Source organism: Halobellus litoreus, assembly GCF_024464595.1.
Taxonomy (GTDB): Archaea; Halobacteriota; Halobacteria; order Halobacteriales; family Haloferacaceae; genus Haloquadratum; species Haloquadratum litoreum.
Genome location: NZ_JANHAW010000003.1, coordinates 456,646 through 514,316 on the forward strand (window position 1 = coordinate 456,646; position 57,671 = coordinate 514,316).

Consider the following 57,671-nt stretch of genomic DNA (forward strand, 5'->3'; position numbering starts at 1 on the left):
ATTTCACGAGCATATCGGACGGTACACCAAAGCGGATAATATGTAGTCAGATCGGCCTGGCCAGTGTACTAGCCCCTGACCGGGACGTAGCGGTCGAGAACGGGTTCACCGGCGAACAGGCGGGTGACGTTCTCAGCGAGTTGATCGATGTTGCCGCGGCGACACTCGTCGGTCATCGCCGCGACGTGCGGGGTCGTCACCACGTTTTCGAGCGTCAGCAGTGGGGAGTCGGATCCGAGGGGTTCGTCCTCGAAAACGTCGAGCCCCGCACCGCCGATCTCGTCCGACTGAAGCGCTTCGACGAGGGCGCTCTCGTCGACGACGGGGCCGCGGGAGACGTTGACGAGAACGGCGTCGTTCCCCATCCGACGCAGTTCGGACGATCCGATCAGATGCCGCGTCTCGTCGGTCAGTTCCGGAGAGAGGATCACGAAGTCGCTCCCCTCGAGGAGAGCCTCGAATGGCCTGATCTCGGCGTCGGCGAGTTCCGCGTCGATAGTCGGGACGTAGGGATCGTGGACCAGCACGTCGACGTCGAACCCCGAGAGGAGCTTGCCGACCCGTTTGCCGACGTTGCCGAAGCCGACGAGGCCGACGGTCGATCCGGAGAGCCGCGTTCCCAGCGGATACTCGTCCCGCCACCGCCCCTCCGAGAGGAGGTTCCCGGCCGTCGGAAGCCTGCGGGCGCACGCGAGCGTGAGACAGAGCGCGTGTTCGGCGACAGACAGCGCGTTGTGGCCGGGCGTGTGCGTGACGGTGACTCCGTGCTCTCGGGCGGCGTCGAGGTCGACAGAATCGATACCCGTTCCGAGTTTCCCGATCAGTTTGAGCCGATCGGCCGCCGCGATGACGTCGCGAGTGAGCGGGACGCGGGACGTGACCAGAAGAACGTCGTAGTCGTCGACGACGTCGAGGAGCGCGTCTTCGTCGCCGTCGACGCCGACAGTCGTCTCCCAGGTGTCGTCGAGGTGGTCAAGCAGTCGGTCGGTCGGGGTGATGTCCTGATCGATCAGCGCGCGTGTCATACGTCGCCCGAGGGGCCTGGGGTACTTTGCAGTTACCACCTCAGGTGACGTGGTCTCGAAAAATGGATCGAACCGGGCGACAGGTCCGCAGGTGGATTGGTCAGTCGGGAGCCGAGTTATCGGCTGTCTTCGGTGTAGGGTGCCGTCGCGACGGTCGCGCGGATCTCGGTCTGCTCGTGACGTTCGACCCGCTTGTTCGTGTTGTCCTCGGGTTCGCCCCAGACGAGCGTGATCTCGGTGCCGGGTTCGGCGTACTCGCTGTCGACAACGCCCAGCGAGATCAGCTCGCGCTGGTTGTAGATGTAGGACTTGTCCGTGGAGACGCCGACCTGTTCGCCGTTCTCGTCGAGCACCTTGTCGTAGTGACACGCCGAGGAACGCGGGTGCGGAAGCCGCATAAACTTCTTCGTCGGGCCGTCGCGGAACAGCGACGCGAAGACGTCGACGACGTCCTCGTCGTTCCAGACGAGCGTGACCTTCTCGCGGTCGGGGTCGCCCGCTTCCGCGGCCAAGGCCTCGCTGCCGCAGTAGTCGGCGTTCGTGTCGATGATGTGGCCGTAGCCGAGTTCCGTCGGCGTGAAGTAGTAGTCGGTGATGTCGTCGGACTCGAAGCTGCCGCCGATCGAGAGCAGGCCGTCGCCGACGTCGAGCCACTCGAGGTAGTCCTCCATCCCCTCTTCGAAGATGGCGGGGACGACGAGCGGGATCCAGCCCAGGATCGCGTTCGGCGTCTGGTAGCTCTCGGCACCGAGGTGCTTGATGTCGTACTCTTCGCCGGCGTCCATAAAGATCTCCTTGATCTCCTCACCCTCCTCGTAGGGGCCCCAGAACTCGTATCCGGCCTCGCCGGCCATTCCGTGGCGGAGGATGTTGACGTCGTGGCCCTGGATGGAGATGCTGGTGTGGTTGAAGAAGCCGAGGTCCGGCAGCGGCTCGTCGGCGACGTCCCGCATTACGTCGATCGCGTCGGGACCCTGCACTTGGAACCGGTAGTAGGTGGGATCCTCGTCCATCGTGACGGGGCGGGGTTGCATCTCCGCCTCGAGATCGTAGTCGCCAGTTTCGGCCTGGTACTGGAGCCAGTTGTGCGCGGCGGCGCCGCCGACGCTCAGGAACTTGTCCTCCTCGAGGTGGAACCAGATCGCGTCGCCGATGAACTTCCCGTTGGGGTTGGCGACGACGAGCTGTTTCGCCTTGCCGGGCTCGGTGTTGTCGAATTTGTTGACGGCGTAGTCGCGATAGAAGTCGAGCGCGTCGGGACCCTCGACGTAGTGATCCGTCATGTGGTACGACTGGTCCGCGAAGCCGACGGACTCCCGCCAGGAACGCTGTTCTTCGATCCAGTTGGTGATCTCGTCAGGGACCTTGGTGAACTTCCCGACGCCGAGGTCGCGCATAAGTTCGACCGGACTGCCCGCCTTGTCGGCGGCCGCTGACATACTGTCGCTGAAAGACCACGATCGTTCGCTCATAGTAGTGCAGCCTAATGGAGAGACGTATTGTACTTAAGGTTTAGGTAAAATAGGCGCGTTCTCCGGGGAATGTTTCCGCCAACGGGCGTGTGGCAATCGTCGACAGAAAATAGTATATAAAAGCTACTACTCGTCTTTCGCGCTCAACCGATCCAGTTTGCCCGTCGAGGTCCGGGGGAGCGACTCGTCGACGAACCGATACTCGCGTGGTCGCTCCATCCGAGCGAGTTCGTCGCTCGCGAGGCACCACTCGTCCAGTTCGTCGGCCGTCAGGTCGGGATCGTCGGGGTAGATGTACGCCACGACCTTCTCGCCGTACTCGTCGTCCTCGACGCCGACGACCGCCGACTCGTTGACGTCCGGGTGCGCGTTGAGTCGTTCCTCGACGGGAGCGGGGTACACCTTGATTCCCTTCGAGAGGATCATCAGGTCGGTCCGACCCTCGAGGTAAATGAACCCCTCCTCGTCTTTGTACCCGAGGTCGCCGGAGTACCACCAGCCGTCCTCGAACACGTCCTCGGTCTTCTCGGTTCGCTCCCAGGCCCACACCGGGCAGTCCGGGGCTCTGACCGCGAGTTCGCCGACCTCCCCGGCGGGCTTGACGTCCTCGTAAGTGCCGTCCTCGTCGACGATGCGGATCTCGACGCCGGGGACGGGCTTGCCGACGCTCTCGACGCGGTCTTCGGTGAGTTCGGGGTTCTCCATCACGGTGGCGTACGCCTCCGTCGCCGCGTAGGAGTTCTTGACCACCTCGCAGACGTTTTCGCGGAGCCGTCTGAGCGTCGTCGCATTCAGGACTTCGCCAGCGGACATAATGCCCGAGAGCGAACTCAGATCGTACTCGTCGAACGAGTCGAGGTTGAGGATCTCCCGCCACATCGTGGGCACGAGGAGCGCACTGGTCAGGTCGTGTTCGTCGATCATTTCCAGATACGTCTCCGGGTCCCACGAACTGAGGAAGTACGTCGTCGCGCCCGAGACGAGGGCCGGAAGGACCACGGAGTACCACGCGGCGAAGGAGGGCGTGAACACGTGCGGCTGTCGGGCGGGCCGGTTGAGTTCGTAGACGCTCACCAGTGCGTTCGCACGGAAGTAGAGGCCGCGGTTCGTGTGGCACCACCCCTTCGGTTCGCCGGTGGTTCCCGAGGTCCACATCACGACGGCCGTGTCCTCCTCTCTGACGCGGACGTCGGGTTCGGTCGTCGAGTGTCCCTCCAGAAACGGCTCGAAGGACTCCTCGTAGTCGGTCTGTCCCTCGCCGACGTTGACGATCACGTCGAGGTCGGTGTCGATCTTCTCGCGCAGGCGCTCCTCGAAGAACTCCGAGGTATCCTCGTCGACGACGAGCACTCGGGGGCGGTAGGAGTCGATGACGTGTTCGAGCGTGTTCGGCGACGCCCGGACGTGGAGGTTCGAGACCGTGCAACCGGCCTTGAGACCGCCGTTCCAGAGGACGGTGTGTTCCAGCGAGTTCTCACAGAGTAGCGCGATACGATCGCCCTGACCGACGTACTGTCTGAACGCGTTCGCGGCCCGGTTACTTCGCCGATCGAACTCCGACCAGGTCACCGTCTCTCCGTCGACGCCGTTGCCGAACGCGACCTTGTTCGGATTGTTCTCCGCCGCAATTCGAGATAGATCTTTGATAGGAGGCACCTCTACCGTCGACGTGTGATGCATAGAAGCGAAGAGGAGATGATCTAACTTATAATTTGAGAAAGACTCCGCGCCGTAGACCGAGATCAATACTCAATTTCCAGTCAAGTAATTCAAAATATATAAATAATATATTTGTATAGAATAAAATATTTATTTTATTCGATTAGCTTTGAAATGAACAATTGAGCCGTTAGAAGACGTTTCAACAATTCAAGTCGTAATACTGAAACTGATAGTATCAATCATAAATTCTTATATGTACATAAAATTCACAGTAGGTGGTGTCAACAGAATAGCTATTGCGACACAGCGCTCACTGACGGCTGTCACTGCGGTTCGGGTAGTGCCGTCCGACCACGGACGAGGGTAAAAGGACCCGTCGTTCGGAGGTCAATTGTCGGTCAGTCCGGCCAGACCGACCGCAACAAAGACAGCGAGTCCACCCAAGAAGAAGAGCAGCCCTGGTTCCGCGAAGAGTAGCACGCCGCGGAGAAGCGAGCTACCATCCGGAACGCCGAGACTCGCCGGTTCGAATAGTGACGCCGTCGAGCCGGCGAAGAGGCGTTCGGCGGTGAGTTGGACGGCGAAACTCGTCAGTGTCAGAACGGTCACGGCCGTGGCCCAGTCAGAAAGCGAGCGTCGGAGCGTGTCGCGCTGACCCGACGAGGCGGAGCCGACCAGAACGATCGGTTCGGCCGCCGGACCGTACACGGTCATCTCGTTGCCCTTCTCGGAGAGGCGGGTCCCGACCGATTCGACGACGCCCGCCGTTTCGAGCTTCGAGAGGTGATAGTGGACGTTCTGGACGGAGGTATCGAGTTCGCGAGCCAACTCTGACGGAGGTGCCGGTTCGTCGTGGAGCGCGCTGAACAAGTTCCGAGCGGTCTCGGAACTCAGCGCGTCGACCAGTTCGCCGGCGTCGTCCCCAGCGACGTCGACGACCGTCGGGCTCGCATCTGGTGACTGCGTTCTGTCGCCCAGTCGAGCGATCGGAGAGGACATCGACAGCCGATCGGTACGGACACCGGGGGTATCAATGTGGGCGTAACTCAAGTGCCCGTTTTAACGGCTCCGGGGGGTCGGAGCCGACGCACCCGCACGCGCGGACAGTACGGCGGGGCCGCGGGTCTAGAGACAGTCCGAGACTCGTTACCGTGCGCGGGCACGCTGAACAGCAGCGACGACGTCGAGCCGTCCCGCTCCGGCCGCGAAGTCACGGCCGAGGCCACCAGCCGAAGCCCGAAGGATCCCTGCCACGTCGGAGGGGCCGAGGTCCGGGGCGGCGTCGAGAACGAGAACGGCGGCTCCGGCCGTGCGCGCCGCGGCGGCCGACGTCCCGGGAGCGCCGGCACCGATCCACGGGACCGGTGGCGCGACGAGGTCGACGCCGTCCGCTCCGTTCGACGTCGGTCCGCGCCCGCTGTGCGGCGGGACCTCGCTCGCGGTCGTCGCGTCGCCGTCAGTGCGGGATCCCTCGTCGTCGGTGACCCCGACGCCAACGACTCCCGGAACGCTCGCGGGGACGGCGATGCTCCCGTTCGGACGTGGGGACGCGAGCGTATGCGTCGGCGTCGTCACCGTGACACGCCCGGTCTGGTCGACGTGGGAATCGGAGCCGCCGCCGGCTGGCGATCCATCGCGGCCCGCGGGACGGACGACGAGGGCGAACTCTCCGTCGGAAAGGTCCGCGACCAAGCGCTGTCCGACTCGCGAAGTCGTGGACCGCGAGAGCGACACGAGGTTCCAGCGTTGGCCGTCGTCGACTGATCGGAGAAGCGCGAGCGTGAGATCGACTTCGATTTCCGGGGCGGCGACGAGCCACGCGACGAACCGCCCGGCGACGGTGTCCGTGTCCGCTCCGGATCGACCGGCTATTCGCAATCGTCGACGTCTGTCCGAGCCCTCGGCTGCGAGAGCGCCATACGGCCCCTGCCAGTGACCGAGCGCCGCGTTGCCAGTCGGGGCGACGAACGTGCACCCGGCGTCGACTGCGCGGCGAGCGGCGCGGTACACGTCGGATCGAGGCGTCGCCGCCGTTCCGTGGGCGGCGACCGGAGCCAGTATCACGTCCACCGCCTGCCGGCGGGCCCACTCGATGCCTTCGACGAACTCCGAGGTCTCTTGGAACGACGCGAGCCACAGTCGAGAGTCGGGCGCGAGTCGTGTCACCGACGCCGCAGCGGCGGTCCCGTGGCTGACGCCGTCGACGATGGCGCGTTCGGAGCCGAACTGGCGGACCGCTTCGATGGAGCCCATCAGATCGCCGTGGGTCGGATCGAACCCGGTCGGGTCGAGGACGGCGACGCGACCCCCTTCGCCCGTGATCCCCACTTCGTGAACACGTCCGATCGAATCGGGCTCGTCATCGATCCGAGGGGTTCGGTTCCGACCACCGAGTTCGGCGGGAGCTGAGACGCCCCCGCCGGCGACGACGCTCGCGGTCGCCGCGCCGCCGATTGCGACCGCTCGTCGACGGCTGATCCGGAAGCCGAGTCCGTCCGTTCGATCCCCGCTCACGTCTACGCCAGTCCGCCCGGGCGAGTGTTGATACTGTCGGTCGGGTTCGCGGACGACCGGCCCGGTAGCGTAAGTAGTCGTTGAAGCAACCGAGCGTTCTTAATCGAACCCTCCCGTTCGTCGACACGTATGCCCTCTAAGCACGAGTCGACCACGCGCAGTGTAGCGAGTCCGGGCCGGTCCCAGACGGATCGGAGGTGCGAGGTGCGCGATGTGTAGCCGTCGCCGTGCGAGAGTGCTGATAGTGATCGTCGTGGCCTCCGCGCTCGCGACCGCAGCGCTCTCGGGTTCTGTCGCGGCTGATCCGAGCGTGAGCGTCGACCGCGACGGTGACACCGTGACAGTCGCTAACGGGACGTCACAGGTGGTGAGCGGGACGGCGGACGCGCCGGTCGGAACCGAAATCGTGGTCCGGGTCCGATCCGCGAGCGAGACCGAACCGGTGTTTCTCAAGTCCGCGAGTGGCGTCGTGACCGAGAACGGCACGTGGGCGGTCGCGTTCGACTTCGAGTCCCAACGCGCCGGCGACACGTTTGCGCTGACCGCGCGATTCGAGAACGGAACGGCCGAGACGGAAGTCGACGGAGCGGTCGTCGCCTGCGGAGAGGACTGCGCGGAGAGACCGCCGAGTGGCACGCCGACGCCGATCCCCGAGCAGACGCCGACGGCGACGCGGACGGCAGGCCCGTCCGCACCAGTCGCGTTCGGCGAGAACGTCTTCCTCGTCGAATCCGGCACCGTGGCCGCGATTCCGATCACCTTCGACGGAGCGGGCCGAAAAGAGGCGGCCGACGAGGCCGTCGTGGTCCTCGGGAACGAGAGCGAGTCGAACTACGAACTCGAAGCGGTCGTGAGCGACGACGACGGCGACGGACAGGCCGTCCTCTACGTCGACACCGCGTTAGCCGGGCGCAGCGAGGAGACCCTGAGCACCTCCGGCGGCGACAGCGTGCGTGTCGAGTCCGAGACGTCGCTGGAATCGATGCTGGGCCCCGCCGAGTACGACGTCTCGCTGTACGCGGGCGGCGAACGGGCCGGGGAAGCCGACGACGTGGGCAGTCTCGTGATCCAGGCGGCGACGACCCGAGCGGCGGCGACGTCGACGCCTTCGACGCACGCCGAGCGCGAGTCGGGGACCAACGGCATCGGTCTCGGCCCACTCGCACTCAGCGGCGTCGTCAGCGGTGCGTTCCTCGTCGGCGGCGCTGCGCTGGCGGCGGTGCTGCTCAAGGACTGACCGTGGGCTGACAGTCGGCACCCGCCGATGGCGACGGTCTCGCCCCCCTCGCCGCCACAACACCTGCGTCGACGTGCCGAGCAACCGCGACCCGACACAGGTGGGTTCTACGTCACACTCCCGCTGGCCGCCCACTCATATATAAAATTACGTCGGGAGTTCGGAACGAAGGTGCCCCGCGTTCACCCGCGCGATTACTCGTGGTCGTGAACGTCGACCGGGAAGTCGCGTTCGCCCGCCTCGATGGGCACGTCCAGCCAATTCGACGCCGGGACGAGCGGGCACTCGTACGCCGGATTGTACGCGCAGGTCGGGTTGTACGCGCGGTTGAGGTCGAGAATCCAAGTCCCGTCGTCGCGGCGGTCCTCCGCGGGTTCGAGGTCGACGTACCGACCCGCCCCGTACGTCTCGTCGCCGCTCGTCGCGTCGCGGAACGGGACCCACAGCCGATCGCTCCCGTCGGTCGGTTCGAACGCGTCGAGCGTGACCTCGGTCCCGTCGACCGCGAATCGGAACTGTCCCACGCGCCGGTACGTCTGTTCGCCGTCCGCCGTCGTCTCGACGACGACCGTCTCCGGGTCGTCGTACCGGTCGAGTTCCAACTCGAACCGGTAGTCCGGGTCGACGTCGTAGAAATCGAGGCCCGGGAACGCCTCGTCGCGCAGTTCGGGCGGGATCGGAGACCGCTGGTTCTCGCGGAAGTAGCGTTCCTTCCGCTCGCGATTGCGTTCGATCGCCTCCTGCCAGTCGCCGCTGTCGTGTGTGCTCATAGGTTGAAATCCGGTGGATCGACGCCTTCAGTCGTTCGGTCACGTCGATATTGTATACACCAGACAATAACACTTGCGCGGTCGTCGGGAGGGAACGCACGAGCGACGAGACGAACTCCCGGTCGCGGGGATCAGCCCGGGCGCCCGCGTCGAACGGGGGCCTCACCCCCCGGTGAGCGAGAACAGGGCGAGAGAATCCCTGCAAACGCTACAATAATACGGGTCTGGGGCTAACGCAGCGTATGGAATATCGGTACGCCGGCGACGCCCACGAACGACTGTTCGCCTCGTATCACGACGACGCGGAGCCGTTTCCGACGAGTGTGACGGCGTGCTTCCCGGATCGGGATCACCGCCGCGAGGAGGTGGCGATCCTCCAGGAACTGTTCTTCCCGACGTGTTGGAACGCGCCGGAACTCGTCCGCGACGAACTGGCCGTGCTGGATCGGCTCGACGAACTCGGGAGCCTGTTCAAGGCCGGCATCTGCCCGTACTCGGACGGTCGCCCCGACGAGATGGTGGCGGCGGTGCTCGACAGCCTCCCCCGGATTCGAGAGCGCCTCAAACTCGATGTCGAGGCCGCGTACAAGGGCGATCCGGCGGCGAAGACGTACATGGAGATCATCCGATCGTACCCCGGGTTCCTGGCGATCGCGGTCCAACGCGTCGCCCACGTGCTCTACGACATCGGCGCGGCCGAGTACGCCCGGGAGCTCACCGAGTACGCGAAGACCCAAACCGGCATCGACATCCACCCCGGTGCCGAAATCGGCGACCACTTCTTCATCGATCACGGCACGAGCGTCGTCATCGGGGAGACGGCGACCGTCGGGGAGTGGGTGCGGCTGTACCAGGACGTGACGTTGGGCGCGCTCCACTTCGAGGAGGAGGAGGGCGACGAGCACGCGCTGAAGAAGGGATACAAGCGTCACCCGGACATCGGTGACCACGTCGTCATCGGCGCCGGGACGAAGGTCCTCGGGTCGGTGACGGTCGGCGACCACGTGAGCATCGGGGCGAACTCCTGGATCACCGAAGACGTCCCCGATCACACGAAAGTATTCATCAAAAATCACCCGACGCAGGAGCGCAAGCGCTACGATTGACCGACAGGGCGGAATTCCGCCGCCGGAACCGAGGACGAAAAACCGAAGCCCCTCGACCGCATCGGTCCGGTTATGTCTACCGCACAGACCCTTGTGAGAGACGTGATGTCGAAACCGCTCGTGACGATCAGCCCGGACGCGACGCTCGTCGAAGCGGCGACGCGGATGAGGAAGGAGAGTGTCAACGCCCTCCTCGTCCCGACGACCGAACTCGCGATCGTCACCAGTACGGACGTGCTCGATGCGGTCGCCGCCGAGCGCGACCCGGCGGCGGCCACCGTCGCCGACGTGATGACGGAGTCCGTCGAGACGGTCCCGCCGGACCTGCGACTCACCGAGGCGGCAGCGATGATGGAGAACTTCGGCATCAGCCACCTCCCGGTCGTCGACGACGACCTCGTCGGGATGGTCTCTTCGACCGACATCACGGCACAACACACCTGAACGGGAGGTGGACACCGAGAGAGAAACGTGCGATTGAACTGCCCCGCGCCCGTCTCGACGGTATGAACCTCGTTAGCGCACTGAACGCCGAGACCGGGACGACCTGCGTCGTCGGCGCCGGCGGGAAGAAGACGACACTCGCGGCGCTCGCGGCGCGACTGGACCGGGCGGTCGTGACCGCGACGGTCCGAATTCCGATCTTCGACGACTGGGTCGAACGGGTCGTCGTCACCGACGACCCCGTCGGCGTCGCCCGCGAGCGGTTGGCGGCCGATGGAAGCCAATCGGGCGGCCCGGCGGCCGGGATGTGGCCGCTCGGCCTCGTCCCCGAACGGGAGCGCGACGACCGGTATCGCGGCTACGACACGTCGGTCGTCGACGCGCTCGGCGAACTCGACGTGCCGGTCCTCGTGAAGGCCGACGGCGCGCGGATGCGGCGGTTCAAAGCGCCGGCCGACGAGGAGCCGCAGGTCCCGAGAACAGCGGACACGGTGGTGTCGATCGCGAGCGTTCAAGTCGTGGGCGAACCGCTCTCGGAGTCGATCGTACATCGGGTCGACGAAGTGTGCAAACTCACCGGGCTGGAACCCGGTGAGACGATCCGGGCGGCGGACGTCGCCGCGGTGCTCGCGAGCGACCGCGGCGGTCTCAAGGACGTCCCCGCGGACGCGATGCCGATCCCGCTGCTCAATATGGTCGACGACCCGGACCTGGAAGCGACGGCCCGGGAGGTCGCACGGGAGATCCACGACCGAGCGGACGTCCCGCGGGTCGTGCTCGCCGAGATGCGCGCGGACGACCCGGTCGTCGACGTCGTGTGAGCGCGGCGAAACTCGGACGCCTCACTCCGCTTGGATCCGCGCTTTCGCCGTCTCGAACTCCTCGGGCGTATTGACGTTCTCGAAGGTCTCCAGCGATCCGACTGCCTCGATCTCGTCGGCGTCGACGACGACCTCGTCGAGGTCCGCGAGCGGCGCGACGATGCGGTCGTCGCCGCGGTCGAGGGCGCGTCGACAGGCCGGCGCCATCGCCTCGGTCCGGTAGACCGCCTGCGTCGTCTGGAACCACTCGTCGGGACGTGGGATCGCCGCGTCGGCGCCCTCCGCGCGCTCGAAGAGGTACTGGACGACTCGGGGATCGACGAACGGCATATCGCAGGCGACGACGACGGCGTACGCCGCGGAGACGGCCTCTAGGCCGCGAGCGATGCCGGCCATCGGTCCCTCGTCGGGGTCTCGGTCGATCGCGAACTCGGGATCGAACGGGGCGTCCGAAAAGGCGTCGTCGATGGCGTCGACCTGGTCGTCACGACAGTTGATGACAACCTCGTCGACGACGGGGGCGAGGCGGTCGACGACGCGGCGGATCATCGGCGTGCCGTCGAGATCCGCGACGGCCTTGTCCCGGTCGCCGAATCGGGTCGAGCGGCCGCCGGCCAGGACGAGTGCTGCGCGCATACGCCCCCTAGGCGAACGAGGATCAAGAACGTGACGAGGGCCGGCGAAGAGGAACGGATCGAAGCGATCGGTGCGATCGCACGGAGCGGAGCGCCTATATCCCGCCGGCCAGTCACTCGAACCGATGCGGGAGGACGAACTGGCGACGGCGGCGGTCGAGCACTTCGAGACCGCGTTCGAGGACCCCGAAATCGGCCTCGAAGAGCCGTACGACCACTACGGCAACCGGGGAAGCGTCGATCTCTACGTCCGGACGAAACCGCCCGAGCGGACCGAGTATCTCGTCGAGTTGAAAGCGGATCCGGCCGTGAGAATGGCCGGTGGAGCCAACGAGATCCTCAGGCAGTACCGGCGAATGGAGCGGTACTTCTACCGCGACGACGAGCACAGCCTCCGGAAGCGCCTCGGTCGGGAGGGGCCGGGGCTGTACCTGCTGTTGCTCTTCGCCCCGACGGCTCGCTGCGTCGAACACGTGCACGAGCACCGCCGGCTCTACGGATCGGTCGACGCGGACCTGACCGTCGACGGCGTCCCGGCGACCCGGAAGATCGCGTTCCTGGCTAACCTCGACGACGCGGCGGCCGGTGGGCTCGGATTCCTCTCGGTGAACGGCGAGGCGGGGATCGGCTCCGCGGCGTTCGAGTCGGCCGTCCCCGAAGGCTCCCGGCTCGCGGCGGCGCTCAGCGAAGTAGATATATCGACATAAGATTGATATCTGGGCGTGGGGAGAGCATTCGTTTCTCGACCGGCTGCCCTCGAAAGGGAATCTGACGAACTCGAGAGCGGACTCAGTCGGGGCGGGGGTCGTTCACCACGCGCGTTCGAGAATCCCGACGATCTCTCCGACCGTCGGATCGAGGCCGTCGGGCGCGACGTCGAGCAGGTCGTCATCGGCCACGATCGCGGCGACCTCGGGGAAGTGCTCCTGTTCGACGCCCTCGACGTCGCGGAGTCGGTTGGGCAGTCCGAGGTCGTCGCGGACGGCCGCGACGGCGTCGACGACGCCCGCCGCGACGGCGGTGTCGGAGAGCCCCGCGACGTCGACGCCCAGTGCCTCTCCGAGCAGGTCCCGCCTCCCGTCGACCGAATCGAAGACGTACCGGAGAACCTGAGGTGCGAGGACGCCGTGGATCGTTCCCTGGTGAACGTCGTGCCCGTGCGAGAAGCCGTGGCCGAACGCGTGGATGATCGAGGCGCGGTAGCCGTCCACCCCGGCGAGCCCGTACTGGACGTTCACGATTCCACCCAGGACGTCCGCGAGTCGGTCCGCGTCCATCGGCTCCGCCCGAATCGTTCGCAGCCCCGACTGGAGGAGGCGCAGACCGCGAGCGGCGGTCCCGTCGGTGACGGGCGTCGCGTGCGGCGAGTACAGCATCTCGATTCCCTTATCGAAGCCGTTCATCGCGGAGGCGGCGAGGACAGAGGTCGGCGTCGTCCGGTACAGGTCGCCGTCGTAGAACAGCGCCTCGGGCATCAGCCGGGGATCACCGACGCCGCCGGTTTCGTGGCTCGCGTCGGCCGAGACGTCGCCGTCGAGGGTGAGCGTCACCCCCGCGATATCCGAGAGGTCCGCGCCAGCCAGCGTCGTCGGGACGGCGACGATCGGGAGCGGATCGCCGTCGGCCGCGACGGGCAACTCGCCGGTCTCGACGGCGCGCTCGGCGACCGACTCGCTGTCCTCGTGCGAGGAGAGCGCCGCGAGGGTCTTCGTCGTGTCCAACGTGCTGCCGCCGCCGACGGCGACGACGACGTCGACGTCGCGGTCGCGGGCCAGTCGGAGGCCGTCGAGCGCGGTGCCGAGCGTCTTCGCGGGCGTCGTCTCCGGGAACTCCGCGACGAGCCGGTCGCCGAGTCCCTCGCGGATCGGGTCGACGACCGCCGGCGTCGTGCCCGCGGTCCGGCCGCCGACGAGCAGCGCCCGCTCACGTCCGCGTCGGTCGAGTTCGTCGCCGAGGCGGTCGAGACAGCCGGCACCGACGACGATCGTTCCGGGGCGGAAGTCGAAGGTGAATCCCTGGGTCCGGGTCATACCCCGGACCACGGCGCGGCGGGGGAAAGTTTTACCCCGGTTCTGCGCGTTTCGACCGCTACGCCGACCCCGGCAGCGATCGCTATCCCCGGTCGTCGTCGACCGCTTCGAGCCTGGCGATCGCGTCGTCGAACGCCTCCCGGATCGGGTCGGCGGCGTCGCCGCCGATCATCGTCCGAGGTCGAGGTCGAGTTCGAGCGAGTCCAGAATGCTGTGGTAGACGGCTCGTTTGTCCGTTCCCGTGTTCCTGCAGAGCGCGTCGATATCCTCGGCGGTGAACGTCGGGCCGAGTTCGACGAGCAGGTCGTGAAACGACGCCGAGTACCGGGGGCGCTCCTCTTCGCTTCGGGCGACCAGTCCCGCGTCGACGAGCCCATCGAGTGCGATCTCGAAATCGGGTTCGGTCGCCGGAGCGTCCGGGCGGGTGCCGTACTCCGGGTGGTTGGCGAACTGATAGAAGTGATCGGCGGCGGACCGGATCGACGGGTCCCCCTCGTCGAGAAACTCGTACACTCGGGCTCTGGCGTCGTCGAGCGACTCCGGGTCCGGGGCGTCGACGTCGGCTCCGTACCGCCACAGCAACGCCTCGATCAGTTCCGAATCGATATCGTACCGTTCGATCAGATCGTGGGCTCGGTCGGACACGAAGCGGACTTCGGAACGGCCCAAAATAAAACATCACCGCGGACGCTTCGCCGCCGGAGATCGAGAATCGCGAGTCGAACAGCGTAAGTCGTCGTATCGACTCGCGGGAGGTATGGAGGTCCTCGGCCGGCTGCTCGGACTGCTCGCGCTGCTCTCGGTCGGGACCGGACTGCGGTTCTCTGGCGTGCTCGACGCGGGAAGGACCCAGCGGCTCAACGCGCTCGCGTACTACGTCGCCCTCCCGGCGCTCGTCTTCGTCTCGACGTACGACCGGGCGGTCGGCGAACTACTGACGGCGGACCTGTTCGTGGGGGTGCTGGCGGTGGTCTTTACCACCGCGGGCATCGCGTGGCTCGTCCATCGCCGACAGGACCGTCGCGGCCGGCAGAGCGTCGCCATCATCCAGTCGTACCACTCCAACCTGGGATACCTCGGACTGCCGCTCGTCGCAGCCACGTTCGACGCCCGCGTAACTGCGATCGCGAGCGTCGTCCTCGGCGTGGCGTCGCTGACGCAGGTGCCGCTCACGATCGTCGTCCTCAGCGCGATCAACGAGGCGGACGCCTCGGTCGCGAGGGAGTTGGGCAGACTCGCCCGCAACCCCGTTCTCGTGATCCTCGTCGTCGGACTGACGGTCGGATCGCTCGGACTGTCGGTTCCCGGGCCGGTGACTGCGGGGCTCGACGTCCTCGGGGCGCTGGCGCTACCGATCGCGCTGCTTTGCGTCGGCGCGTCGCTCCAGATCGATCGACCGAACGTCGACATCGGCGCGAGTGGGGCCGTCGTCGCGACGAAAATCGCGGTTATGCCGGTGCTGGCCTGGGCCGCCTTCTCGCTGCTCGGCGTGGACGCCGCGACATTCACGGCCGCGATCGTGATGCTCGGAACGCCGACGGCGGTGTCGACGTACGTGTTCGCGAACGAACTCGGCGGGGACGAGGAGTTCGCGTCGCTGAACGTGTTTCTCACCACGCTCGTGTCGGTCGGAACGCTGTTCGTGCTCATCCGTGCGGTCGGGTGAGCGGAACTGGTGCGGAGCGTGTGTGGCCGATCGGAAGCGGGTTCGGGCGCGGCCTCAGTCCGACGTCCTCCCAGAGCGCCACCCCGCGACGACGGCGTAATCGCGAACGAAGACGGCCAGCGACGGGGCCAGCACCACGGCCGCGAGCGGGCGGGCCGTCGCCGGCGAGAGAAGCGGCGTGAGCGCGAGTGTGATGAACACCATCTGGAGGCCCGCGAGCGGGCGACGAACGACGCTGTCCGGCAGGTCGGAGACGGAACGGCCGCGACGGCGACGGACCCCGCGCCCGAGTTTGAACAGGTAGCGCGCGGCCGACAGCGACAGGTACCAGACCGGCAGTTGCCCCCACAGCACCGCGACGACGGGCGCGACGAGGAAGCCGGTCGTGTCGAAGGCGAGGTCCAGTTTCGCCCCGAGGACGGTCCGGCGGCCGGTCCGACGGGCGAGGAACCCGTCGACGAAATCCAGCGCGCACCCCCCACCGTAGAGGAGCGCCGGCAGCCAGGCGATTTCGGCGCGCGGCGCGAGCGCGCCGAACCCCGCTAGGGCGGCGAAGAGGCCCCCGCGACTCAGCGTCACGAGGTTTGGAACGCCGAGCGACTCGTAGACGGACACGGGACGGTCCGTGGCGTCGGCCGCGGCCCGGTTTCCGGACCCGTCCGGTCGGTTCGCGCCGAGGTATCGGAAGCAGAACCACAGCTCGAAGGCCGCGACGGTCGCGGCGGGGAGGAACCACCGGGTCCCCACTCCTGGCGTCCAGGTGCCGGAGAGGCCGGTGTCTACGAGGGGGATACCACCGGTCACGACATACGACAGCAGCGCCGCGCCGCCGACGAGGAGCACCGAGACGGCCACCGACACGGTTGCCCACTCCCGGCGGAGCGTCGAGGGGACGGTCCGAACCGCGGTCACCGTTCGAACCCCGGATCTTCGAGCGTCGCGAGTCGCTCGCGGTCGGCGGCGGTCAGCCGCAGTCGGGCGGCCGCGAGGTTCGAAACGACGTGTTCGGAGTCGTTGCTGGCGGGAATCGGTACCACGCCGCGGTCGACGTGGAACGCGAGGGCGACGACCGCGGGGGAGACGCCGTGGTCGTCGGCGACCTCGCGAAGGGGCGGTTCGTCGAGGAGGCCCGGTGCCGACAGCGGCGAGTGCGCGACGACGCGGATCCCGCGCGCGTGACACCACTCGATCAGGTCCGTCCGCGGCAGATACGGGTGCGATTCGACCTGGACGATCGCCGGGGGAACCCGCGCCGCGTCGACGATCCGCTCAAGCTGGGGAAGCGACACGTTGCAGACGCCGAGCGTCCGCGTGAGCCCCCGCTCGTGCAGCCGTTCGAGCCGCTGCCAGGTCGCTTCGAGCGGGACGTCCACGGTCTCGGGATTTCCGTCGGCGTCGGTCGGAAACGTCAGGGCCTCCCGTTCGGCCACCGGTTTCGACGCAAGATCCGAGAGCGGCCCCTGGTGGGCCCACGCCTCGGGCCAGTGGAGCAGGTACGAGTCGAAGGCGTCGATCCCGAGTTCGTCGAGGCTCCCGCGACACGCTTCCGAGACGTGTTCGTGGTTCGTGTTCCAGACCTTGCCGATCAGGAACAGCCCTTCTCTGTCGGGCGATCCCGGCGCGTCGAGCAGGTCGCCGATCCGCGTCTCGTTGCCGTACAGTTCGGCCGAGTCGAACAGCCGGTAGCCGGCGTCCAGCGCGGTCGCGATCGAGTCGATTCGATCGACGTACTCGCCGTCGCGGTACCGCGAACAGCCGAATCCGACCCGCGGGAGCCGAATCGCGGCGTCGCGGACGGGCGGTCCGATCCGGTCTGCGGTTTCGGCCGTCCGCCGAACGGTCGCGTCCCGATACGACGGGCGAATCGAGGAAGGTCGAAGGTCGGATGCGTCTAACCCATCCGTCTCCGCGTCCGGGACGGGAACAGTCGTACCGTCGGCGGCGGCCCGTTCGACGGCGTTGCAGACGGCGACGACGTGCGCCGCGCGGCGAGCGCTCCGGATGGGGATTCGCCCGTCCGCCACCGCCGACGCGAGTCGCTCCGGGCCGGCGAGGTAGCGGCGCTCTCGCCGGGGCTGCGGATGAGGTGCCGCAACGTACGGTCGGCCCGCACCGCCGACGGAGACGGTGTCGCGTTCGGCCGCGAGCGCGCCGCTGTCGGCGAGGTACAGCGAGCCGTCGTCGCCGTGGAGTTCGAGGCTGTTGAACTCCCGCGATCGGTGAGGGGCATAGAGGCTCGCGGTGAGCCGCACGATCGGTCCCGACGCGAACTCGACCGTCGCTTCGACGTGTGCCGGCCGCCCGGGTGCTCGGTCCTCCCGATCGGGCCAGACGTCGAGCGCGTCGGCGCTTCTGACCGTCTCGACGGGACCGAAGCAGGAGACCAAGAGCGACAGGGGATACACCGCGCCGTCGTACAGCGGCCCCACGTCGAGGAAGGAGCCGGGATCGTCGTGCCACTCGGTCACGCGACCCACGTGAGCGTGTGCGTACCCCAATCGGATCGGACCGAAGCGGCCGTCGTCGAGAAACGAGCGGGCGTGCCGCTGCGCGTCACACCGGTGGTTTATGGGCGCGCAGCCGAGGGCGAGCCCTCGCCCCGCGGCGGTTTCGACGAGCGCCAGGGCGCGATCGGCGTCGAGTGCGATCGGTTTCTCGCTGAAGACGTGACGGTCCGCCTCGAGACAGGCGCTCGTGACGTCCGCGTGAGCCGCGTGGCTCGTGAGATTCACGATCAGGGGCGCTGACTCGGCGTCGAACAGGGTATCGAGATCCGAGTACGCCGTCGCGCCGTGATCCGCCGCCAGGCGCTCCGCCCGGTCGACGTCGAGGTCGCAGACGGCCGTCAGCCGGAGCTCGGAATCCTCCAGCCCCGAGGCGTACTTCTCGGCGACGGCGCCCGCGCCGACGAACGCGCACTTCATCGGTGGCGGTTCGCCCGCGGGGATAAAAAACGCGCTGGCAGGAGCGGGGTCTACGAGTGCCTCGGCGGGGTCGGGCCAACGGAGTAATCACAGGGCGCGTCGAATGGTCGGTATGGCACGGGTGGCCGTCGTCCACAACACGCTGGACTTCCAGGGCGGTGCCGACATCGTCTGTCTCTCCGTCTGTGCGGCGCTCCAAGGCGAACACGACGTCACGCTGTACACCCTCTCGGAAACCGATCCCGGAGCCCTCGCCGAGCGGTTCGACGTCGAGCTCGCACGTGAGAGGCTGAACGTCCGGAGGCCGACCGGTGGCGGGACCGCGTCCCGAACGCTCTCCGCTGCGGCCCCGTTCGTCGGCCCGCAGTTGCCGCTGCGGAGCGTTCTGGTCCATCGGCTCTTCGAGCGGGACGCCGAGGCGTTCGACCTCGTGGTGAGCACCGCGAACGAGTTCGCGTTCTCGCTCCCGTCGGTCCAGTACGTGCACTACCCGCAGTTTCACGCGAGACGGCTCGCGGACGACTCCTCGGACGCGTTGAATCGTCTCTGGAGCCGTCTCGCCGGGCCGAACCGAGCGGAGATCGCCAGCGACTCGCTCACAACACTCGCGAACTCTGAATGGACGGCCGACGTCGTCGAGCGTGTCTACGGGATCCGACCGGCGGTACTCCACCCGCCTGTCGATCCGATCGACGGCCGGTGGCAGTGGGAGGAGCGGGAAGACGGCGTCGTCGTCGTCGGGCGAATCGCGCCCGACAAGCGGGTGCTCGACGCCATTCGGGTGGTCGACGGCGTCCGCGAGCGCGGCCACGACGTGCACCTCCACATCGTCGGTGCAGCGCCGAGAGCGTATCGTCAGTACGTCGAACGCGTCGAGGCGGCGGCGAGCGAGCGAGCGTACGTCGCCGTCGAACGAGACGTCCCGCGGGACCGGATCGAGACCCTGCTCGGCACACACAGGTACGGCCTGAACCTCAAACCCGAGGAACACTTCGGGATGTCGGTCGCGGAGTACGTCGCTGCGGGGATGATCGCGTTCGCTCCCGACAGCGGTGGGCAGCGAGAGATTCTCGACGGGCGCGACGACCGACTGTTCGCGTCGGTCGAAGAGGCAGTCGAGCGGCTCGCCCACGCGGTCGAAACCGGGGAGCAGCCCTCGCAATCGGCGGATCGATTCGACAGCGGGCGGTTCCGCGAGGCGATCCGTCGGACAGTCGCTCGGGCCCTACATTAAAGACGATATACGTCGATTGTCAACGTATGGCTACCCAGACCTCGGACGGAATCGCGCTCCGGACGGAGACGCTGACCGGCCTCCACTGGGCGGGGATCGGGTTGGCAGCGATAACCGGACTCATCCACCTGTGGCTCGGCGTGAGCTTCGCTCCGAGCCCCATCGGAATCGCGTTCCTCGTGGCCACGGTGGGGTTTTTCGCCGGCGTCGCCGCCGTGCTGGTCGATTACCGCCGCCGGCTGATGTATCTCCTCGGGATCCCCTTCACGGCCGGACAGGTCGTAATGTGGTACCTCGTCAACGCCCCCGACTTCGGCCCGCCGGGGATCGCAGACAAAGTCGTACAAGTGCTGTTGATCGCCGTCCTGATCGCGCTGTATCGGCAGTCGGCCTAACGGCGAAAACTACTCGATGTGGCCTTCTTCGCGCAGTTGCTCGGCGTCCTGCTCGGAGTACCGCCACTCGATGTTCGCCTTCTCGTCCTGCCAGTCCCACGGCTCGACGAGGACCACGTCGCCCTCGTTGATCCAGGTTCGGTACTTCATCCGGCCGGGGATCCGGCCCATCCGGTTCTTGCCGTCTGCACATCGAACGCGAACGTGGTTGCCGCCGTTGTGTTCGGTCACAACCGCGAACAGCTCGTCACCGTGGGGCATCCGTAGGTTCCGACGCCCTGATTCTTCAGTCACAACGGTAATACGTCGGCAGGGCTCATAAATGGCCGGTTCCCCTCACGCGGTCGTGCGATCCGTTCACACGGCTGTGGCCGCGTGCAGTCCATCGCAGTGACGGTCGAAGCATTGACATCCTCCTCCGCGTGAACGCGGAGGAATCCCGACCGCAGTTGGGATCTGACGGTTTGGAACTCGCCTGTTCGCTCGGTGCGAAACGCCCCGAGTCCTCTGTCGGAGGGTTCTGAGTTATCTTTCTGCGAATGTTCACCGCACCATTCTTGAACATCGTCGGAGTCGCGTTCGTCCTGACATAGATCTACAACGCCACCCGGAGCGTCCTGCTCGCTTCTCAAACTGGTTTAACTAGACAGTGCCGACGAAACATTAATATAAACAAAATTAGTAATACTAGTATTATATAAATATCGAGCAATTAAGCAGACGGTCACGCCCGTCAGGACGTTCACCGTCCGACGCCACGCGACCGGATGTTCGCTCAGCGAAACAGCAGCGGTTCTTGCTGAATCGGGCGTATAACGATCTCAGCAGGAGATGCAGGTCGGTACATCGGCTGGCTGACAGCGTTCCAGATCCGAAGTCGTTAACGAGACCCTGGTCCGATTTAGCGGCGAGTTGTCTTGGAAATGCATTGCAATAAAGATCGACTCAAAGTTGCTGCTCGGTACCGATCACTATGAACGATGAGGCACCGATACAGCGACTAAGTTTCACATCGGCAAAATACGGATTGAATTCTTCCATCACTCGTGTGATAACAGTAGGGCAATCGTCGCCCACTGCCTTGCACAGTTCGCCAAGTGGTGTAACTTTCACCGACTGCATCAAGCGCCGAGCGACCGAGCGACAGCTAAAAAACATTAGTAGACAGTTACTTTTGGAAACTTACTAATTATTTGTTGTATGGATTGCACGCCCAGACGCGTTTTCAGCCGCTTCCATTACGGCTTCGGACAAGGTAGGATGGGTGTGAATTGTCGCCGAAACATCGTCGATTGTTGCTCCCATTTCAATAGCTAGACCGACCTCTCCAACTAATTCAGAAGCTTCCGGTCCAACTAGCTGACCACCCAGAAGCATTCCGGTTTCCTCATCTGCGATTAATCGGACGAACCCCTCAGACGTTCCTGTTGTAAGGGCCCTTCCAGAGGCACTGAACGGGAACTCACCTGTTATAAACTCGATGTTGCTCGACTGGGCGCGCTCCGGTGTCCATCCCACCTGTGCGATCTCTGGCTCTGTGAAAACCACTGCCGGAATCGTTTGATAGTCAACTGCAGCAGGCTCACCCGCGATGACCTCCGCAGCCGTTTTTCCCTCCATACTTGCCTTATGTGCTAATAGAGGTTCACCCGCAGTATCTCCGACAGCATAGATATTATTGTAGTTAGTTTGGCATCTCTCGTTAGTGTCGATGAAGCCGTTTTCCGTCACCGAGATACTGATGTCTTGCACTCCGACCGTGTCCGTGACCGGTTCACGACCTACTGCGACGAGTACTTTATCAGCTGCAAGCGTACGTTCTTCACCATCCTCGGTTTCCGTTTTGAGAGTGACCCGGTCCCCCGCCAATTCCCATTCACTGGCCATCTCGCCAAATCGGAAATTGATGCCGAGATCTTCGGCGCGTTCCCTAACGGGAGCGACTAGGTCATCAGCGTACATCGGTATTATCGAATCCAACATTTCTACGACAGTGACGTCGCTCCCAAGCTTTGCGAACACGCCCGCCATCTCTATCCCGATATATCCCGCACCGATAATCGCTAACTTCTCTGGTAGCGACTCAAGCGCGAGAGCTTGTTTGGAGTTGAGAATCGGTCCATCGCTGTACGAAAAGCCCGGAATCTCTACCGGACGACTCCCTGTCGCGATGATCGCATCTTGAAACTCGATGGGTTCTTTTTCGCCTTCGGACCGTACAACGGCAGAGTGTTCATCGACTAACTTTGCTTCACCGTTCACTAATTGGACCCCGTTCGTCCGGCACAGACCTTCGACACCATTGGTTAGATTTGAGACAATTCCCTCTTTCCAGTCCACCATTTCCGAAAGATCAACTTGAAAATCCCCGTAAATTCCCATCCGTTCCGCATTCCCCGCTTCGAATGCGAGGTTGGAAGCAGTAATCAATGCCTTTGATGGGATGCAGCCATAATTTAAGCAGGTCCCGCCGAAAGCGTCTTTCTCAACCAGTGTAACATCCATATCCAACTGTCCTGCCCGGATAGCAGCAACATATCCGCCAGAACCCCCACCAATCACTAGCACGTCAGTCGAATTTGGTATGCCAGCATCAGACATACGTAGCGCCATTCGACATTGTGTATTAAATTGAAGGGTTTGGTCTCTTCCGCCACAATCTGAGGTTTTCCAACTACGTATGCTGAGGCGACAGCGGGAACTATCGTAAAGGTTAGTCCCCTCGTTGTCCCGGCTTGTCAGAGGACTCGACCGTCGCAGTAGGATCGTCGAGTGTCCTCGTCGATACGAGTCCACATACCTCAACGGATGTATGACGACGAAGAAAGTGGCTATCACGGCCGTGCCACCGACGCGCTGTTTATCGAAACCCACGCGAAGTTCGGTACTACTACTTGGACTGGTCCGATGTGGAGTCACGCTATCGCTTGCCCGAGAAAGCGATAGTGACGGCCACGACGCGGAATGGGACGTTCGGTTGGTTACTATCTCGTGGGGCCCGCTCTGTAGGCCGGTCGGCGGCGTCCGCACTACGGGCTTCGTTGAGCCAGCCCAGAACGCTCAGACCAAACTAGGTGGTCACTTTGTGCGTTACCGATGCTGAACTCCCCCCTGGTGATGCAACAGATATCAGTGACATGTGATATGTATATTCCGTTATGTTGGCTCGTGAGATTTCGTAAGTGCGGGGTGCCACGGTGTTAATTTCCGGTCAGACTTCTACACCACTTCTGACTGCCGGGAGAAGGTATCCCGCCGCGTCAAGTCAGTCCTCGAGATGCGTGACGTAGACCGCTTTTTCGTGGGAAAAGAACTCCAACGCCTGGCGCCCTTGCTCCTTGAATGTCTCACTGCTTGACTGTTTCCGGCCACCGAAGGGCATCTGCATCCCAACGCCGGTTGACGTTTGGTTTACCTTCACGACACCGGTTTCAATATCTCGGGTGAATCGTTGGGTACGACTTAGATCATTCGTACATAAGGATGCAGTGAGACCATAATCGACTCCGTTAGCCACCGAAATCGCTTCCTCAAATCCGGAGACCGATAGCACAGCGAGAACTGGTCCGAAAATTTCCTCTTGCGCGATTCGCATATCCGGTTCGACCTCTGTAAACACCGTCGGCTCAACAAAGAACCCATCTTCATACTCTCCGCCAGTGAGTTGATCCCCCCCAACGGCCAGGGTAGCTCCTTCGTTCTCACCGATCGCAATATATTCGAGGTCACTATCCAGCTCCGACTGACTCACCTTCGGCCCTAGATTGGGATCTGACTCCGTAGGATTAGCGACAGTGAGGTCCTCTACACTCTTAATTAGCTGCTCCAGGTACTCATCGTAGACCTCTTCAAATACGATAGCGCGGCTCGTCGCCGTGCACGCTTGCCCTGCAATTCCACTAAAGGCACCACTAATAGTTAGTTGTACGGCGTGTTCGATGTCCGCCGTTTCATCGACGATGATGGGATTTTTCCCACCCATTTCCGTCTGAACACGCTTTCCATCGGAGACTGCAGATTCGTAAACGTGCTTCCCGACTCGGGAACTACCGGTGAACGAAACGACGTCCACCGAATCGGAGGTGACTATTTCGTCACCAACCTCACTCCCACTTCCAGGAACGAAATTGAGAACGCCCGCTGGAAGGTCGGCCTTATCAAATGCCTGGACGAGTGCGGCCGCGGTGCCGGGAGTCAGAGAGGCAGGCTTGAAAACCACAGTATTTCCAGCAACCAGAGCAGGAGCAATTTTCCACGTCGGTATCGCGATTGGGAAGTTCCAGGGAGTGATTACCCCTGCTGTCCCCCAAGGTTCCCGTTTCGTGTATGTAAGCGTTTGCTGACTCGCACTGGGCGGTGCAATACCCCCTTTGTCTCGAGCTACCTCGGCATAATAATTCAAGAGGTCAACAGTCCGCTGTACCTCTCCACGAGCGGAACCCTCTGTTTTACCGAGTTCTCGGACCACGAGGTCCACGATTTCGTCAAACCGCTCCTCAACTACCTCGGCTGCATCTCGAAGGTAGGAACCACGCTCTGGCTGTGTCAGACTTTTCCACTCGTCCTGCGCCTCAACGCTTGCGTCAATCGCTTGCTTAGCAGTCCCCCGGTTTCCCTTGGAAACCCGAGCAACAACTTCCTGAGTATTCGCGGGGTTCTGGCTGGCGATTTCGTCACCTGTCTCGATCCACTCACCGTTGATGTACACGTTTTCAGTTAACATTTTACCAGCCGCTGTACTCGGTTGCTCTTACGGATCCTTAATACAATTTTCGAAAGTGGTTCGACGATAATAATATGTGGAACGTCAAATTCCTCGTAACCGCTGCTCGAAGTATATTGGTCGCGAATTTGTGAAACGTTTCGACTGTATTTCAGGCAGAGATGACCGTTACCGGAATATCCGCTTCCAAAATGACAGACTGAGTAACACTTCCTAAGATGGCTTTTTGCGTCGGACTGCGCTTTTTTCCTGATAAAACGATCTCGTCAAAATCACCCTCCTCAGCGAGTAACACGATTCCCTTAGCTGGTGGAGAACTTACACCCTGGGTATTAACGTCAATGCCAGCATCTTCTAGCACCCGTTTCGCTGCTCTGACTGCTTCCGATCGATCCGGCTGCTGCATCTGTGCGGGAACATCTTTCTCAGATCCTGTCAAGGCGTGAACGAGAGTCACACTGAGTTCCTCTGCAGCGCTTGGAAGTCGGGTGACGTACTCGGCTTGCTTTTCAGCCCGTTTATTCTCGCCTCCAACAGGAATCAAGATTCGATATGCCATCACACACCCCGTTCTGATTGCCACTATATAAACTACCGGGAGAGGCCCACCCGTTTGTAGACTTGGTACCTCGCGAAGCAGGCTAGTTTAGAAATCTGACTGTGTGTACGCCGACCGGCTGGTGGACAGTGGAACCTCCGAAACGAAGTTGCGTAATCTCTTCATCAGCCGAGTTGACGAAGAAGTTTTCCTCTGCTAACGACCGTCCTTCAGGTGAGCGATCGCTGGCCGGAGAACCCCCGCGGGGGGCTTCCGGACTATTCTCCGTACCGTTTTCGCTGATCTCAATGTAACTAAACAGTACCGTCGCTGGGGCAGTTCCTACGGAGTCCACCCCCCAGTTTTGACCCGTCGAGTGAAGTCTCACTGGAAGATGCTCTACCCGATCGACCCAAGCAATGGAATTTTGCCTTTGGATCTTAACCCGGAGGTATGGACTTAGTAGATCGCCCCCGTCGCCTTCGAATAGACGGAATCAGCGAGATGGTACGCGAGACGTCACTCTCCGCCACCGACCTGATTGCTCCTGTCTTCGTGGATGCGACAATCGACGAGCGCGTCCCGATCGAGTCGATGCCTGGTCACGAACGCCTGCCCGTCGATCATACGGTCGATCGCGTTGAAGAGATACTGGATACCGGCGTCGAGTCAATTCTCCTCTTCGGTGTGCCAGCGAAAAAAGACGAGGTGGGGTCGCGGGCCGACGCCACAGACGGTGTCGTTCAAGAGGCGACTCGAGCGATCTCTTCTGAAACTAGTGCTACGGTAATCACCGACGTTTGCCTGTGCGAGTACACAGACCACGGTCACTGCGGTGTTCTCGAGGAATCGGCTCCTGAACAGACCACGCTCACGGTCCAGAACGACCCGACACTCGATCGCTTAGCCGACATCGCGGTCTCTCACGCCGAAGCCGGTGCCGACGTTGTTGCTCCTTCAAGTATGACCGACGGGATGGTCGGAGCTATCCGAGCGGGTCTTGACGACGCTGGGTTCAATGACATCCCGATTCTAAGCTACGCGGTGAAGTACGAGAGCGCTTTCTACGGCCCCTTTCGCGACGCCGCTGATGGTGCACCGGCTTTCGGGGACCGCCGGCATTACCAGATGGACCCTGGCAATCGCCGCGAGGCAATCCGGGAAGTTGATCAAGACGTAGAACAGGGCGCTGACTTTCTCATAGTTAAGCCAGCTCTCCCTTACCTCGACATCGTGAGAGATGTCCGGGAGCACTCCACTCTACCGGTCATCGCGTACAACGTCAGCGGAGAGTACGCTATGATCCAAGCCGCCGCCGAGAAGGGCTGGCTCGACCTCGAAGCCGCGGCAATGGAGTCGCTCCTCTCCATCGAACGAGCCGGCGCGGACGCCATTGTGACTTACTTTGCCGAGCAGATTGCCGAGCGACTGGACTGATATTCGCCGCATAAGTATTAGTTGACCGAGTCCTGTCTGTTTGTGGAATTGGAGTTGCTCGTAGAAAACAATACACTCATAGGTGGTTCACCCTACGTTGCGCTTATGCAGTCGCCAACTGCGCACCACCTTGGAATAGCCGTGGAGGACTTGGAAACAATGGTCGCGTTCTACAGGGACACGCTTGATTTCGAGGTGACACAGGAGTTTACCCTCGCCGGTGAAGCGTTTTCGAAGGGTCTCGGTATCGAAGACACGAAAGGCGAGTTCGTCCGGCTCTCGATGGGGGACATACTTCTGGAGCTTGTTGAATACACCCCCGCACATAATCCGACACCGTCGAGTGGTGTCGCAGATCCAGGATCAATACATATTGCGGTCTCATATGACGACGTGAACGAGTTTTACGAGGAACTCAGCGACGTCGAGACCGTCAGTGAGCCCGTCACGACTCCCAGCGGCACTACGATCGTGTTTCTTCGCGACCCTGAGAACAACCTCGTCGAGATCGTCTCTGGGTAGATTTTTTCTCGTACGTGTACAGAAGATGTGGTGAACGATCCGTGACCGAAGAAGTCGGTTCACCCCGGTCCTATTGGGAATAATATAGAATGATATATAAGGTAGTTCTAGATATTGCACTTCATGGTACAGGTAGACATCCTGTCACAGATAATACTGTATGGGGTCCTGACCGGTGGGGTCTACGCCCTCGTCGCGATGGGGCTCTCACTGATATTCGGAGTGATGGACGTAGTGAATTTCGCGCATGGGGCGTACCTTATGCTCGCGATGTATAGTTCGTACTTTGCCTGGCAATTACTTGGACTCGACCCGTTCTTGTCCATCCTGTTGGTGGCACCGGCGTTCTTCGTCTTCGGCGTGATTAGTGAGCGGCTCATCATTCACCCGATCATTGACGAGCCCGACTTCGCGCAGATTTTCGCGACTGTTGGGCTCATTTGGGTGTTCGAAAACTTTGCCCACTACTTCATCGGCACTGATCCCAAAGGGATCGATGCAGGGTACGGTGGGATGTCGCTGTTAGGCGTCCCCGTGCAAGAAGTACGTGTCTATGGGTTCGTCATCGCGCTGCTGACTGCGCTTGGAATGTACCTGTTATTGGAAAAGACAAAAATTGGCCTTGCCATTCGCGCGACGGCACAAGATAAGGAAGCTGCGGAGCTTATGGGTATGAGCAGTGAGGTCGTCTATATGGTAACCTTCGGACTCGGCATCGCTTTGGTAGGTGTCGCGGGTCCAGTTATGGCATCGATTTACTCGACCACGCCCACGGTCGGGGCGAACTACGTATTGATTGCGTTCGTTGTCGTGGTTCTTGGCGGATTAGGTGACGTCTTCGGCGTCCTCTGGGCCGGTGTGCTCATTGGGATTGTCGATGCTGCCGTGGCCTACTTCTACGAACCGACGTTGAGCGCCCCGGTTTACTACACGATATTCATCGCCGTCCTCGTGCTTCGAGCAACCGGTCACCTTGGCGGATCTGATGAAGGCCTCCTGAGCCGGATCGCTAATCTAGCGTCCTCAAACAAAAGTTCCTGAAATGAGCCTACAACAACGAAAATCGACAGAAAGCATCGCCGAGAAGATCATCAAGGCCGTCGGGAAACCGACTGGATATCTTTCCCTACTCGTGCTCTTAGTTGCGCTTGCAGTCCCATTTTTCGCAACGAACTACATCCTCCACATCCTAATCCTGGTGTTCATCACCGGAATTGGTGCAATCGCCTGGAACATAATCGGAGGATATGGGGGTCAGTTCGCCCTGGGGAACGCGGTCTTCTACGGGTTCGGTGCCTACTCTGTGGCGCTGTTAGTTAATAACTATGGGCAGAGCTTCTTTGTGGCTCTCGCGGTGGGAATTGTCCTCTCAGTGCTCGTAGCGGTCCTGGTGGGATACCCGACTTTCACCCTCTCAGGCCACTACTTCGCTCTTGCAACCATTGCAGTCGTCGAAGGGATGCTATATCTCGTCTTATTCTTCGGCGATTTCACCGGTGGTGCGATCGGGCAGTCTGTCACCCCAGCCCCCTGGCTCGCCGATATAGTGGGGAACCGGGTGATCGCCTTCTACATCTTCTTCGGGATCTTCCTCCTCAGCATATTGGTCTCTACGTGGGTCCGGTATTCGAAGTTGGGGTATTACCTCCTCGCAATTCGAGAGGACCAAGATGCGGCGGCGGCACTCGGAGTTAACACAACCCGGTACAAGATCTACGGGTTCGCCCTTAGTGCAGCTATGACGGCCCTCGCTGGCGGGATGTACGCCATCTACGGAACGTACGTGTCTCCCTCGGGTGCCTTCTCACTCGACCTGTCGATTCAGTACGCACTGATCACACTAATCGGTGGAATGGGAACCATCGTCGGTCCAATAGTTGGGACGCTGTTTATGGTGCCCATTCAGCAATATGTAACGACAGTTCTCGGTGGAAATCTCGGGTCGCTCGCGTACATCGGCTACGGCGTGGTATTGATTGTCGTCATTATCTACGCGCCAGAGGGTCTGGTAACCCGGCTCTCGTTCGTTCGCGCGTGGATTGACAATACGCTCCCAGAGGTGAAATCAGATGCTGAAGACTGAAAATCTCACAAAGCGGTTCGGAAGTGTCGTGGCGGTAGACGATGTCTCGATTGAGATCCCAGAAGGAGAAATCACCGGGTTAATCGGCCCGAACGGAGCGGGGAAGACGACCCTGTTCAACCTAATCACTGGCTTCTATACGCCGAGCAATGGGACGGTTACTTACAAAGGCGAAAATATCACTAACGTCGCACCCCACGAGATCTCAAAGAAGGGCGTGTCCAGAACCTTCCAAGTGCCAAAACCTCTGAATCAACTCTCTGTGACGGAGAACGTCGTTGTCGGGGCACTCGGCGAAGGTAAAGGTCGGCAGGCCGCTATGGAGAAGGCAAACGACACTCTTGACAGAGTGAATTTCCAGGGTGACTACTCGATGACTGCCAATAGCCTCAACGTCGGCCAACTGAAGCGGCTTGAGATCGCGAAGGCTGTTGCGACAGATCCCGACCTGCTTATGCTTGATGAGGCCGTTGCCGGTCTCAACCCGGACGAGCGGGGCAAGTTGGTCGACGTCATTGAAAAACTCAATAATCAGGGTATCACAATCCTGATGGTCGAACACGTTATGGAGGTCGTGATGGGTCTCTCAAACAGAGTGATCGTCTTAGACGAAGGAAAAGTACTCGCCGAAGGGACCCCAGAGGAAGTGCAGAACGATGACGAGGTCATCGAGGTCTATCTAGGGACGTGAAAAATATGAGCAATAAAGAAACGCTACTATCGGTCGACGACATCGAAGTATTCTACGGCGAGACGCAGGCCCTCTTCGGGGTATCCCTCGACGTATACGAGGGTGAACTCGTCACGATGATTGGCGGAAACGGTGCGGGGAAAACTACGACGCTGAGAACGATCTCCGGACTCCTCTCACCGAGGGTCGGATCAATCACATTCAAAGGCGACGGAATCGCAGGGGAGGGTCCCGACGAAATCGTTAAATTGGGGATCTCGCAGGCTCCGGAAGGTCGTATGCTCTTCTCTGGACTAACTGTCGAGGAGAATCTCTACGCTGGCGCGTACCACCGGAGTGACGAGGCAGCTGTCGAGGAGGACTTGGAGATGGTATACGATTACTTCCCACAGCTACCCGATCTCTTGGATCACAACGCCGAGGATCTCTCTGGGGGCCAACAGCAGATGCTTACCATCGGACGTGCCCTAATGTCTGATCCTGATCTCCTCCTTATGGACGAACCATCTCTTGGCTTAGCACCCCAGCTAGTCCAGACGATCGGTGGTATCGTAGAGGATCTCCGGGACGATGGTCAAACGATCCTACTCGTAGAACAGAATGCCGAATTAGCACTCGACATCTCTGACCGCGGCTACGTGGTCCAGACGGGAGAGGTAGTCGCCTCGGGCCCGACGGAGGAACTGCGCGATACAGACGCGGTTCGGTCTGCGTACTTCGGTCAGTAACCCCCCGGTCTGCAGAGGAGACTGTCTCGGTTCGGTGCCGTCGTTTTCCACCCAGATTCCTTCCGGAAGCACAATATCTTTTAGTAGCGTTTGTGTTCCTCTCACTGTGTCGGACATTACCTACCTCGACGGAATGGACGTTGCCGATCTCGCAGAGCCCGCAGAATACGTCGATGCAGTTCGCGAAGCCTACGCAGAGCGTGGAGCAGGGGCAGATGCCCGACCGCGTACAAAACTGACTCGCGACGAGACACCCGGTATGATGACGGGATATCTGGCAATCCTGCCGGAGAAAGGGTATATGGGTGGCTATATGTACGCTGCCGGCTTCGGAGCGAGCGACGCATGGTTCGTGACCCCGCTGTTCGATGCCGATGAGGGCGAGTTGCAAGCTATCATCGACGGCGCCAGTATGAATCCATTCAAAACGGGGGCGACCGGGGCTGTCGCAGTTGATGAACTCGCCAGGGACGACGCGAAAGAGCTGGCTGTCATCGGCACCGGGTCACAAGCCCGGGGGCAACTTATCACGACGGCAACCGTGCGTGATCTCGAAACCGTCCGCGTTTTTTCGCCGACACGAGAGAACAGAGAATCGTTTGCAGCCGATTTCGACGACGAACTTGACGCCGCAGTCGAGGCCGTTCCAGATAGCACCACCGCCGTCAAAGATGCCGACATCATCATCACGGCGACAACCGCCTCTGATCCGGTCATCGCCAATGAGGACATCGAGGACGGCACCCATATCACGGCGATGGGGCAGTACGATCCAGAGAAACGCGAGCTAGATGCTGATACGATTTCCCGAGCAACGTACGTCCCAGACCTACGTGAGCGGATACATCAAGATGCGGGGTCGTTTATCCTGGCGCGTCAGGAAGGAATGATCGACGACGATCACGTCCACGGCGAACTCGGCGAGGTAGTAGTCGGTGACCGACCGGGTCGAACCTCTGAAGACGAAGTGACCGTCTTCGACAGCGGTGGGACCGGCATTGAGACGATTGGTGCTGCGAGTATGCTATACGAGAAAGCGGTCGCGGAGGAACTCGGAACCACCCTGCGGTCCTTCCCAGCTAGCGAAGCGATGATAGGCAACTAAAACCACTCGGCGGTTACCATCTAAATTTATAACCGTGGTGGCTGAGGTGTAGTTATGAGTGACCGCACGATACTCATTACCGGAGGTACTGGATTTATTGGTGCATATACTGCCGCCGAGGCCGTCTCAAACGGTGATTCTGTCGTTGCATTCGACATTAGCGCCGACAGCCGGATTTTTGAGAAACTCGGTATTGCTGACCAAGTAGAAATCATTGAGGGAGACATCACCGAGACGACGAGTGTCTTTGAAGCCGTCAAGGAAACGAGTGCTACCCACATCATCCACTTGGCAGCCTTCCTGACGAACCGCTCGAATCAGTATCCCCGGAAATCAATCGATATTAACATCAAGGGGACGAACACGGTTTTCGAGGCAGCTCGCGTCTTCGATACCCAAATTGAACGAGTGGTATGGGCCTCAAGCTCTGCTGTCTACGCGCCGCAGCACAGGTATGACGATCCAGATGTTGATGAGGACGACTTGGTCTATCCCGCGACACTGTACGGAGCGGCGAAGGAGTATAACGAGCACCAGGCAGACATTTATCGGGAGAATTATGACCTTTCACTAATCGGACTGCGGCCGACGCTCGTTTACGGACCTTACCGGGAATCGGGTAGTGCATCGGCATATGCGCAGGTCATTGAGGGGCCAGCACGTGAAAACGCCGTGGAGGTAGGACCGAGTGACTTCGTCTTCGATTGGCAATACGCTGCTGATGCTGGGGCCGCCTTCTACGGGGCGACGTTGACCCCTGAATCTGAGCTATCTTATAGTGTGTACAACATTTGTGGTGAACGGGCAACTCTCGCCGAAGTCGCGGACGTCGTTCATAAGTACCTGCCAGACGCGGATATCACACTCACAGACGAGGGGGACGCAGTATGGAACCACCATATGAAGATGAACGCAGCAAAGGAAGAGCTCGGATATGACCCAGAATACGGCCTTGAACGCGGTGTGAAAGCCTACATCGACGTAGTCAGAGAGAATGCGGGGCTCGATCCGGTGTAATGTCGATGGAGACAATCATCTTCGCCGACGACGGAGAACGATCACTCGAACGTAGCACGGCCACAATACCAGAACCTGGACCACGAGAGGTCCAGCTGGAAATCAAGGCTACTGGCGTCTGCGGTAGCGATGTCGGCGCTTGGCATCGTAAGTCCGCATACGAATTCATCGAGACCCCTCGGGTTCCGGGCCACGAGTACGTCGGCGTCATCAGTGAGCTCGGAGAAGACATCGAATACTTTGCCGTGGGTGACAGAGTCGTTGAGCGGCCACTCCACTCGTGTGGAGTCTGCAGCGCGTGCCGAAACGGTGCTTCCCACGTTTGCGAGAACCTCGAGATTACCGGCTTCCATTTTGATGGGGGGTTCGCACCTTACAGTGTTGCCCCAGTTTACTCACTTCATCCCGTCCCCGACAGCCTTACTGATCAACAAGCAGCTATGGCCGAACCGATGGCAGTTGCTGCGCGTGCAACAGTAAATCGAACTAATCTAACTACGGGCGACGACGTACTGGTACTGGGCGCAGGTCCGATGGGCGCATTCAGTGCCCTAATCGGGGATACTCTAGCCGCAAATGTAACCGTTGGTGGGCTTTCGAGGGATAGACCTCGGTTTGCGGTGCTCGAAGATCTCGGGATCAGGACCGTCAACCTCGAGACTACGTCGGCGTCCGAGTCCGCAACTGAATATGCGGATGGGGGGTTCGATGTCGTTGTAGATGCGACCGGTTCGACGAGTGCATTGGCAGACGGACTCGCTGCCGCCCGTCCGAATGGCGAAGCAGTGGTTATCGGAATCCCCTCTGGAAATCTTGATGTAACAGCCCCCGAGTTCGTGCGCCAAGAGCAACGTGTGAGCGGATCTTATGGTGCACGACCCGCCGACTTCGAACGCGCCTTGGAAATTATCGAAGGCGTTCCGGACGAACTTGATGCTATGTCGCAGTCTTACGAACCGGACGATGTCGAGGACGCCTTCCGAGCATTCGCCGATGGAGAAATCATCAAACCAATTCTCGAGACAGCACTACTGGCGCAATAGTTTCATTTCCCGTTGAAACCTTCAAAATAGCGTAGCAGTGGGCTCCCATTCGGTTGATTTTGTGGATCTGTTTACTCATCGGCTTCGCAAAGAATCGCGATTTCGAATCGCCCTGGCCAATATTTTCGTCTCCATCGGTATTTGATAACAACATTTATGTAGGTACTCTAATGAAGTGCTATTGAACAACATGGTAGATAGCAACCAATCGGGTAGTCCGGAGACCAATCGGCGTCGATTTCTCAAAGGAGCTACGGCTTCTGGCCTAGCCTTGACGACAGGGCTCGCAGGCTGCAGCAGTGGTGGGAGCAATAGCGGCGGAGGAGATGGCAATAGCGACGGTAGTGGCGGAGGACAGACGACTAATCAAGGCAACGGAGACACAAACAGCGGAAATAATCCAATCAAAGTTGGAGCACTCTTCCCCCTCAGCGGCAACTTGGCACAGCTGGGCGAAGAGAGTCTCCGTGGCGTGGAAATCGCCGTTGAAGAGCGAAATTCGAATGGTGGTGTCCAAGGGCGAGAGATACAACTCGTCACCAAAGACGCTCCGAACGCCGACGCTGGTGTGAGCACGATTGAGAACCTCGCGACCGTCGAGGATGTGCCGGTAGTCGTCGGCTCGTACTCGAGTACGATTTCGCGGGCAGCCAGCCAGCGAGCCGCTGGCTATGATCTCCCATACTGGGAGCTCGGAGCTGTCGCTGACGTTATTACCGAAGAGAACCCCGGCAACGTCTTCAGGACGAACCCGCAGGCTTCCTTCTTTGGTAGATCTGGCGTTCAAACCGCGAGGGACGTCGTCGCCCCCGCTCTGGACAAAGATCCCAGTGACCTCAACGTCGCCGTGATGTATGAGAGCGGTGCGTACGGTAACTCAGTCGGCGGGACAGTCAAAGAACTCTCCGAACAGGAGGGTATGAACGTGGTCGAGGACATTGAATACGACGCGGGGACCGGCGACCTCTCCTCGACGATTCAGACTCTCAAGAGTGCGGACGTTGACCTCCTCAACCACACAGGCTACTCCTCTGACATCTACCTCTTGTGGAATCAGAGTAAGTCCCTTGGCAACTACATCCCCGCAGCTATCGGCAACGGTGGTGGTTACTCTCTGCAAGCGTTCGTCGAGAACATCGGGACGACAGCCGCTATGGGGGTCTTGAACCAGGACTTCACGCAGTACAACACGAACCCTGAATACGCGCCTGGAATCGCAGACTTCGTTGCGCAGTATCGTGAGACCTACGATGAACCCCCACTTTCGGGGCACTCGCTCGGTAACTACTTCGGGATGAACGTCCTGTTGGACACGCTGGAGGCCCTGGACGACCCGTCCGGCTTCTCACTCAGCGCGATGCAGGATGCTGCACTCGGGATTGAACGGGAAATCGGTACGAGTGCGACGTCTTGGGGTGTGAAATTCGACAGCGAGACCTTCCAGAACAGCCGTACAAAGGTTACCGGCCATCAGTGGCAGAAAGATACGTACACAGACGACATCTGGCATCCAGAACGGGAAGACGGAACGGCTGACCTGTACACGCTCTATCCCGAGGAAGGACGGCTCTCGTTCGCGGACATCAAGAATATCCCGCGGCCGGATTACACACAAGAATCGTAAACACCAGAAGTCGCTGGCTTCTCTCGGTCTCCCTTTTCTCGTAGTATTTCGACGGTAGATGTTCTCCTTCCCGTTATTTTAAGCCTCTTAGATTCATTCGATAGGCCGATGGCAGCCCATACCTCACCTCCCGATCCCGCAACGACTGTAACCACACTTACTGATCGTCTCGCTGGAAACGTGGCAACTGGCGATGCGGAGCGTGCTTTGTTCGCGACTGACGCCAGCGTGTATCGCCAGCAACCGGAGATCGTTGTCTTCCCCCAGACCGTCACAGATGTGCAAGAGGCTATTGCCTTTGCATCGGAAACGGGCCGTTCAGTAACCGCCCGTGGCGCTGGAAGTAGTCTCACTGGTAATGCCATCGGTTCCGGAGTGATAATAGACACCACCCAGCACCTGACCGACATTCAGGAAATCAACCCCGCTGAGCAGTCAGTTACTGTTGACCCAGGGGTCGTGCTAAATGAGTTAAATGAGTCTCTCCAAGAGTACGGACTCTACTTCCCACCCGATCCGAGTACAAGTGATACGTGTACCATCGGAGGTATGGTCGCTAACGATGCTGCCGGCGCCCACTCCGTCCGCCACGGAACGACCCGGGATAACGTCGAATCTGTAGAAGTGGTCCTGGCAGACGGCTCCATAGCGACATTCGGAGAAGTCGATGGAGAGGCTCTCGAGCAGTTACTCGCTACTGAAGGCCGAGTCGGCGAAGTGACCCAAACGGTCTCTGACCTTTGTCAGGAACACGCCGACGAAATCGCGGAACAATATCCGGACGTGGATCGAAACTCGAGTGGATACGATCTGCAATCTGCAGGTGATGCAGACGGGCAGTGGCTCGATCTCTCGAAATTGCTGGTCGGAAGCGAGGGCACGCTGGGGTTCATAACCAGTGTGACGCTCGACTTGACACCGCGTCCAGAGAGACGAGCCGCGGCTATGATCTATTACGAAAATGTTGTTATGGCTGCCGACGCTGTTCAATCTACGCTCACCGCCGACCCCAGTGCTGTCGAACTCATTGACGACACTGTACTCAAATACGCTCGCTCTGCGTGGAACTTCGAGCGAATTCCTGAGGATGCCGGTGCGGCACTTCTCGTCGAAGTTGAATCCACTTCGGAGAGAGCGATCAGTGATCGGCTCGATGTAGCCATCGATATGGCTAGAACCGATAGTACCGTTGCCGTCGAGCGAGCAGTAGAAAGCGACGAACAAGAAACACTCTGGAAGATTCGGAAGGCATCAAATCCGCTCCTGAACCGGCGTCCGGGTCCTGAAGAAGCGCCATCGTTCATCGAAGACGCCGCGATACCCACTTCTGAACTCGCGGGGTACCTCTCAGAAGTACTGGAAGTGCTCGACAAGTACGCACTCGAGACGAGTGGTTTCGGCCACGCAGGCCAAGGTGTTCTCCACATCAAGCCGTTCCTTGATCTTCGAACTGTGGAAGACCGCGAGATATTCGAAGCCGTTTCCGAGGAGGTTCATACTATCGTGCTCAAGCACGGTGGCAGCGTCAGTGGTGAACACGGTGACGGACGGTTGCGGAGTCGGTACGTGAAGCAACAGTACGGCAAGGAGCTGTACGCGGCATTCCGTAGAGTGAAACAAGCTTTCGACCCGGAGGGCGTATTCAATCCGGGGATAATCGTTCCCGATTCCGGAGGTACCGTTGCGGAACTAGATGAAGGATTCCGCTACGAGGACTACGAGCCATCAGCCCCAGAACCGTCTCTCGACTTCGGAGAAGAGAAAGTAGGGGGGCATATTGAGCGATGTAATGGTTGCTCGAAGTGTCGGTCCACAGGAGATGGGGTGATGTGTCCCACCTACCGTGCGACGCGCGATGAGGTTATGAGTACGCGCGGACGCGCAAACTTGCTACGTGAAGCTATGGACGGGACGCTCGGTCAAGATGCTATCGAGAGCGATTGGTTCCACGAAGAAGTCCTCGATCTCTGTATAAGTTGTAAGGGCTGCGAGACCGAGTGTCCGACAGGAGTGGATATGGCGAAACTCAAGACAGAACTCAAACATCAAAAACACCAGTCAGACGGGATCCCACTCCGCTCTCGGCTGTTTGCGAATATCCGATTTGTAAACAGACTCGGCACTGCACTTGCCCCGATGACGAATTGGATTAAGGATCGCTCCTTCGTCAAGCGCGGGATCGAAGCCACGATGGGAATCGACAGTCGACGGTCTCTGCCCGATTTCGCTGCCGAATCTTTCCTCTCGTGGTACTCCGACCGAGGTGATTCTAGTACGCCAAAGAGCGGCCGCAAAGTCGTCTTTTTCCCCGATTCGTATACCTCGTATAATCATCCGGACGTGGGAAAAGCTGCAGTTCTGCTGCTCGAAAACCTAGGCTACGACGTAGTTGTTCCTCCAGTCACTGACAGCGGGCGGGCCTCACTATCACAGGGTATGATTGACCGTGCCCGCGCTTTCGCTGAAACCAATGTGGATGTACTGGCGCCGTATGCGGACGAAAACACGCCAGTTGTGGGAGTCGAACCATCGAGTGTATCCGCACTTGTCGAATACGATGACCTCCTCGATGACGCAAAAGGGGTCCCAGAAATCGCTACGACAGTGTCCCAATTCATCCTCGACGACCTCACGCCCCAGCAAATTAGCGACGCTTTCTCTGTGCGCAGAAATCAGCGGATCGCATATCACGGCCACTGTCATGCAAAAGCGAAGGGGTGGTCAAGTGCGGTTCGAACACTCCTTAGCCTCGCTGGATACGACGTCGTAGAAACTGACACCACGTGTTGTGGTATGGCCGGGTCTTTCGGTTACGAGAGCGAACACTACGACCTCTCGGTGCAAATGGGTGCCAAATTGGAAAATCAGTTGGATGCCGTCGACCCCGATGTCATCGCCGTAACGGGTGCCTCATGCTCCCAGCAGCTCGCTGATAGCGGTCGAAATTCGCGCCACCCGATACAACTTCTGTCCGAGGGGGTGATTACTAACTCATCGCGTTAAGCGGTTTTTCAGAGACGAAATCCTCGTAACACGGTTGGGAATTGGTATAGTAGACGTACAGCAACGAGAATCAAAAAGGGGAAAAGCCAAGTCAGCGGTGATATAATCTATCTGATTGTATGCCACAGAAATCGCGTGCGCTCGTGATGGAAGAGCCTGGCGAATTGGAAATGAAAGAGCTTGGGGTCCCAGAGGTTGGTGCGAAAGACATTCTGGTCAAGGTCGAACTCAGTGGGATCTGCGGGTCGGATGTCCATATGTACGATGGAGGTATGGATCTTAACTTCCCCGTACTCCCGGGGCATGAATTTTCGGGCGTCATCGAGGATCTGGGTGACGATGTGGAAACGGACGCGAAGGGAGAGTCCGTCTCCGAGGGTGACAAAGTGACGGTTGTCCCGGGTATCGTTTGTGGCGAATGCTGGTACTGCAACAACGTGCCGACTCGACCCACCACGTGTAAGAACCGCGATGTCTACGGATTCTTGGGTACTGATTACCGGCAGGGGGTCCACGGCGGCTTCAGTGAGTATATGATCGCTGACGGTCGTTCCAGCTTTTACAAACTCCCTGATGGGATGGATATCGAACTGGGGGCGCTTGCCGAACCCCTCTCAGTTGCTACGCGCGCCTTCGAACGGGCCTACAGCCCCGGTATCCCAGACGCGCGTGAGGGCATTGGCATCGGGAAGTCCATCGCTGTCCAAGGCGCCGGCCCAATAGGCCTACTCGCAATGAGCGCCGCTGAGGCCGCTGGCGCTGGTCAGATCATCGCTGTTGACGCAATCGAAGAGCGGCTATCGTTAGCTCAAGAGTTCGGTGCGACTCACACGGTGGACCTGACTCAATATGACGGCGACGATGATCTCATTCGGGCCGTGAAAGAGTTAACACCCGGAAACGTCGGACCTGATGCCGCAATCGAGGCCGCAGGGATTCCCGTTGCGTTCAGCCAGGGAATCGAAATTCCCCGCGACGGGGGCACTCTCGTGGAAGTGGGTCACTACGCGTATAGCGGTGAAGCCGAAGTCAATCCGACCCGGGTGGTCCAGAAGGACATCGATCTCAGAGGGAGCCTCGCGTATCCCCCGAACCAGTTCGAAACGTCGCTTTCGCTGCTTGACCAGCTTAAGGACGACGTCCCCTTCGACACGCTATTTAATCACAAGGCCGGATTCGATGACGCTGAGTCGGCCTATGAGGCGCAAAAGAGCGGCGAAGCGTACCGCGCCACGATCCATCCATTCGGCGTATGAGAAAACATCTCCTCGCCCCCGGGGCCTATGTGCAGGGCGACGGCGTTATCGCCACAGGGGAATCGTTCGGGACGCTACAGGGAACGACCGCGTTCGTCCTCGGGGGCGAGACGGCCCTCTCGATGACAGAGTCAGATCTCCACCTCGGACTCGAATCAGCAGGAGTGGATGTCGCCGCTATCGAGCCTGGAGTGGATAGTTGTACATTCGACCGGATCGAGTCGCTAGTTGACGACGCAACGGCAGCAGCAGCGGATACAATCATCGGAGTCGGTGGCGGGGTCGCTCTTGACACGAGTAAGGCGGTTGCCGACGCTCTAGATGCAGAGCTAGTCACGGTTCCGACGATCGCGAGCACCGATGCGCCCTGTAGCTCGGTTTCGGTTGTCTACGACGAGGAGGGCAACTTCGACGGCTACGTTCACAGGGATCGTGACCCCGATCTCGTGTTAGCCGACACGGGCGTAATTGTCCGCGCACCCACACGATTCCTTCGATACGGGATGGGTGATGCCTTCGCCACTCGCTTCGAGGCCGAAGCAGTCGCACGATCGAACGAAGTAACGCATGCTGGTGCTCACTCGACCGGTGCTGCGTTGACTCTTGCCCGTTCTACATTTGATAACCTCCTATCATATGGAGAGTCGGCACTAGCCGCGAACGAGCGGACCGCTGTCACTCCCGCGTTCGAACGCATTGTAGAGACGAACACGTTGCTTTCCGGTCTTGGTTTCGAGTCTGGGGGGCTCGCTGCTGCCCATGCGTTCGGGAAAGGCTTCTCGAAGACGGACGCAGACGCTCAACACGGGCTCTTGATTGCGTTCAGCACAATCGCCCAACTAGTGCTGGAAGACCGTGACCCGGACATTCTCGAATCGGCACTGGACGTCTATCACACACTGGGTCTGGACCGCCGGCTCACTGATCTCGGAATCAATGACGGCGCAGTCGAGACCGTCGCTAAGAACGCTTGTAGTAAGGATACGACGATGAGCAATGAGCCGGTTACTGTCTCCCCCGAACGAGCGGCCGCGGCTCTTCGGACGGCTGACGAACTCATCGCTCAGTACTGACCCGCGAATTTCGAAGCGGGTCTGGACTGACCATCCGACACATTTCGCGTCCATCAATCCGAGTGATGTTCGCTGAGGAAGAGCAGATTTTAGTGGAAAACTATTTGGAGGGGGCGCGGAAGTAACTGATATGGTAGCGCCTGAGGAGCGAAAAGACCTCCATGAGGATCTATTGTTGAATAGGCTTTTTGAGGAGAAAGTTCTCGAAGTGTACGAAGACAGTGGCATTCCCGAACTACCTCACTTGAGTTTGGGCCAAGAAGCCGTTGGGGTAGGCACGGTGTTCGCACTGGAAGACGATGACTGGCTCTCCCCGTCTTTGCGAACACGTGCGGTCACGCTGATGCGCCTCTCACTACGCGATGTCGTCACTGGTATGTTCGGGACGGAATCTGGGCCCACTGAAGGGCGTACGACTCAACACCATCTTGGATCGTCAGAGGCCCACGTTATGGGCACCACCGGTATGGTCGGTAGCCACCTCAACGTGGCTGCTGGCGCGGGGCTCACCGCACAACAACTCGGGGAGGACCGCGTGACGGCTGTTTTCTTCGGTGACGGTGCAGCTACGCGTGGAGAATTCCATACCGCACTCAACTTTGCCGCCGTTGAGGACCTCCCGGTTATCTTCGTTTTGGAGAACAACGAATGGATCGAAGAAACCCGGGCCCTCGACGTAATCGCAGTTGAAGAGAACATCAGCGAAATGGCGGGTCATGATCTCCCGAAGGAGGTGATCGACGGACAAGATGTTGACGAGGTCGTCGACACCGTTTCGGAGGCAGCCGAGCGAGCGCGTTCCGGGGACGGTCCAACGCTGATCGAGGCCAAGACCTATCGGTACCGACCCCACGCAGAAGTCATCCCAGAACGCCGCGACGAGGACGAAATTGCAGAGTGGAAAGAGCGCGATCCCGTCGAGCTCCATCGTGAATACCTTCTCGATAATGACATCGTGGACGAAGGCTGGCTCGAATCGACACGAGATGCACTTATGAAAGATATCGAAGACGCGTTCCAGTTTGCCGAAGAGGACTCCCTACCGGATGAAGAGGCGATGTACAAGGTGTACAAAGACACTGACGTCGATAGACACGGAGGTGTCCGCTGATGGCTGAATTAACTGTTCGAGATAGCATCAACCGAGCGCTTGCTGAAGAGATGAATCGTGATGAACGTGTCTTCCTTTACGGCGAGGACGTCGCCGACTATGGCGGTCTTTATCAGGTGACGGAAGGACTGCGGGACGAGATCGGCGAGGATCGTGTCTTCGATACACCGCTCTCTGAGACCACACTCGGAGGCACCGCGGTCGGGGCTGCTCTCACCGGAACACGCCCCGTCGTCGAAATTATGTTCGGTGACTTCCTCTCTATCATCGCGGATCATCTGATAAATTATGCCGCGAAAATGCATTTCAATTATAGTGACGATACCAGTGTTCCGCTCGTCGTCAGGACTACATACGGAGCCGGAGACCAGTTCGGCCTCCACCATAGTCAAGACCCAATCTCCTGGTTCCAGAATGTTCCCGGACTCAAGATGATCGCGCCCTCGACGCCGGCGGATTACAAGGGACTTCTCAAATCTGCCGTACGCGACGATGACCCGGTCATCTTTTTCGAGAACAAGCAGCGCTATGACCTCTCAGGCGAGGTTCCGGAAGGCGATCATACGGTCCCAATCGGCGAAGCTGACATCAAGCGAAGCGGCAAAGATATGACCATCGTCGCCATCGGTGGAATGGTAGACATCGCCCTTGAGGCGGCTCAGTCTCTCGCCGACCAGGGGTATGACTGTGAGGTAATCGATCCCCGGACTGTGATGCCCCTCGATAAAGAAACCATCATTGAGTCTGTGAAAAAAACGCACGCGCTTACCGTTGTCCACGAATCCGCCCGATTCGGCGGTATCGGTGGCGAAATTGCGAGCGAAGTCGCAGATGAGGCCCTGTTCTACCTCGATGCACCAGTAAAACGCGTCGGTGCACCGTTCACCCCGGTTCCCTTCGCAGAGAACCTCGAGCAGATGTATCTGCCAGGCGCGAAGGACGTAGAGACAGCCGTCGTTGATGCACTTGAGGAATAGCAAATGCAGAAACTTACGCTTCCGAAAAGCGGTCAGGGGATGACGGAGGGCCTGCTGCTGGAGTGGCATTTCGAAGCCGAAGATTCTGTCTCAGAAGGCGACCCGGTCCTGGATTTTGAGTCGGAAAAAATGGTCGGTGAGGTAACGGCCAACCAGGATGGAGTGCTCCTGCAGAAAGAGGTTGAGGAAGGCGAGACGGTCGCTGTTGGGACTGTGTTAGGCTGGATTGGTGAAGAAGGTGAAACGCCCCCCAACCAAGAGGAGTCTACTGAAACCGCATCTGATTCCGAGAGGGGAATTGAACCGAACGTAGAATCCAACGAGGTCAGCGGCGTCATTCGAGGAACACCGACTGCGCGGCGAAAAGCTCGGGAAGCCGATGTTGATATCGAAACCGTCGCTACTGAACTCGGGGTCAATCGAGTAACTCCGGAGGAGGTCGAGCAATACATATCCGACTCTCTAGGCGGACCAGATGCTGACGTATCTCAGCAGACCGGAAACGAAATTCTTGGATCACCGTGGGCGCGTACAGTTGCTGCGGAGGAAGGCGTCGATATCCAGGAGGTCGGCGAGACATTAGGAGAATCCCGAATCCGAGAACGCCACATCAGGAAGTACCTCGAGGAACGACCAGCAGAGCCTGAACCCACACAGAAATCCGACCAAACCGGTCTAACGGTCGCCGAGGAGATCTCGATTACCGGTGGGGAGAAGGTAATGTTTGACCAAATGAGTCGTGTTGCGAAGAACTACGCGAGTACGACCACTGCCGCACGTATAGATGTTACGCCCCTACTCGATTTATATGAGGATCTGAAAGCTACCTGGGTAAACGAACAGGGCGACTCTCTCTCACTTACAGCATTTACGGCCCGGGCGGTATCGCAGACCTTGCCTGAATATCCCCGCTTGAACGCCGAATACGTGGAAGATGAGAACGTCCTACGCCTATACGATGAAGTGAATCTCGGAATAGCTGTGAACAGCGACGACGGATTGATTGTTCCGACGATATACGACACAGAGGATTCCTCGGTGAAGGAACTCTCCCGGTCGATTGAAGAGATCGCAGCGAAGGTCGATAACCGGGAACTCGAACCAGAGGATCTCGAGAACGGGACATTCTCCATCTCGAACGCTGGTAGCCTGGGGGCCTATATCAACACGCCTCAGATCAACCCACCCCAGACCGCGATACTTGGGGTTTGCAAGATTTTCGACGATGTCGGGGTCGTTGACGGGGAAGCGGTTCCACGGAAATATATGCATCTATGTCTGACCTACGACCATCGAGTTATCGAGGGCGCCGAAGCGGTCGGTTTTCTCCAATCAGTCAAATCCAAACTGGAATCTCCTAAATCGGTACTCCAGTAATCGATTCATCTATCTAGAGGAGCACGTTTTCACTGCAACAGCATCTAAGGAATGGAGAGTGGCTCTCTTCCTCAATCAGAGATTATGCACCTGATAGCGAGAGCATCCCCGTCCAGATCTAAGACTCTCCTCCTACTCGGACCGGACGACACTCTAGTGCAGCCTGCGTTCATCTGGGAATCCTCCAGATTATGCTGCCAGGGCCAGGTTCACCTCGTCTCGTTCCGTCTCGTGGGTTCCCCTTCTTGATGAATTCATTCGTCGCAAACCGGAGTAGTATCGAATTCCCAGGAGAAGTTTGGGGATATAAATTATGAACGACGGATCCAACGCGACATTTGAATTAACAGAGGCAATAATGTGGACACTTGATTATCCAAGATCATTCACACAGTTTTGCCATCGTCAAAACTTCACGGACAATGATACAGTATCGAGGAACCCCCTTCCGTGGTTTATGTCTGAGATATCACCACCTGGCCACTCAGAACCAACACAACCCGGTCGTGCTCTGGACGTAGCTGTAATTTTGGCAATACCAAAAGTATAAGATTCGACCCCTCAAACAAGGAGATATGGTGTCAAACGACGACGGGAGCCGAACGATACAATCGGTGGACAATAGCCTCTCTATCCTTGAATTTCTCTATTCTACGGGCCCGAGTTCCCTTACTGTTATCGCCGATGCAGTTGACCTATCCCCTGGGTCGACGCATACTCACTTAGCTACGCTCCGAAAACACAATTATATTGAGAAGAATAATGATCAGTATCAACTGAACCGACGCCTGATTAGCCTCGGTGAACGAGCACGGAACCAGCTTGATATCTATCAAGCGGCAAGGAAACCACTGCACTCTCTTGCAGAGGAGACAGGTGAAGCCGCTCATTTGATACAGGAGTACGAGGGATTCGTTCTTCTATTATACGAGGTGTACGGGACGAACGCTATTGGTGTGGAATATCACGCCCGGAAACGGGACCGACTAATACGGCATCTTCACTGCACTGCGTCGGGGAAAGCACTGCTTTCCCAGCTCCCTCGAAACCGGGTAGAGTCCATTATCGAGTCATCCGGTCTGATGAAGAATACCCCCAACACGATCACCGATCCAGAGAAACTCTTTGATGAAATTGAGAAAATTGACGAACAGGGCTACGCGATATCGGACGAGGAGCAAATGCTCGGTATGAGGGCTGTTGGGGCACCTGTAATGAGGGTGGACGGAACGGTTGCTGGAGCGATCAGTGTCTCAGGGCCACCTTCACGACTTAACGGAGACCGTTTTGAGGAGACACTCAAAAACGAAGTCCTGCAGGCAGTTGAAGTGACCGAGATCAACCTCAATTCAAATGCTCAGAGGTAAGCGGTTGAAGCGGACTCATAACAGGGCTGCAGACCATATTGGGGTGCATTGCCGGAACCTCCCAGGAGAACATAACCTGTCAGCGGTAAGGAACCGATATCATTACATATCTAGGCTTGTAATGGAAACAATAGATTGATAAAAATTCCATCTTCGTAGCTGACGTTGATCCCCATTCAAGCTCTATCAGAGGCTCATTTTCCTCGCTCGTCTGATCATTACGAGCACAGGCTTGCAATAGAGGAGGGTGTTGATAATCTCTCTAGGAAAATGCGTTCAAGATCTTCTCGGTAAGCAGAGCTAGATTTTCTTCAGCCTCGGCGAAGTAAAGCTTCGAGCCAAGATAGTAAAAAGGAGAATGCGATTCCAAGTGAGAAGGGTGGAAATCGGAACTCCATCGGACGAGTAAACCCGGAACTCAATCCGAAACCCCCGTTATTCTACAATTGTTTCACCCACGTTGGATCTTATACCGCCGCAAATTAGAATCAAGCGTTACCAACTTGGCTCAATGTTCTGACCTCTGCACCGATTTTGGCATCATCAAAAAAATTCCACACGCGTAGACCGGCATAGCTTTACAACACTAATGCTGTAATAATCGACTTTTGCAACGCCGCGAATACGATGAATTACGATTATAATGAATTAAAAGAATCATATACGCGTCAACTGGGGTGAGTGCAACAGAACCCGCGGAATATTTCCGAAGAGAAAGGGGATGGCTTTTTGAGAGAGCCAAATCTATCGGTGAATAGGGCTCAAGAGCCATCGTCACAGTATGGGTGAAAAAATTGCAGATACGAGAATTCTACAGCGACCGACAGCATACGAAGGTTAGTTTGTAAAACGCACCCCTCAGAGTGGGAGCACGCTCGGAGGTAAGCCCCGTGGCTGGTAACTCTGAACGTTTCTATATGGTATTCACGGCATAGCTGAGCGTATCCGTATTCGGTGGAGATTGGGGGGAATAATCTGAGCGTTCTAAGGACTTAGGAGTCGAAACGGTCAAGCACACTCTCGGCAATGTGGTCGCCAAAGGGAAGCGAACAGGTTAGCCCAGGGGAGACGGCATTTAGGACGTGCGTCGAGTCCGTGCCGTGTTTGAACAGGGGATTTTTCACGAGTTCGCCATCGGATGAGACAACTTGAGCACGAATACCCGCGAAGCTCGGCCGTAGGTCGGTCGCTTCAACTCCGGGCACGAGCCGCTGTGCGGCTGCAACGAACTTTTGTTTGCGATAGGACTTGTTCATCTCGTCCCAGGCAACTTGGATCATCTTCCGATTCGATATCAACCGTTGAAACCCCCGGAAACCTAGCGTTTCCACCAGCTCCGAAATATTGAGGTTGGTATTGTCGTATGCTTCGCGCCCGAAGGCCAACACTGCGTTAGGGCCGACTATCACTTTGTTGTCAGTACGTCTCGTGTAGTGAACGCCTAGGAAGGGTAGTTCGGGGTCCGGAGTCGGGTATATCATAGACCGACAGGTGGCTCGCTTTTCCGGCACGACCTCGTAGTATTCTCCGCGGAAGGGAACCACTTGGTAGCCTTCGCCCACGCCGAACTTTGCGGCAAGCTTATCAGCGTACAGGCCGGCGGCGTTAACCACGTACCGTCCGACCAGGCTGCCGCTGGACGTCGAAAGGTGGAAACTGTCCGACCTTTCGACAACCTCGTCGACACGGGTGTCGGTGTAGATGTCAACCCCAGCGGCCTCTGCATCCCGGGCGAGCGAGTAGACGTACTGCTGAGAGTCGATGGACGCAGCGCCCGGTGCCCGCAGCGCCGCCTGTCCAGACACGTGTGGTTCGTACTCTGCAATAGTGTCCTGTCCTCTGAGGAATTCGGTCTCGACACCGTTCTCCGCGGCCTGTTCCTGCAGTTTTTCGAGACGTTGCTCCTCGGCGTTGGACTGGGCGACGACGAGTACGCCGCACTCGTCGATTGGCACATCGTTCTTAGCAGCGTATTCTTTCATCCGTCGAGTTCCCTCGGTGGCAAATCTGGCCTTGAGCGATCCAGGTTCGTAATTGAATCCAGGGTGAAGAACGCCGGAGTTCCGGCCCGATTGGTGCTGAGCTAAGTGATGTTCTTTTTCGACCAAGGCGATGTCTAGGTCGGACGCTGTCGCAAGCGAGCGGGCGATAGAGCAGCCGACACAGCCGGCGCCTACAACAATAATATCGTGCTTTTTCATCAGTGTATAGTAATGGTTGGCGCCGCGAGTAATTATAATTTGGATTTTCGTAGTGACTGCTGCCAGGCCCGTCTCGTACGCCATTCAAGACCCAATTGGAACGATAGTGAGACTTACTCACTTGCTCCTACTCGGGCTCAGATTGATATTAGTTATCAGGATAATAGTACGTACCAATCGTATTGGAAATCCCTCGCGAGCGTTTGGTTGCAGGTGTAGTGGCCTTGTTGTTCCGGTATAAAGCGGTTGACTTTGAGAATGTGTTACGCACCGGTGGGGGTTGTAGACGGTCGCTTTCAGCAGTACCCCGGAACTCCAGCCATCACTAATGGCACGACCGGCGCCGCCGTGCGTGCGCTTAGTTGACGAGAAGACGGTTTCTGATATTGAGCGCTGGTGGTACCGATCTAAGTCTATGCGGGCGTTATGAGCGTGCTCTTCGTTTCAGAAGCCACGACGCTGCTCTGCCTCGATGTCGAAACGGCCGACCGAATCGCAAATGCGCGTTCACGTCCTTCGCGTCGCTACTCGGTTCGCCATCAATCTTGCTTGCAGTTGATGATTCCATCTCACACCTCCTCACTGAGGAATAAGCGATCCCACCTATACACCGACCTGAGGTGCTTCTCCCGTCAATGAGACAACCACAAACGTGACACCGACGACCGAGGCCCGAACACTGGTTCGGACCGCTATCTGTCGGGATTCCGGCCAACCCGACGCCAAGGTAGGCTTGAGTTAGCAATCGAATACTGCGAGGCCTATGCGGATTGTACAGTGAGTTCCGAGCACGGCTTACCGACACCGAATGAGGTACTTCTCCGAACAGCGTCTCGGGGGAGTAGAAAGACGAGAGAGGTACTATTCTCCAGAGGGGTGTCACAGCGGTACTCCTAGAGTATTCATTCCAGTTTCGTAGCTTGATACTCAAAGAACCACGGAGTGGGATCCCACGCCGACCGTTGCGTTCTGAGACTGTTTTTAAATATATTAGAATGCATAAAAAGTGATACTATCTAATTACTACCCTCTGTCGGCGTTCGATATATAACGTTTGGTGAGGCTATTAGATGCTATTGTGATTCAAGATTAATATAAGTTCAAGGACAGTATTACGCTCATATTGGATATAAAAATTATATTTCTTTGGTACTGTCTAGTTAACAGCCTCAGCTGGCGTTCGACCATTGAGCGCTTGATGCGGTCGGTGAACGTTATAGTAGTACGCAAACTGTGCAAGCTACTGGGCGGTGGCAGGCCGACTGCCGACCCACGAGTGATCAAAGCGGTCAGTCCTCATTTTGAGGGTCTGAAACCACTTTTCGATGAGTTTTCGGTCGATATAGTCTAGGTGACCGCTCAACCCGACGCGAAAGAGGGCAGTCAGATAGCCGTAGCCATCAACTAGGTACTCAGTGTCCGAGAGATCGTGTTTCCCGGCGAGTTGCTGGAAAAAACTCAGTTGCTGGATCGGTTCCTCGCCGTTCGAAGAGATCGACGCCAAGCAGTAATTTTGAGTCGAGGTCTGTTGCAGCGTATCCCCAAGACAACTCGCCGTTGATGCTGACAACGGTCTCGTTGACAGCGCCCGCATCGGCTTCACCGTCACCAGAACGCACAGCGTGCTGGTTGGCTCACGAGAGCTTCGCTCTCGGGAACGACTGCGAGTCAGGAACGCTGTCAGCGAGCCGATGTACCACTGCCAATCCGCTTGATGAGTCCGTTTTACACCGATAGAGCGAAGAATCACTTCTGTCTCTCTGAGTGAACAACCAGTCGCGTGGCGTCGGACGGCGAACGCCTTGACGGACGTCGCCGTCCGCTCACGCTCCCAACATTCTTTGAAATCGCCGCGTAACACTCGCTGAGCAGGTCTGCGAGCATTGTCCCAAGCAAACGCCAAGACCAGCTCACTTCTCAAACTGGCTTGACTAGACAGTACCCCTCACTGGTAACGGTATTCGTAGGTGACAATATCCGTTCGACAGTTGCGTACGAGAGTGATCAGGAGTCGCGACCTAATTCAACACCCAGAAGCGGTAGTTGAGATAGGCGGCGAAGGAGACCCACAGGAGATACGGGACGAGGAGGAGAGCTGCCCGTCGATCAACGCGGTCGAATGCCCACATTGTTGCGACGATGAGTAGCCAGAGCAGTCCGATCACGGCCAGCCCCCAGCCGATCTCCTGCATACCGAAGAAGACTACCGACCATCCCACGTTGAAAGCGAAGTGAACCACGAATACGCCGAACCCGACCCGGGCTTCGCGAGGTGACGAATCGAGTCGTCGCCAGACGAGCCATAGCGCGACTCCGATGAGTGCGAACAGGGCCGTCCAAACGGGACCGAATACCCAGTTCGGTGGCGCAAGCATCGGCCGCTGAAGGGTGTCGTACCACGTGCCGAGACCTTGTGCCGTGAAGATGGACCCGGAAGCCCCGACGATTTCGACAGTCAGGATGGTGATTGCGAGCGCGAGGATCGGGCGATGGCGTGGAAACCGGCGAAAACGGGACACAAGTGATGCCATATGATCCGATTAGGGCTCTCGACTCAAAAGTACGGACGTCGAATCCTGGCCGCGGTCGACGTTCTCTCAGAAGAAATTTCTCCATACCTCAACAACAGATCGTTACACCCACTTTCCGCACACAGGCACGCGATTCCGCCCTCGTCATCCGGCGACCTGTGCTATCGCGACGGCTTCCCGGTAGCAGGCGACGGCCAGCAACAGATACCCGCCGACCAGGACCGCCAACTCACGGCGTGTCAGCGACCAGTCCCTCGGGGAACGTACTCTTTCGAACTCCTCCTTCCACCGGGGGCCGGATTCCTGATGCCACAGCATTACGCCCCGCGTCGCGACCACGATCGCGACGAGCGCCGTGATCTCCATCGGCCCGCTTCGTTCGACGAGCACGGCCAGCGACGGTGCGATTCGCTCACCCGTCCCGATGGCAAGCGATCCGGTCCCCCAGACTGCCCCGTACCAAGGCGCTTGGACGACCTCGATGACGTATCCCATCGGTGTGTTCACCGACCGGAGCGTGTTCGCGCCGATCGCGATCAGGGAGACCCCGACGTTCCACCCGAACAGCCACAGGAATTCTCGCGTGATACTCCCTGCGTATCCAGTGGCTGCGCCCGGATTTCCGCCGCGTAACAGCTCCTGGGGAAGCAAGAGGTAGCTGAGAATCCAAGCCGCCGTGAACACGCTCGCGACGACGACCCACAGCGAAACGAACCGGACGAGAACGTCGTCGTGGTTGACATACCACCCGATTCGTTCCGAGACCCGACTGACCGGCCCGGTCGCGTTCGACGCCGCCATACGGGCAGCCATCACGCACCGTTAACAAATATAGTAGCGGGTTGGACGATCAGGGCCAAGGACGTCCCAGCAATGGTGACAAGGGCGACGACGGAGACGGTGAGCGTCGTGACGAGAAGTCCAAGTCCGAGAATCGTCGTCGCACCCGCGACACCCCCCGAAGAGGTAGTAGTTCAGGAGCGCGTTGCCGCCCGCGTGCAAGAGTATCGCCGGCAGGACGCTCCCGTCGGATCGGTTCGTGAGCCACGTCGATAGGATCGAGAGTTCGACGAGCTAGAGCAGAGAGAGGCCGAGTGGAAGCGTCTGTTGGATGGTGCCCGGAATGAAAACCAGCGGGAGATGGCCACCCGGCCCAGACGACGCCAACGATGAACCCGGCTGTGAGCGGGCTGTACGTTGGGGTGCTGGCAGGAGGAGCCCGCGCCAGCCGGGTCCCTCGAGGCCGCCGCCGAACAGGATGATGAACCCGAGAAAGAGCGGAGACTCGACGATGCCCGGAAGCACGTCCGGTGTCACGACGCCATCGAAGAGAGCAACGTAGATCACGGCGGCACCGAGAAACAGGGCGACCGAGAACGCGAGGGCAAAGGCGTAGTACCGTAGCGCGACACGAACCTCGAAGATTTCCCGAAGCCACGCCGTCACGTATCGATTCGCTGTCCGGACGAGGACAATACGTCTCGTCGCCTCGGGGTGTGAGAGATCCCAGTACTCCTCGCTTAGTCAGGTTGTGTTTCAGTTCTCGCGTGTGGTTGGGTTCTGGAGGAACTGCGGGGGATGGCGCGGATGAATCGAGTCGTGAGTCCGAGCCCCGTGAGACTCAGGAGAGAGAAGAGTACGATCTGGGGGAGGGGTACCAGTTGGCCGCTCTGGAGCATAAATACGATCATAGCGAGGACCGCGAGGCCGAGAGTGGTGCCTTTCACAAGGAGGATGCCGGTGAAGACGTAGCCCCAGGCTCGCTGCTTCCAGAGGAACGCCGCCGAGAGAGCGAACGATGGGACGACGACGCCGAGATCCAGTGACTGGATGACGGGAACGGGAAGCGTCGTCTCTGCGATGCTCGGAGGTCTGGTTCCGGCGAGACTCGCTGGGCCGACCTCGGCGAGCCACATCAGCGCCACGAGTCCGGCGACGAGGGCCTGGAAGGCGACGTATCCACGGACTGGGTGACCGTCGAGTGCCTCCTTCAGGTCTGTCGGATCGATTCGAGCGATGCCGCCGATAAGCGTGAACAACGTCAGTCCGAACAGCGCGACGTAGACAAGATATAGCTCGTTGAATGCCGTGAGCAATGCATACGAAGCGTACGTATAGAGAAGGTAGCCTGTGACACCGAGCCAAACGACATAGCCCCGGAGTGACCCCTGATGTGCGTAATAGAGAGCGCCGGCAAGTGCAGGGACGGCGATGCCGAGCGTCAGCAGGTCCTGCCCGTACAACTGTGGGAGGAGGACCTCGGCGTCCCGGTAGAACTCGGGGACAAACAGTCCGACGCTAGTCGCCACAGTCGCGAGCAGGAGGGTCAGCGTCGACGCAAAAAGAGAGGACCGAGTGAGGCGTCGAGGCTGTTTCGAGGGCGTCATACCGCCGGATCCTCGGTGGTGTCCGGGGAAACGCCGAGACGGCCTTCGACGAACGCGGCGACGTCCGACGCGAACGCGTCGACGGCGTCCCAGTCGGTGAACTCGATATCACCGCTCGTTCTCCGGTCCTCGGTGAGCAGGTCTTTGGCGATCTGCTTCATCATAAGGTGTTTGAGGAACCCGTACTCGGAGAACCGAAGCGCGCCGCCGAACTGCCCGATCCGATCCGGGTGCCACTCGGTTTCCGCGATGAACGATTCAACGTATCCCGCAGCCTCTTCGTGTTTCTCCTCGTTCGCCGCGGACAGCGAGACCTGAAAGAACGCGGTCGGCATCCCCGATAGGGCGTCTCGATTGTCGGTGACGAAGTCACAAACCTCGTCTTGGTGTTTGCCGACGTGGATCGACGCGCCCACGACGACGGCGTCGTACGCTTCGAAGGTGAACGAGTCCGGTCGATCACGCACGTCGATCGTGCTCGCCTCGTGACCGCGCTCCCTGATTGTGGTCGCGATCCGCTCTGCGATTTTCGCTGTTTGGCCTTCGCCCGTTCCGTAGAGTATCAGAAAGGAACTCACGTATTCTCACACCTCTGCACACTCCTTCGCTGCGGGACTCAATAAATTCTGGTCGGCCCCGAACTTCCGGCTCAGTCACGGCGCGACGGATGTGTTGGTTCGAGCCGGAGCAACTCCGAACTGGGAAGGTCCGTCGTTGGTGGGTGCTCACCCAAGATCTTCTGACTCGGTCTTCGGTGGGAGGCCAGCGTCCTGAGGAGTTGGTGGATCGTGGTTTGCGAGGCGATCCCCGCCGTAGACGACGACCAAGAGAATGGCGATCAGCACGAGAGGGAGAGCGCCCGTGACTTCGGCGAGCAGGTTCAGCCACGGGTCTGGTACACCGTTCGGAACGAGCGCCTCCGGATCAGCGGGATGGAAGATCCCCATCGCATTGACGCCAGCGTGGAACACCGCAACGGCGAGAACGCTGCCGCCGGTGCTGTTGTACATCCACGTCCAGAGGATGGAACCAGCAAGGATGGAGACCATCCAAAGGAGTTGCTGGGAGAGCGGCCAGCCGCCGTGGGTGGTCGTTGCGTTCAGAAACAGCGGGAGATGCCAGGCGGCCCACGTGACACCCACGATCGCACTCGAGGTCAGCGCGCTGTAGGAGTCCTGCAGGATCGGTAGCATAAAGCCACGCCAGCCGAGGTCTTCCTGGCCGCCACCCCACACGGTTCCCCAGACCATCGCGAACAGATAGATGAAGGGCGATTCGAATCCGGTCAGGTCGATTGGACCCCCAGCGAGGACGAACAGTAAGACACCCAGTGAGAGGATAATCAACGGGAGTCCGAACGCGAGCGCCCACCATTTCGCACCGATTCGCCATTTGAACATTTGGCCGACCCATCTGCGGAGACTCCCACCCGAAGCCCAGATGACGACCGCCGCGCCGATCGGCGGACCGAACCCGCCGAAGCCAATCAGGATCGAGTGTGTCCAAGAGGCTTCCATACCCGAATACGCGAGTGCCCCCTGAATCGTCCAGGTGAACCCGTACGCGATTGCGACGAAGCTCAGGAGGCGATGTCGATCGATCCACGTGCGAATACTGGACATACCTCCGATTGGGACACACATCGTAATTAACCGTACTCCCAATTGCCGGGTTTTCGGCACTACACTCTTCTCAGTTCCTCTCGAACTCTATCGTATGCCTGACAACGTTCTCGTCGCCTTGGACGGCTCCCCACTTGCCGAGCGTGCACTCACGTACGCACTCGAGACCTTTCCGAACGCCACGATCACCACGATTTACGTCATCAACCCGATCGACTCGGTAATCGACGTGGAGGCCGGTGGCCTGCCAGTCGCAGAGGACTGGTACGAAGACGTCCAGGAACGCGCGACCACCATTCACACGACTGCGACGGATCTCGCGGCGGAACACGATAGTGTTCTCGACACCGTTACTGAAGTCGGGAAACCGGCGCGTGAGATTCTTGACTACGCTGATAGTCACGGCATCGACCAGATCGTTATGGGTAGCCACGGACGGTCGGGCTTAGACCGGACACTCCTCGGAAGCGTTGCCGAGACAGTTACCCGCCGAGCACAGATTCCGGTAACAATCATTGGATGAGATTCTCGACCCAGGTACCGATATCGGGATCGGACGAAGACTCGTGGGGACACCTAAAACGTGAAATCAAACCAAACCATAGGTGTCGAGAACGTGGCTGTTACTGAATCACCAGCTCTCTCGACGTGTACTCTCCAAATTGAACGACGAGGTGGTCGTGGGGATGCGGGAGCTCGAGCACTCGAAAGTCACCTCAAGCGTCTCTCCGGCGTCCACGACGTCGATGTCTCGTTTCGAACAGGGGACGCCCGGATTACCTACGATGGGAGCGTCACCTCGGAAGAGACGATTCGAGATGCTGTCCGTGACAGGAACGTGTCGATCCAAGACGAATCTGAAAAAACAGCGGACGATGTGAGCACCCGCTCGGCACTCAGGCGGGAAGGGGTGTTCGTCGGCCTGACCCTCCTCGGGATGGTGACCGGGCTTGTGACTGGATGGCTCGAGGGACCGCAGCTTCTTATGTGGGCCGGCTACGCCGTCGCATACGCCTTCGGCGGTTGGTACGGACTCAAAGGCGCAATCGAGACGCTCCGCCACCGTGCGGTCGACATCGACCTCTTGATGATCGTCGCCGCGCTCGGTGCCCTCTCGATTGGCGCACCGTTCGAGGGCGCGATGCTGCTGTTCCTGTTCTCGCTGTCGAACACACTCCAGCACTACGCCATCGGTCGTTCGCGCCGGGCGATCAAGTCCCTCGTCGAAATGCGGCCGGATGAAGCTCAGGTGCTACGCGACGGCGAGGAGATCACCGTCCCCATCGATGACGTCGCCGTCGGCGACGTGTTCGTCGTGCGGCCCGGGGACAGGATTCCGCTCGACGGCGTCGTCGCGTCCGGCGAGGGGACTGTCGACCAGGCGTCGCTCACCGGCGAATCCGTCCCGGTACCGAAAGAGCCCGGCGACGAGGTGTTCGGCGGGACGATCAACGAGAGCGGCAGCCTCGAAATCGAGGTCACGCGGCAGGCCCACGAGTCGGCGATCAGCCGGCTCATCCATATGGTCGAGCGCGCCCAGAGCGAGAAGGCGCCGACACAGCGTCTCATCGACCGCCTCGAACAGCCGTACGTCCTCGGTGTGTTCGCGCTCACGATCGCGGCGATCGCGATACCACTCGCACTCGGAAGCGAGTTCACCAGCACGTTCTACCGCGCGATGACCCTGATGGTCGCGGCGTCGCCGTGTGCGGTCATCATCTCGACGCCGGCGGCGGTGCTGTCGGCGATCGCCTCCGGTGGGAGGCAGGGCGTCCTGTTCAAGGGCGGCGAACACGTCGAGACGGCCGCGAACATCGACGCGGTCGCGTTCGACAAGACGGGCACCCTCACGCAGGGCGAGACACAGTTGACGGACGTCTTCGTCCGAGAGGGCCTCGCCGACGAGTTGCTGACTGCCGACGAACTGCTCTCGCTCGCAGCCGCCGTGCAGGCCCGTTCGGAGCACCACCTCGCTCGTGCGACCGTCTCGGAAGCCGAAGACCGCGCACTCGACGTTCCCGACGCGCGGCGATTTCAGTCAAACGCCGGGAAAGGCGTCCGTGCCGACGTCGACGACGGGACCATCCACATCGGGAATCGAAGTTACGTCAAGACGGTTCTCGAAGACGCTTCGATCGAGGGGCTCGAGCCGGCTCTCGATCGGCTTCAGACGCTGGAGGCGGAGGGGAAGACGAGCGTCCTCGTCGCCCGCGAGCACGCCGGCAACGTCACCGTACTGGGATGGCTTGCGTTCACCGACACGGTCCGGCCGGGGGCTGCAGAGATGATCGAGAATCTCCGGTCGCTCGGCGTGGAGCACATCGTTATGCTGACCGGCGACAACGAACGCGTCGCCCAGCAGATCGCCGACGAAGTCGGTATCGATGAAGTGCAGGCGGAACTGCTGCCGGAAGAGAAGGTGGCAACCATCGAAGGTCTGGTCGACCGCTACGAGAACGTGGCGATGGTGGGTGACGGGGTGAACGACGCCCCGGCACTGGCGACGGCGACGCTTGGCATCGCGATGGGTGGCGCCGGGACTGACGTTGCCCTCGAAACGGCTGACGTCGTCTTGATGGGCGACGACATCGGAAAGATTCCCTACGTGCTCGGACTCGGTCGTCGGACGCGCCGGACGCTGACAGTCAATCTCGCAATCGCCTTCGGTGCGATTGCGCTGATGGTTGGCACGATTCTGTTGCGAGGCATCCCCTTACCGCTGGCGGTGGTCGGCCACGAGGGTTCGACGGTCCTCGTGTCCCTGAACGGTCTCCGGTTACTCGGATTCCGCGAATAACGGTCGATGAAGGCTTCGAACGGACCGATCAGCAACAACTGGTGTCGTCGGGAGTCCACTTACACGCATCGCCGGTAGTAAGGTTGTTTTCGTCGATATATGCGGAGAGACAGGCGTAGTTACAGAAGTACGTGGGCGAGCCACAGTCATCATCGCAGTCGCGGACGCAGATGGGGTCGTGGTCGAAGATTCGGGATTCACAGTACGCACACGTCTCGTCTGTTTCGGGTGTTGAGACGGTCGTCGACATACTCGTTCTGAGGAGGCTCTCACGGATAACGTTTCCTCGGCCTGTACTGAGTGATGCCGATTACCAGTCCGCATTATCACCCACAGATGTCCCCCGCAGAGCTGCAAAGCCACCCGTCACAGTTCCTCAGCTCCTGGTTCGCGTCACCCGTCGATATCCTTCGTACAGGGCTGGTAATCCGAGCGGAAGTGCGAGGAACCCGAACCCGAGAAGGGCATATCGGTCTCTATCCTGTTGTCGCACGACGAGGAGCGTCGTGACGATGCCGAATAG

50 protein-coding genes and 4 pseudogenes are annotated in these 57,671 nt (G+C 59.6%); 28 read left to right on the forward strand and 26 right to left on the reverse strand.

The window, feature by feature from the left end:
• Positions 1–68 precede the first annotated feature (68 nt).
• The 5 genes from NO360_RS16465 to NO360_RS16485 form a co-directional block, all read right to left on the reverse strand.
• Positions 69–1,025 carry an NAD(P)-dependent oxidoreductase gene (locus tag NO360_RS16465; RefSeq protein ID WP_256308949.1) on the reverse strand — a complete coding sequence of 319 codons (957 nt, stop codon included), beginning with the start codon at positions 1,023–1,025 and terminating at the stop codon, positions 69–71.
• 116 nt (positions 1,026–1,141) lie between these two features.
• On the reverse strand, positions 1,142–2,497 hold the full coding sequence (locus tag NO360_RS16470; protein WP_256308950.1) for a hypothetical protein: 1,356 nt from the start codon (positions 2,495–2,497) through the stop codon (positions 1,142–1,144).
• Between the two features lie 126 nt (positions 2,498–2,623).
• On the reverse strand, positions 2,624–4,177 hold the full coding sequence (locus NO360_RS16475) for a class I adenylate-forming enzyme family protein (protein ID WP_256308951.1): 1,554 nt from the start codon (positions 4,175–4,177) through the stop codon (positions 2,624–2,626).
• A 369-nt stretch (positions 4,178–4,546) separates the two neighbouring features.
• Positions 4,547–5,158: an ArsR/SmtB family transcription factor gene (locus tag NO360_RS16480; RefSeq protein ID WP_256308952.1), complete on the reverse strand. Its 612-nt coding sequence runs from the start codon at positions 5,156–5,158 to the stop codon at positions 4,547–4,549.
• Positions 5,159–5,305: 147 nt separating this feature from the next.
• Positions 5,306–6,673, reverse strand: coding sequence for a S8 family serine peptidase (locus NO360_RS16485; RefSeq protein WP_256308953.1), 1,368 nt, complete (start codon positions 6,671–6,673; stop codon positions 5,306–5,308).
• A gap of 211 nt (positions 6,674–6,884) precedes the next feature.
• Here NO360_RS16485 and NO360_RS16490 point away from each other — a divergent pair, with 211 nt between their 5' ends.
• Positions 6,885–7,910 carry a BGTF surface domain-containing protein gene (locus tag NO360_RS16490; RefSeq protein WP_345780213.1) on the forward strand — a complete coding sequence of 342 codons (1,026 nt, stop codon included), beginning with the start codon at positions 6,885–6,887 and terminating at the stop codon, positions 7,908–7,910.
• A gap of 194 nt (positions 7,911–8,104) precedes the next feature.
• On the opposite strand, the gene NO360_RS16495 is transcribed toward NO360_RS16490, so the two are convergent.
• Complete coding sequence (locus tag NO360_RS16495) at positions 8,105–8,680, reverse strand: DUF1684 domain-containing protein (protein WP_256308955.1); 576 nt, start codon at positions 8,678–8,680, stop codon at positions 8,105–8,107.
• A 242-nt stretch (positions 8,681–8,922) separates the two neighbouring features.
• Here NO360_RS16495 and epsC point away from each other — a divergent pair, with 242 nt between their 5' ends.
• The 3 genes from epsC (at position 8,923) to yqeC (ending at position 11,051) form a co-directional block, all read left to right on the forward strand.
• A complete protein-coding gene (gene epsC, locus NO360_RS16500; protein ID WP_256308956.1) occupies positions 8,923–9,786 on the forward strand; it encodes a serine O-acetyltransferase EpsC in 864 nt (287 codons plus the stop codon).
• Positions 9,787–9,858: 72 nt separating this feature from the next.
• Positions 9,859–10,230, forward strand: coding sequence for a CBS domain-containing protein (locus NO360_RS16505; RefSeq protein WP_256308957.1), 372 nt, complete (start codon positions 9,859–9,861; stop codon positions 10,228–10,230).
• 62 nt (positions 10,231–10,292) lie between these two features.
• A complete protein-coding gene (gene yqeC / locus NO360_RS16510) occupies positions 10,293–11,051 on the forward strand; it encodes a selenium cofactor biosynthesis protein YqeC (protein WP_256308958.1) in 759 nt (252 codons plus the stop codon).
• A 21-nt stretch (positions 11,052–11,072) separates the two neighbouring features.
• Here the strand turns inward: yqeC and mobA are convergent, their stop codons facing one another.
• On the reverse strand, positions 11,073–11,687 hold the full coding sequence (mobA, locus tag NO360_RS16515) for a molybdenum cofactor guanylyltransferase (RefSeq protein WP_256308959.1): 615 nt from the start codon (positions 11,685–11,687) through the stop codon (positions 11,073–11,075).
• Between the two features lie 124 nt (positions 11,688–11,811).
• On the opposite strand from mobA, the gene NO360_RS16520 reads away from it, so the two are divergent.
• Positions 11,812–12,393, forward strand: coding sequence for a hypothetical protein (locus NO360_RS16520; RefSeq protein ID WP_256308960.1), 582 nt, complete (start codon positions 11,812–11,814; stop codon positions 12,391–12,393).
• A 102-nt stretch (positions 12,394–12,495) separates the two neighbouring features.
• Here NO360_RS16520 and NO360_RS16525 read toward each other — a convergent pair whose 3' ends face one another.
• Both NO360_RS16525 and NO360_RS16530 read right to left on the reverse strand, forming a co-directional pair.
• Positions 12,496–13,716, reverse strand: coding sequence for an iron-containing alcohol dehydrogenase family protein (locus NO360_RS16525; RefSeq protein WP_256308961.1), 1,221 nt, complete (start codon positions 13,714–13,716; stop codon positions 12,496–12,498).
• A gap of 168 nt (positions 13,717–13,884) precedes the next feature.
• Positions 13,885–14,361: a hypothetical protein gene (locus NO360_RS16530; protein ID WP_256308962.1), complete on the reverse strand. Its 477-nt coding sequence runs from the start codon at positions 14,359–14,361 to the stop codon at positions 13,885–13,887.
• Positions 14,362–14,473: 112 nt separating this feature from the next.
• On the opposite strand from NO360_RS16530, the gene NO360_RS16535 reads away from it, so the two are divergent.
• Positions 14,474–15,382, forward strand: a complete 909-nt coding sequence (locus NO360_RS16535; protein WP_256308963.1) for an AEC family transporter — start codon at positions 14,474–14,476, stop codon at positions 15,380–15,382.
• 54 nt (positions 15,383–15,436) lie between these two features.
• Here the strand turns inward: NO360_RS16535 and NO360_RS16540 are convergent, their stop codons facing one another.
• Positions 15,437–16,294, reverse strand: a complete 858-nt coding sequence (locus tag NO360_RS16540) for a CDP-alcohol phosphatidyltransferase family protein (RefSeq protein WP_256308964.1) — start codon at positions 16,292–16,294, stop codon at positions 15,437–15,439.
• On the reverse strand, positions 16,291–18,306 hold the full coding sequence (locus NO360_RS16545; protein ID WP_256308965.1) for an aldo/keto reductase: 2,016 nt from the start codon (positions 18,304–18,306) through the stop codon (positions 16,291–16,293). The genes NO360_RS16540 and NO360_RS16545 overlap by 4 nt, the downstream gene beginning before the upstream one ends.
• Positions 18,307–18,418: 112 nt before the next feature.
• On the opposite strand from NO360_RS16545, the gene NO360_RS16550 reads away from it, so the two are divergent.
• Together NO360_RS16550 and NO360_RS16555 are read left to right on the forward strand one after the other, a co-directional pair.
• Positions 18,419–19,540, forward strand: a complete 1,122-nt coding sequence (locus tag NO360_RS16550) for a glycosyltransferase (RefSeq protein WP_256308966.1) — start codon at positions 18,419–18,421, stop codon at positions 19,538–19,540.
• 26 nt (positions 19,541–19,566) lie between these two features.
• A complete protein-coding gene (locus NO360_RS16555; RefSeq protein WP_256308967.1) occupies positions 19,567–19,935 on the forward strand; it encodes a DUF7475 family protein in 369 nt (122 codons plus the stop codon).
• 9 nt (positions 19,936–19,944) lie between these two features.
• On the opposite strand, the gene eif1A is transcribed toward NO360_RS16555, so the two are convergent.
• Both eif1A and NO360_RS19120 read right to left on the reverse strand, forming a co-directional pair.
• Positions 19,945–20,229 carry a translation initiation factor eIF-1A gene (eif1A, locus tag NO360_RS16560; protein ID WP_103992336.1) on the reverse strand — a complete coding sequence of 95 codons (285 nt, stop codon included), beginning with the start codon at positions 20,227–20,229 and terminating at the stop codon, positions 19,945–19,947.
• Positions 20,230–20,251: 22 nt separating this feature from the next.
• Positions 20,252–20,491, reverse strand: a pseudogene (locus tag NO360_RS19120) (hypothetical protein); the annotation flags it as partial.
• A 128-nt stretch (positions 20,492–20,619) separates the two neighbouring features.
• Here NO360_RS19120 and NO360_RS19125 point away from each other — a divergent pair.
• Positions 20,620–21,096 (forward strand): annotated as a pseudogene (locus NO360_RS19125) (hypothetical protein).
• Between the two features lie 24 nt (positions 21,097–21,120).
• On the opposite strand, the gene lpdA reads toward NO360_RS19125, so the two are convergent.
• The 3 genes from lpdA to NO360_RS16580 form a co-directional block, all read right to left on the reverse strand.
• Positions 21,121–22,536 carry a dihydrolipoyl dehydrogenase gene (lpdA, locus tag NO360_RS16570; protein WP_256308969.1) on the reverse strand — a complete coding sequence of 472 codons (1,416 nt, stop codon included), beginning with the start codon at positions 22,534–22,536 and terminating at the stop codon, positions 21,121–21,123.
• Positions 22,537–23,200: 664 nt separating this feature from the next.
• Entirely contained in the window at positions 23,201–24,658 is a 1,458-nt protein-coding gene (locus NO360_RS16575) for an aldehyde dehydrogenase family protein (protein WP_256308970.1), read from the reverse strand.
• Positions 24,659–24,809: 151 nt separating this feature from the next.
• Complete coding sequence (locus NO360_RS16580; protein WP_256308971.1) at positions 24,810–25,217, reverse strand: universal stress protein; 408 nt, start codon at positions 25,215–25,217, stop codon at positions 24,810–24,812.
• A gap of 432 nt (positions 25,218–25,649) precedes the next feature.
• On the opposite strand from NO360_RS16580, the gene hemB reads away from it, so the two are divergent.
• The 17 genes from hemB to NO360_RS16665 all read left to right on the forward strand — a co-directional run bounded on the left by hemB (position 25,650) and on the right by NO360_RS16665 (position 45,610).
• Positions 25,650–26,633 carry a porphobilinogen synthase gene (gene hemB / locus NO360_RS16585; protein WP_256308972.1) on the forward strand — a complete coding sequence of 328 codons (984 nt, stop codon included), beginning with the start codon at positions 25,650–25,652 and terminating at the stop codon, positions 26,631–26,633.
• 105 nt (positions 26,634–26,738) lie between these two features.
• The gene (locus NO360_RS16590) at positions 26,739–27,155 is read left to right on the forward strand and encodes a VOC family protein (RefSeq protein WP_256308973.1); all 417 of its coding nucleotides are present in this window, start codon (positions 26,739–26,741) and stop codon (positions 27,153–27,155) included.
• Between the two features lie 123 nt (positions 27,156–27,278).
• A complete protein-coding gene (locus NO360_RS16595) occupies positions 27,279–28,196 on the forward strand; it encodes a branched-chain amino acid ABC transporter permease (RefSeq protein ID WP_256308974.1) in 918 nt (305 codons plus the stop codon).
• A 1-nt stretch (position 28,197) separates the two neighbouring features.
• Complete coding sequence (locus NO360_RS16600) at positions 28,198–29,238, forward strand: branched-chain amino acid ABC transporter permease (protein ID WP_256308975.1); 1,041 nt, start codon at positions 28,198–28,200, stop codon at positions 29,236–29,238.
• Entirely contained in the window at positions 29,225–29,929 is a 705-nt protein-coding gene (locus NO360_RS16605; RefSeq protein ID WP_256308976.1) for an ABC transporter ATP-binding protein, read from the forward strand. Before NO360_RS16600 ends, NO360_RS16605 begins: the two co-directional genes overlap by 14 nt.
• A gap of 5 nt (positions 29,930–29,934) precedes the next feature.
• Positions 29,935–30,657, forward strand: coding sequence for an ABC transporter ATP-binding protein (locus tag NO360_RS16610; RefSeq protein WP_256308977.1), 723 nt, complete (start codon positions 29,935–29,937; stop codon positions 30,655–30,657).
• A gap of 106 nt (positions 30,658–30,763) precedes the next feature.
• Positions 30,764–31,762, forward strand: a complete 999-nt coding sequence (locus NO360_RS16615; RefSeq protein ID WP_345780214.1) for an ornithine cyclodeaminase family protein — start codon at positions 30,764–30,766, stop codon at positions 31,760–31,762.
• A 54-nt stretch (positions 31,763–31,816) separates the two neighbouring features.
• On the forward strand, positions 31,817–32,779 hold the full coding sequence (locus NO360_RS16620) for an NAD-dependent epimerase/dehydratase family protein (RefSeq protein WP_256308978.1): 963 nt from the start codon (positions 31,817–31,819) through the stop codon (positions 32,777–32,779).
• Between the two features lie 5 nt (positions 32,780–32,784).
• On the forward strand, positions 32,785–33,822 hold the full coding sequence (locus NO360_RS16625; RefSeq protein ID WP_256308979.1) for a zinc-dependent alcohol dehydrogenase: 1,038 nt from the start codon (positions 32,785–32,787) through the stop codon (positions 33,820–33,822).
• Between the two features lie 190 nt (positions 33,823–34,012).
• Positions 34,013–35,446 (forward strand): ABC transporter substrate-binding protein, encoded by a 1,434-nt coding sequence (locus tag NO360_RS16630; RefSeq protein ID WP_256309019.1) that lies wholly within the window; start codon positions 34,013–34,015, stop codon positions 35,444–35,446.
• 108 nt (positions 35,447–35,554) lie between these two features.
• Complete coding sequence (locus NO360_RS16635) at positions 35,555–38,449, forward strand: FAD-binding and (Fe-S)-binding domain-containing protein (RefSeq protein WP_256308980.1); 2,895 nt, start codon at positions 35,555–35,557, stop codon at positions 38,447–38,449.
• Positions 38,450–38,595: 146 nt separating this feature from the next.
• Positions 38,596–39,705: a zinc-dependent alcohol dehydrogenase gene (locus NO360_RS16640; protein WP_256308981.1), complete on the forward strand. Its 1,110-nt coding sequence runs from the start codon at positions 38,596–38,598 to the stop codon at positions 39,703–39,705.
• Complete coding sequence (locus NO360_RS16645) at positions 39,702–40,778, forward strand: glycerol dehydrogenase (RefSeq protein ID WP_256308982.1); 1,077 nt, start codon at positions 39,702–39,704, stop codon at positions 40,776–40,778. Before NO360_RS16640 ends, NO360_RS16645 begins: the two co-directional genes overlap by 4 nt.
• A 130-nt stretch (positions 40,779–40,908) precedes the next feature.
• A complete protein-coding gene (locus NO360_RS16650; RefSeq protein ID WP_256308983.1) occupies positions 40,909–41,889 on the forward strand; it encodes a thiamine pyrophosphate-dependent dehydrogenase E1 component subunit alpha in 981 nt (326 codons plus the stop codon).
• Entirely contained in the window at positions 41,889–42,866 is a 978-nt protein-coding gene (locus NO360_RS16655; RefSeq protein WP_256308984.1) for an alpha-ketoacid dehydrogenase subunit beta, read from the forward strand. The genes NO360_RS16650 and NO360_RS16655 overlap by 1 nt, the downstream gene beginning before the upstream one ends.
• A gap of 3 nt (positions 42,867–42,869) precedes the next feature.
• A complete protein-coding gene (locus NO360_RS16660) occupies positions 42,870–44,243 on the forward strand; it encodes a dihydrolipoamide acetyltransferase family protein (protein WP_256308985.1) in 1,374 nt (457 codons plus the stop codon).
• 575 nt (positions 44,244–44,818) lie between these two features.
• On the forward strand, positions 44,819–45,610 hold the full coding sequence (locus NO360_RS16665; RefSeq protein WP_256308986.1) for an IclR family transcriptional regulator: 792 nt from the start codon (positions 44,819–44,821) through the stop codon (positions 45,608–45,610).
• Between the two features lie 992 nt (positions 45,611–46,602).
• On the opposite strand, the gene lhgO is transcribed toward NO360_RS16665, so the two are convergent.
• The 9 genes and pseudogenes from lhgO to NO360_RS16710 all read right to left on the reverse strand — a co-directional run bounded on the left by lhgO (position 46,603) and on the right by NO360_RS16710 (position 54,351).
• Positions 46,603–47,811 (reverse strand): L-2-hydroxyglutarate oxidase, encoded by a 1,209-nt coding sequence (gene lhgO, locus NO360_RS16670; RefSeq protein ID WP_345780217.1) that lies wholly within the window; start codon positions 47,809–47,811, stop codon positions 46,603–46,605.
• Between the two features lie 258 nt (positions 47,812–48,069).
• Positions 48,070–48,249 (reverse strand): annotated as a pseudogene (locus NO360_RS19130) (IS5/IS1182 family transposase); the annotation flags it as partial.
• A 718-nt stretch (positions 48,250–48,967) separates the two neighbouring features.
• Positions 48,968–49,695 (reverse strand): annotated as a pseudogene (locus tag NO360_RS16680) (IS6 family transposase).
• 134 nt (positions 49,696–49,829) lie between these two features.
• Positions 49,830–50,342 (reverse strand): TspO/MBR family protein, encoded by a 513-nt coding sequence (locus NO360_RS16685; RefSeq protein WP_256308988.1) that lies wholly within the window; start codon positions 50,340–50,342, stop codon positions 49,830–49,832.
• 144 nt (positions 50,343–50,486) lie between these two features.
• Positions 50,487–51,143, reverse strand: a complete 657-nt coding sequence (locus NO360_RS16690; RefSeq protein ID WP_256308989.1) for a hypothetical protein — start codon at positions 51,141–51,143, stop codon at positions 50,487–50,489.
• A 273-nt stretch (positions 51,144–51,416) separates the two neighbouring features.
• Positions 51,417–51,788 (reverse strand): hypothetical protein, encoded by a 372-nt coding sequence (locus NO360_RS16695; protein WP_256308990.1) that lies wholly within the window; start codon positions 51,786–51,788, stop codon positions 51,417–51,419.
• 74 nt (positions 51,789–51,862) lie between these two features.
• Positions 51,863–52,729 carry a hypothetical protein gene (locus tag NO360_RS16700; RefSeq protein ID WP_256308991.1) on the reverse strand — a complete coding sequence of 289 codons (867 nt, stop codon included), beginning with the start codon at positions 52,727–52,729 and terminating at the stop codon, positions 51,863–51,865.
• Positions 52,726–53,307, reverse strand: coding sequence for a flavodoxin domain-containing protein (locus NO360_RS16705; protein WP_256308992.1), 582 nt, complete (start codon positions 53,305–53,307; stop codon positions 52,726–52,728). Before NO360_RS16705 ends, NO360_RS16700 begins: the two co-directional genes overlap by 4 nt.
• 147 nt (positions 53,308–53,454) lie before the next feature.
• Positions 53,455–54,351, reverse strand: coding sequence for a CPBP family intramembrane glutamic endopeptidase (locus NO360_RS16710; RefSeq protein ID WP_256308993.1), 897 nt, complete (start codon positions 54,349–54,351; stop codon positions 53,455–53,457).
• 94 nt (positions 54,352–54,445) lie between these two features.
• Here NO360_RS16710 and NO360_RS16715 point away from each other — a divergent pair, with 94 nt between their 5' ends.
• Positions 54,446–54,874: a universal stress protein gene (locus tag NO360_RS16715; protein ID WP_256308994.1), complete on the forward strand. Its 429-nt coding sequence runs from the start codon at positions 54,446–54,448 to the stop codon at positions 54,872–54,874.
• A 93-nt stretch (positions 54,875–54,967) separates the two neighbouring features.
• Positions 54,968–57,148: a heavy metal translocating P-type ATPase gene (locus NO360_RS16720; protein WP_345780215.1), complete on the forward strand. Its 2,181-nt coding sequence runs from the start codon at positions 54,968–54,970 to the stop codon at positions 57,146–57,148.
• A 28-nt stretch (positions 57,149–57,176) separates the two neighbouring features.
• Here the strand turns inward: NO360_RS16720 and NO360_RS16725 are convergent, their stop codons facing one another.
• Entirely contained in the window at positions 57,177–57,398 is a 222-nt protein-coding gene (locus NO360_RS16725) for a hypothetical protein (RefSeq protein ID WP_256308996.1), read from the reverse strand.
• Between the last annotated feature and the right edge of the window lie 273 nt (positions 57,399–57,671).

Coding starts and splice junctions, on each gene's coding strand:
- NO360_RS16465 (WP_256308949.1), bottom strand. CDS start 1,025: ATGACACGCGCGCTGATCGATCAGGACATCACCCCGACCGACCGACTG.
- NO360_RS16470 (WP_256308950.1), bottom strand. CDS start 2,497: ATGAGCGAACGATCGTGGTCTTTCAGCGACAGTATGTCAGCGGCCGCC.
- NO360_RS16475 (WP_256308951.1), bottom strand. CDS start 4,177: ATGCATCACACGTCGACGGTAGAGGTGCCTCCTATCAAAGATCTATCT.
- NO360_RS16480 (WP_256308952.1), bottom strand. CDS start 5,158: ATGTCCTCTCCGATCGCTCGACTGGGCGACAGAACGCAGTCACCAGAT.
- NO360_RS16490 (WP_345780213.1), top strand. CDS start 6,885: ATGTGTAGCCGTCGCCGTGCGAGAGTGCTGATAGTGATCGTCGTGGCC.
- NO360_RS16495 (WP_256308955.1), bottom strand. CDS start 8,680: ATGAGCACACACGACAGCGGCGACTGGCAGGAGGCGATCGAACGCAAT.
- epsC (WP_256308956.1), top strand. CDS start 8,923: ATGGAATATCGGTACGCCGGCGACGCCCACGAACGACTGTTCGCCTCG.
- NO360_RS16505 (WP_256308957.1), top strand. CDS start 9,859: ATGTCTACCGCACAGACCCTTGTGAGAGACGTGATGTCGAAACCGCTC.
- yqeC (WP_256308958.1), top strand. CDS start 10,293: ATGAACCTCGTTAGCGCACTGAACGCCGAGACCGGGACGACCTGCGTC.
- mobA (WP_256308959.1), bottom strand. CDS start 11,687: ATGCGCGCAGCACTCGTCCTGGCCGGCGGCCGCTCGACCCGATTCGGC.
- NO360_RS16520 (WP_256308960.1), top strand. CDS start 11,812: ATGCGGGAGGACGAACTGGCGACGGCGGCGGTCGAGCACTTCGAGACC.
- NO360_RS16525 (WP_256308961.1), bottom strand. CDS start 13,716: ATGACCCGGACCCAGGGATTCACCTTCGACTTCCGCCCCGGAACGATC.
- NO360_RS16535 (WP_256308963.1), top strand. CDS start 14,474: ATGGAGGTCCTCGGCCGGCTGCTCGGACTGCTCGCGCTGCTCTCGGTC.
- NO360_RS16545 (WP_256308965.1), bottom strand. CDS start 18,306: ATGAAGTGCGCGTTCGTCGGCGCGGGCGCCGTCGCCGAGAAGTACGCC.
- NO360_RS16550 (WP_256308966.1), top strand. CDS start 18,419: ATGGCACGGGTGGCCGTCGTCCACAACACGCTGGACTTCCAGGGCGGT.
- NO360_RS16555 (WP_256308967.1), top strand. CDS start 19,567: ATGGCTACCCAGACCTCGGACGGAATCGCGCTCCGGACGGAGACGCTG.
- lpdA (WP_256308969.1), bottom strand. CDS start 22,536: ATGTCTGATGCTGGCATACCAAATTCGACTGACGTGCTAGTGATTGGT.
- NO360_RS16575 (WP_256308970.1), bottom strand. CDS start 24,658: ATGTTAACTGAAAACGTGTACATCAACGGTGAGTGGATCGAGACAGGT.
- NO360_RS16580 (WP_256308971.1), bottom strand. CDS start 25,217: ATGGCATATCGAATCTTGATTCCTGTTGGAGGCGAGAATAAACGGGCT.
- hemB (WP_256308972.1), top strand. CDS start 25,650: ATGGACTTAGTAGATCGCCCCCGTCGCCTTCGAATAGACGGAATCAGC.
- NO360_RS16590 (WP_256308973.1), top strand. CDS start 26,739: ATGCAGTCGCCAACTGCGCACCACCTTGGAATAGCCGTGGAGGACTTG.
- NO360_RS16595 (WP_256308974.1), top strand. CDS start 27,279: ATGGTACAGGTAGACATCCTGTCACAGATAATACTGTATGGGGTCCTG.
- NO360_RS16600 (WP_256308975.1), top strand. CDS start 28,198: ATGAGCCTACAACAACGAAAATCGACAGAAAGCATCGCCGAGAAGATC.
- NO360_RS16605 (WP_256308976.1), top strand. CDS start 29,225: ATGCTGAAGACTGAAAATCTCACAAAGCGGTTCGGAAGTGTCGTGGCG.
- NO360_RS16610 (WP_256308977.1), top strand. CDS start 29,935: ATGAGCAATAAAGAAACGCTACTATCGGTCGACGACATCGAAGTATTC.
- NO360_RS16620 (WP_256308978.1), top strand. CDS start 31,817: ATGAGTGACCGCACGATACTCATTACCGGAGGTACTGGATTTATTGGT.
- NO360_RS16625 (WP_256308979.1), top strand. CDS start 32,785: ATGGAGACAATCATCTTCGCCGACGACGGAGAACGATCACTCGAACGT.
- NO360_RS16630 (WP_256309019.1), top strand. CDS start 34,013: ATGGTAGATAGCAACCAATCGGGTAGTCCGGAGACCAATCGGCGTCGA.
- NO360_RS16635 (WP_256308980.1), top strand. CDS start 35,555: ATGGCAGCCCATACCTCACCTCCCGATCCCGCAACGACTGTAACCACA.
- NO360_RS16640 (WP_256308981.1), top strand. CDS start 38,596: ATGGAAGAGCCTGGCGAATTGGAAATGAAAGAGCTTGGGGTCCCAGAG.
- NO360_RS16645 (WP_256308982.1), top strand. CDS start 39,702: ATGAGAAAACATCTCCTCGCCCCCGGGGCCTATGTGCAGGGCGACGGC.
- NO360_RS16650 (WP_256308983.1), top strand. CDS start 40,909: ATGGTAGCGCCTGAGGAGCGAAAAGACCTCCATGAGGATCTATTGTTG.
- NO360_RS16655 (WP_256308984.1), top strand. CDS start 41,889: ATGGCTGAATTAACTGTTCGAGATAGCATCAACCGAGCGCTTGCTGAA.
- NO360_RS16660 (WP_256308985.1), top strand. CDS start 42,870: ATGCAGAAACTTACGCTTCCGAAAAGCGGTCAGGGGATGACGGAGGGC.
- NO360_RS16665 (WP_256308986.1), top strand. CDS start 44,819: ATGGTGTCAAACGACGACGGGAGCCGAACGATACAATCGGTGGACAAT.
- lhgO (WP_345780217.1), bottom strand. CDS start 47,811: ATGAAAAAGCACGATATTATTGTTGTAGGCGCCGGCTGTGTCGGCTGC.
- NO360_RS16685 (WP_256308988.1), bottom strand. CDS start 50,342: ATGGCATCACTTGTGTCCCGTTTTCGCCGGTTTCCACGCCATCGCCCG.
- NO360_RS16690 (WP_256308989.1), bottom strand. CDS start 51,143: ATGGCGGCGTCGAACGCGACCGGGCCGGTCAGTCGGGTCTCGGAACGA.
- NO360_RS16700 (WP_256308991.1), bottom strand. CDS start 52,729: ATGACGCCCTCGAAACAGCCTCGACGCCTCACTCGGTCCTCTCTTTTT.
- NO360_RS16710 (WP_256308993.1), bottom strand. CDS start 54,351: ATGTCCAGTATTCGCACGTGGATCGATCGACATCGCCTCCTGAGCTTC.
- NO360_RS16715 (WP_256308994.1), top strand. CDS start 54,446: ATGCCTGACAACGTTCTCGTCGCCTTGGACGGCTCCCCACTTGCCGAG.
- NO360_RS16725 (WP_256308996.1), bottom strand. CDS start 57,398: ATGTCGACGACCGTCTCAACACCCGAAACAGACGAGACGTGTGCGTAC.